General features: G+C 67.9%; 36 protein-coding genes (1 of these 36 running past the window's edge). 17 read left to right on the plus strand and 19 right to left on the minus strand.

What is annotated here, in order from left to right; all coding sequences use genetic code 11:
• From ACQ3HB_RS16230 to ACQ3HB_RS16240, 3 genes are all read left to right on the plus strand, one after another.
• Positions 1-300 carry the 3' portion of a helix-turn-helix domain-containing protein gene (locus tag ACQ3HB_RS16230; protein WP_430921340.1) on the plus strand. The gene continues 735 nt to the left of window position 1, outside the view, so 300 of the gene's 1035 nt are visible here — the last part of the coding sequence; its start codon lies off the left edge, out of view; its stop codon occupies positions 298-300.
• 51 nt (positions 301-351) lie between these two features.
• Positions 352-2061: a GNAT family N-acetyltransferase gene (locus ACQ3HB_RS16235; protein ID WP_430921342.1), complete on the plus strand. Its 1710-nt coding sequence runs from the start codon at positions 352-354 to the stop codon at positions 2059-2061.
• 81 nt (positions 2062-2142) lie between these two features.
• Positions 2143-2580 carry a hypothetical protein gene (locus ACQ3HB_RS16240; protein WP_430921344.1) on the plus strand — a complete coding sequence of 146 codons (438 nt, stop codon included), beginning with the start codon at positions 2143-2145 and terminating at the stop codon, positions 2578-2580.
• Positions 2581-2652: 72 nt separating this feature from the next.
• Here the strand turns inward: ACQ3HB_RS16240 and ACQ3HB_RS16245 are convergent, their stop codons facing one another.
• From ACQ3HB_RS16245 to zapE, 3 genes are all read right to left on the minus strand, one after another.
• Complete coding sequence (locus ACQ3HB_RS16245; RefSeq protein WP_430921345.1) at positions 2653-3252, minus strand: type II toxin-antitoxin system PemK/MazF family toxin; 600 nt, start codon at positions 3250-3252, stop codon at positions 2653-2655.
• Positions 3253-3374: 122 nt separating this feature from the next.
• The gene (locus ACQ3HB_RS16250; RefSeq protein WP_430921347.1) at positions 3375-4604 is read right to left on the minus strand and encodes an ammonium transporter; all 1230 of its coding nucleotides are present in this window, start codon (positions 4602-4604) and stop codon (positions 3375-3377) included.
• Positions 4605-4893: 289 nt separating this feature from the next.
• Positions 4894-5937 (minus strand): cell division protein ZapE, encoded by a 1044-nt coding sequence (gene zapE / locus ACQ3HB_RS16255; RefSeq protein ID WP_430921348.1) that lies wholly within the window; start codon positions 5935-5937, stop codon positions 4894-4896.
• A gap of 144 nt (positions 5938-6081) precedes the next feature.
• Between zapE and ACQ3HB_RS16260 the strand changes: the two genes are divergently transcribed.
• A complete protein-coding gene (locus ACQ3HB_RS16260; RefSeq protein ID WP_430921350.1) occupies positions 6082-6987 on the plus strand; it encodes a sulfurtransferase in 906 nt (301 codons plus the stop codon).
• 70 nt (positions 6988-7057) lie between these two features.
• Positions 7058-7498, plus strand: coding sequence for a SufE family protein (locus tag ACQ3HB_RS16265; protein ID WP_430921352.1), 441 nt, complete (start codon positions 7058-7060; stop codon positions 7496-7498).
• A gap of 92 nt (positions 7499-7590) precedes the next feature.
• Here ACQ3HB_RS16265 and ACQ3HB_RS16270 read toward each other — a convergent pair whose 3' ends face one another.
• A complete protein-coding gene (locus ACQ3HB_RS16270) occupies positions 7591-8811 on the minus strand; it encodes an alpha/beta hydrolase (RefSeq protein ID WP_430921353.1) in 1221 nt (406 codons plus the stop codon).
• 25 nt (positions 8812-8836) lie between these two features.
• Here ACQ3HB_RS16270 and ACQ3HB_RS16275 point away from each other — a divergent pair, with 25 nt between their 5' ends.
• From ACQ3HB_RS16275 to ACQ3HB_RS16290, 4 genes are all read left to right on the plus strand, one after another.
• Positions 8837-9433, plus strand: coding sequence for a DUF3000 domain-containing protein (locus ACQ3HB_RS16275; protein ID WP_430921355.1), 597 nt, complete (start codon positions 8837-8839; stop codon positions 9431-9433).
• Positions 9426-10649 (plus strand): HRDC domain-containing protein, encoded by a 1224-nt coding sequence (locus ACQ3HB_RS16280; protein WP_430921356.1) that lies wholly within the window; start codon positions 9426-9428, stop codon positions 10647-10649. The genes ACQ3HB_RS16275 and ACQ3HB_RS16280 overlap by 8 nt, the downstream gene beginning before the upstream one ends.
• A gap of 74 nt (positions 10650-10723) precedes the next feature.
• Positions 10724-11929, plus strand: coding sequence for a thiolase family protein (locus ACQ3HB_RS16285; RefSeq protein ID WP_430921358.1), 1206 nt, complete (start codon positions 10724-10726; stop codon positions 11927-11929).
• Positions 11929-14067, plus strand: coding sequence for a 3-hydroxyacyl-CoA dehydrogenase NAD-binding domain-containing protein (locus tag ACQ3HB_RS16290; protein WP_430921360.1), 2139 nt, complete (start codon positions 11929-11931; stop codon positions 14065-14067). The genes ACQ3HB_RS16285 and ACQ3HB_RS16290 overlap by 1 nt, the downstream gene beginning before the upstream one ends.
• Positions 14068-14381: 314 nt before the next feature.
• On the opposite strand, the gene ACQ3HB_RS16295 is transcribed toward ACQ3HB_RS16290, so the two are convergent.
• Positions 14382-15359 (minus strand): aldo/keto reductase, encoded by a 978-nt coding sequence (locus tag ACQ3HB_RS16295; RefSeq protein ID WP_430921362.1) that lies wholly within the window; start codon positions 15357-15359, stop codon positions 14382-14384.
• Positions 15356-15775, minus strand: coding sequence for a MerR family transcriptional regulator (locus tag ACQ3HB_RS16300; protein WP_430921364.1), 420 nt, complete (start codon positions 15773-15775; stop codon positions 15356-15358). Before ACQ3HB_RS16300 ends, ACQ3HB_RS16295 begins: the two co-directional genes overlap by 4 nt.
• Before the next feature lie 105 nt (positions 15776-15880).
• Here ACQ3HB_RS16300 and ACQ3HB_RS16305 point away from each other — a divergent pair, with 105 nt between their 5' ends.
• Complete coding sequence (locus ACQ3HB_RS16305) at positions 15881-16468, plus strand: dihydrofolate reductase family protein (protein WP_430921366.1); 588 nt, start codon at positions 15881-15883, stop codon at positions 16466-16468.
• Here ACQ3HB_RS16305 and dxs read toward each other — a convergent pair.
• The 5 genes from dxs to dut all read right to left on the minus strand — a co-directional run bounded on the left by dxs (position 16426) and on the right by dut (position 23557).
• Complete coding sequence (gene dxs, locus ACQ3HB_RS16310) at positions 16426-18393, minus strand: 1-deoxy-D-xylulose-5-phosphate synthase (protein ID WP_430921368.1); 1968 nt, start codon at positions 18391-18393, stop codon at positions 16426-16428. The two genes, ACQ3HB_RS16305 and dxs, sit on opposite strands and share 43 nt — an antisense overlap.
• A 224-nt stretch (positions 18394-18617) precedes the next feature.
• Complete coding sequence (locus ACQ3HB_RS16315; RefSeq protein ID WP_430921370.1) at positions 18618-21434, minus strand: aconitate hydratase; 2817 nt, start codon at positions 21432-21434, stop codon at positions 18618-18620.
• Positions 21435-21650: 216 nt separating this feature from the next.
• Positions 21651-22457 (minus strand): DUF3159 domain-containing protein, encoded by an 807-nt coding sequence (locus ACQ3HB_RS16320; protein WP_430921372.1) that lies wholly within the window; start codon positions 22455-22457, stop codon positions 21651-21653.
• A 9-nt stretch (positions 22458-22466) separates the two neighbouring features.
• Positions 22467-23087 carry a DUF3710 domain-containing protein gene (locus ACQ3HB_RS16325; RefSeq protein ID WP_430921374.1) on the minus strand — a complete coding sequence of 207 codons (621 nt, stop codon included), beginning with the start codon at positions 23085-23087 and terminating at the stop codon, positions 22467-22469.
• Complete coding sequence (gene dut, locus ACQ3HB_RS16330) at positions 23084-23557, minus strand: dUTP diphosphatase (RefSeq protein WP_430921376.1); 474 nt, start codon at positions 23555-23557, stop codon at positions 23084-23086. The genes ACQ3HB_RS16325 and dut overlap by 4 nt, the downstream gene beginning before the upstream one ends.
• Positions 23558-23595: 38 nt before the next feature.
• Between dut and ACQ3HB_RS16335 the strand changes: the two genes are divergently transcribed.
• The gene (locus tag ACQ3HB_RS16335; protein WP_430921377.1) at positions 23596-24042 is read left to right on the plus strand and encodes a DUF3093 domain-containing protein; all 447 of its coding nucleotides are present in this window, start codon (positions 23596-23598) and stop codon (positions 24040-24042) included.
• Here the strand turns inward: ACQ3HB_RS16335 and ACQ3HB_RS16340 are convergent.
• Positions 24039-24332 (minus strand): DUF4193 domain-containing protein, encoded by a 294-nt coding sequence (locus ACQ3HB_RS16340; protein WP_430921379.1) that lies wholly within the window; start codon positions 24330-24332, stop codon positions 24039-24041. The two genes, ACQ3HB_RS16335 and ACQ3HB_RS16340, sit on opposite strands and share 4 nt — an antisense overlap.
• Positions 24333-24532: 200 nt before the next feature.
• Between ACQ3HB_RS16340 and sepH the strand changes: the two genes are divergently transcribed.
• On the plus strand, positions 24533-25627 hold the full coding sequence (gene sepH / locus ACQ3HB_RS16345; RefSeq protein ID WP_430921380.1) for a septation protein SepH: 1095 nt from the start codon (positions 24533-24535) through the stop codon (positions 25625-25627).
• Between the two features lie 113 nt (positions 25628-25740).
• Here sepH and ACQ3HB_RS16350 read toward each other — a convergent pair whose 3' ends face one another.
• Positions 25741-26883 (minus strand): alkaline phosphatase family protein, encoded by a 1143-nt coding sequence (locus ACQ3HB_RS16350; protein WP_430921382.1) that lies wholly within the window; start codon positions 26881-26883, stop codon positions 25741-25743.
• A gap of 72 nt (positions 26884-26955) precedes the next feature.
• Here ACQ3HB_RS16350 and ACQ3HB_RS16355 point away from each other — a divergent pair, with 72 nt between their 5' ends.
• Positions 26956-29445, plus strand: a complete 2490-nt coding sequence (locus ACQ3HB_RS16355; RefSeq protein WP_430921384.1) for a DNA gyrase/topoisomerase IV subunit A — start codon at positions 26956-26958, stop codon at positions 29443-29445.
• An 86-nt stretch (positions 29446-29531) separates the two neighbouring features.
• Here the strand turns inward: ACQ3HB_RS16355 and ACQ3HB_RS16360 are convergent, their stop codons facing one another.
• Positions 29532-31610, minus strand: coding sequence for a DNA gyrase/topoisomerase IV subunit B (locus ACQ3HB_RS16360; protein ID WP_430921385.1), 2079 nt, complete (start codon positions 31608-31610; stop codon positions 29532-29534).
• Between the two features lie 161 nt (positions 31611-31771).
• On the opposite strand from ACQ3HB_RS16360, the gene ACQ3HB_RS16365 reads away from it, so the two are divergent.
• A complete protein-coding gene (locus tag ACQ3HB_RS16365; protein ID WP_430921387.1) occupies positions 31772-32002 on the plus strand; it encodes a DUF7455 domain-containing protein in 231 nt (76 codons plus the stop codon).
• Positions 32003-32115: 113 nt separating this feature from the next.
• Here ACQ3HB_RS16365 and ACQ3HB_RS16370 read toward each other — a convergent pair whose 3' ends face one another.
• From ACQ3HB_RS16370 to ACQ3HB_RS16390, 5 genes are all read right to left on the minus strand, one after another.
• Complete coding sequence (locus tag ACQ3HB_RS16370; protein WP_430921389.1) at positions 32116-32856, minus strand: type 1 glutamine amidotransferase; 741 nt, start codon at positions 32854-32856, stop codon at positions 32116-32118.
• Complete coding sequence (locus ACQ3HB_RS16375) at positions 32853-34115, minus strand: MurT ligase domain-containing protein (RefSeq protein ID WP_430921391.1); 1263 nt, start codon at positions 34113-34115, stop codon at positions 32853-32855. Before ACQ3HB_RS16375 ends, ACQ3HB_RS16370 begins: the two co-directional genes overlap by 4 nt.
• Before the next feature lie 4 nt (positions 34116-34119).
• A complete protein-coding gene (locus ACQ3HB_RS16380) occupies positions 34120-35406 on the minus strand; it encodes an RNA polymerase sigma factor (protein WP_430921392.1) in 1287 nt (428 codons plus the stop codon).
• A gap of 253 nt (positions 35407-35659) precedes the next feature.
• Complete coding sequence (locus ACQ3HB_RS16385) at positions 35660-36967, minus strand: MFS transporter (RefSeq protein ID WP_430921393.1); 1308 nt, start codon at positions 36965-36967, stop codon at positions 35660-35662.
• Positions 36968-37108: 141 nt separating this feature from the next.
• Positions 37109-38032 (minus strand): proteasome assembly chaperone family protein, encoded by a 924-nt coding sequence (locus tag ACQ3HB_RS16390; RefSeq protein WP_430921395.1) that lies wholly within the window; start codon positions 38030-38032, stop codon positions 37109-37111.
• 110 nt (positions 38033-38142) lie between these two features.
• Between ACQ3HB_RS16390 and ACQ3HB_RS16395 the strand changes: the two genes are divergently transcribed.
• The 3 genes from ACQ3HB_RS16395 to ACQ3HB_RS16405 form a co-directional block, all read left to right on the plus strand.
• A complete protein-coding gene (locus ACQ3HB_RS16395) occupies positions 38143-39627 on the plus strand; it encodes a leucyl aminopeptidase (RefSeq protein WP_430921397.1) in 1485 nt (494 codons plus the stop codon).
• 95 nt (positions 39628-39722) lie between these two features.
• Positions 39723-41096: a dihydrolipoyl dehydrogenase gene (gene lpdA, locus ACQ3HB_RS16400; RefSeq protein ID WP_430921399.1), complete on the plus strand. Its 1374-nt coding sequence runs from the start codon at positions 39723-39725 to the stop codon at positions 41094-41096.
• Positions 41097-41162: 66 nt separating this feature from the next.
• Positions 41163-41545 (plus strand): biotin/lipoyl-containing protein (locus ACQ3HB_RS16405; RefSeq protein WP_430921400.1); only part of this gene is annotated, 383 nt, incomplete at its 3' end.

The following is a 41545-nucleotide window of genomic DNA, read 5'->3' on the forward strand; positions in this document are numbered from 1 at the left end:
CTCGACGCGGCGGACCACCGGCCGGCGCCACATCCAGACGTCGTTGCGGTTGGAGCGGTGGCGGCCGAATCCCCTCGCGCGCTCGACGTGCTCGAAGCGCTCGCCTCGACCGAGAGCGTCCGCGCGGCCGCGGCGTCGCTGGGGCTGCACCACTCCACCGTTCAGGCGCGGGCTGCGGAAGTCGGCGAACGTCTCGGGTTCGACCCCCGCACGCCGTCCGGCCGGACCCGGCTGCTCCTCGCCGTGCGTCTCCACGTTGCATCGACCGTCGTTTTCGCCGACGGGGACGCATCCGCCTGAAGCGATGCGAACGAGTTGTCCTGGCGGCGATGCGTGTGGTCGACTGAACGCATGACCGCACGCTCCAACCGCTCAAACCGCTCCGCCCGTCCCATGCGCTCCTGGCGCCCGAACGTCGCAACGTCGCTCTTCGGCATCGAGAACCCGATCGTCCTCGGTCCCTTCGGCGGGCTGTCCTCGGTCGAGCTCACCGCAATCGTCAGTGAGCGGGGAGGTCTCGGCTCGTTCGGGCTCTACGGGTACGATCGCGACCGCATCCGTGAGACCTGGGCGGCCCTCCGCGCGCGCACGGCCAAACCGATCAACCTCAACCTGTGGCTGCCCCTCGACGGGGATCAGGACATCGCACCGGACGATGCCGCCTACGACGCGTTCGTCGAGGTCCTCCGGCCGTACTTCGACGAGGTGGGGCTCGAACCACCCGCCCGACCAGCGCGCTACCTGCCGTCGTTCGAAGAGCAGTTCCAGGCCGTCCTCGACGCTCGACCAGAGGTGCTGAGCTTCGTCTTCGGCGTCCCATCCGCGGAGGTCATCGCGCGTGCACACGACGCCGGCATCATCGTCGTCGGAACCGCCACGACGGTCGACGAGGCCATCGCGCTCGAAGCGGGCGGCGTCGATGCCGTCACGGCGAGCGGCCAGGAGTCCGGCGGTCACCGCGTCTCGTTCCTGCGGCCTGCGGAGGAATCGCTCATCGGCACGTTCTCGCTCGTCCCGCAGGTGCGCGACGCCGTCTCCGTGCCGGTCGTCGCGGCGGGCGGCATCGCGGACGGCCGCGGAGTCGCCGCAGCGCTCACCCTCGGCGCAGACGCCGTGCAGATCGGCTCCGCATTCCTCGCCACGAGCGTCTCCGCGGCGAGCTCGGCGCATCGCGACGCCCTCCGTTCGGCTGACGCACGACGGACGGTCCTCACGCGGGTCATGAGCGGCCGTCTCGCCCGCGGCATTCCCAACCGGGTCGTGCGCGAACTGGAGGAACGCCTCCATACTGAAGGGTCGGACGCGCTCGCCCCGTTCCCCGTGCAGAACTGGCTCACCGGGCGATTCCGCGCCGCCGCGACGACGCAGGACCGACGCGAGCTGCTCTCGCTCTGGGCGGGTCAGTCCTCACCCCTCATCGCCACGGACGACGCGGACGAGCTCATCGACACCGTCCTCGGCGAGGCCGGGCGGATCCTGCCGGACCGTTTGCTCCCCGTCATCGCGCCGACCGACGTCTGGAGCGTCGAGCACGAGGTCCGCACCGAACGGCTCGTGCTGCGCCCGCATCGCGCATCGGACCTCGACGACATGCTCGCCTTCCACAGCGACCCGGAGGTCACGAGGTACCTCCCGTGGCCCGTGCGCGATCGCACCCAGACGCGAGCAGCGCTCGACGTCCGGTTGGGACAGGGCGCCGCGAGACGCGAGGGCGAATGGCTCGTGTTCGCGATGGAGGTCGCCGAGACGTCGACCGTCATCGGCGAGGTCCTCCTGAAGCGCGCGGACGACGCGAACGGCGTCGGCGAACTCGGGTACGCGATGCACCGCGACCACCACGGGCTGGGGCTCGCCCGTGAGGCGACGGAGGCGATGCTTGAGCTCGCGTGGAATCGGTTCGGGCTCGCTCAGGTGGTCGCGTACGTCGATCCTCGGAACACGGCGTCATCGGCCCTCCTCGAACGGCTCGGGTTCTCCCGGGCCCTCGACCTCGATGTCGAAGACGACCCGGAGCGCGGCATCGAGGAACCGCTGGTCGGCTTCCGACTGTTCCGTCCCTGACCTCCGCTCCGGACGCTCGTCGCCGGTGGGCGCGGCCGATCCGACTTGACAGAATCCTCGCTCGAACATATGTTCGAATGCATGACTGGGGAACGTGCCTGGCCCCCGATTCAGATCGGCGAGGACGAGTGGATCATCATGCGAACCGAGCGCAGCCGTCCTGCCGCGCTCGTGAAGCGATTCGCAGGCCAGGGGAACCCTGACCGGCCGGCTCGGAGCTACTTCCGCTGCGTGACGTGGGCTGAGCGCTCAGCTGACCGCCGGCTCATCGGGCGCTTCCGCACCCTCGACGAAGCCGATGCCGCGGTCGTCACGCCCTCGACCGAGGAGTTCCGACCCAGCGCTCAGCACCGAAGCAGCCAGCGGGATGCCACGGCGCCGAACCGCCCACGGGCACCGGCGGCGGGACCATCCGACGTCCGGCAGCCGCCGAACAGCGCAGGCCAGCGCACGGACGCGTGGGAGCAGGGCGCAGTCCCGTGGGACGCGGCTCCCCGGCGCACGAACAGGTACGCGTGACTCCTGCGCCTGTGCGCGGCATGAACCGATGACCGGTCACGGCCGACTCTCGGTCTCAGCACAGCTGCACGGTCAGCGCCAGCCGTACCGCTTCCGGAGCGCGTCGGCGACGAGGTCGAAGCGCTGCACATCGAGGGTCGCGGCCTCTCGTCGCATACCGGTGGGGTGCACGAGGAACACCCGATCGAGGTTCGCCCAGCTCGGCCGCCCGGCGGCATCCCATCGCCCCGTTCCGAGCGGCACGAAGTCGCCTTGGTGCGAGTGGTCCTTGCTCGTCAGCTGCACCACGAGGACGACGTCGCCCGCGGTCCGCGCGACCACGAGCACCGGACGATCCTTGCCTCGCCCGTCGCGTTCCTCGAACGGCACCCACGTCCAGACGATCTCGCCCGGGTCCGGGTCGCCGTCCGTCTGCGGGCTGTAGCTCAGCGACACCGCTCCGGCGCGCTTCGGATCGACCTCGACGGTCGCGTCGGCGCCGAACTGACCGGGTGACGCGTCGCTCACCGGTGCGGTGCCCGGGCGGCCGAAGACGGTCGGCTCGGTGCGAGGCGCGTGCGGCGCCGCAGGCACGCCCGTCGGACGCTGCGACGACCGCGGCGGCTGTGACCTGGTGGGCGTCGGGCTGAGAGCGGAGACGACCCTGCGGAGGATCGAGGTGAGCGATGCCATCCGGGCAGACTATCGCGAACACACGGAGGGCACGCAGAACGGGCGCCGTCCCGGAGGACGACGCCCGCTCAACGTGCTGTGTGCGCTGTGCGTGCTGCGTGTGCCGTGTGTGTGTGCGAGGACTACTCGACGAGGGCGTATCCCTCTTCACCGTGGACGCTCGTGTCCACACCGGCGATCTCGTCCTCGTTCTTGATGCGGAAGCCGAGCGTCTTCTCGATCACGAAGCCGACCACGAAGGCGACGATGAACGAGTAGATCAGGACGGCGAAGGCCGCGATCGCCTGCACGGCGAGCTGCTCGAATCCGCCGCCGAGGAACAGGCCGGTGCCGGTGGCGAAGAGGCCGAGGTAGAGCGTTCCGAAGAGGCCGCCGACGAGGTGGATGCCGACCACGTCGAGCGAGTCGTCGAAGCCGAGCTTGAACTTGAGCTCGACCGCGATGGCGCAGATCGCACCGGCGAGGACGCCGAGGAGGAGCGCCCAACCGGGGCTCAGGTTGGCGCAGGCCGGCGTGATGGCGACGAGGCCGGCGACGGCACCGGATGCAGCGCCGACCGAGGTGGCCTTGCCGTCCTTGAACTTCTCGACGACGATCCAACCGATGATCGCGGCCGCGGTCGCACCGAGCGTGTTGACGACGATCAGGCCGACGTTCGCGAGTTCGTTGAGCCATTCGGCACCGGCGTTGAAGCCGAACCAGCCGAACCAGAGGATGGAGGCGCCGAGGAGCACGAGCGGCACGTTGTGCGGCTTCGTGATGCCCTTCTGGAAGCCGATGCGCTTGCCGAGGACGAGGGCGAGGGCGAGGGCTGCTGCACCCGCGTTGATGTGGACCGCCGTACCGCCCGCGTAGTCGATGACCTCGATGCCAGCGTCCTTGCCGAACAGCGTCGTGCCGAGGTTCATGATCCAGCCGCCGCCCCAGACCCATGCAGCGATCGGGAAGTACGCGAGAGTCGCCCAGATGCCGGAGAAGATCATCCAGGAGCCGAACTTCGCACGGTCGGCGATGGCGCCGGAGATGAGGGCGACGGTGATGATGGCGAAGGTCGCGCCGTACGTGGCTCCGAGGAGGCCCGTGTTGCCGTCCTTGCCAGCGGCGAGTGCCGTGAGGCCGAAATCGGCGAACGGGTTGCCGGCGAAGTCGGTCGGGCTGCTCACGGCGGACATGCTGAAGCCGTAGAGGATCCACAGCACGCTGATGAGGCCGAGTGCGCCGAAGCTCATCATCATCATGCTGACGACGCTCTTGGCCTTCACGAGACCGCCGTAGAAGAATGCGACGCCGGGGGTCATGAACAGCACCAGGGCGGTGGCTGCGATTCCCCAAGCAATACTGCCTGTGTCCATTGGTTTTCCTCACACATCGTGATCTTGCAAAGGATGACCGAGGTGGTGCGGGTGCCGGGATGCTGTGCATCACCACTCGGGATCGGTACAGGGATCAGTCTGGGGAGTCGAAGTTTCATCGCGAGTGCCCCGATGTTTCGAGCGCGTTACGTGAAGTGCTCTCAGGTAAATAGCGTGTTTCGGGGCGCGCGAATGGGGCCCATCACCTGGTGGGACGGCCGGGCAGCCCCGTCTGCGGGATGGAACCGTCGCGGTTCGGACGCGCGGAACAGGCGGCCGGAACGCCGCTCTACGCGCGTTCCATCGCGGTGAGCGCGATCATGCGAGACATCGCCCGCAAGTACTTCTTGCGATAGCCGCCGCTCAGCATGTCCCCGCCGAAGACCTCGTCGAGCGCCGTTCCGGTCGTGATGACGGGGATCTGCGCGTCGTACACACGGTCGATGAACGCGACGAGACGGAGCGCCTCGTTCTGGTTCGTGGTCTCGTGGACGCCCGTGATCGCGATCAGGTCGACGCCTTCGAGGAGCTTGATGTACCGCGACGGGTGGACGGTAGCGAGGTGCCCGATGAGCGCGTCGAAGTCGTCGACCGTCGCGGTGCGGCCGGAGGCGAGGAAGCGATCGACTTCAGCCGTGAGCGTCTCCTCCGAGCCCGTGACGGCGTGGCCCTCGATGCTGCGACGACGGTAGTCGGTGCCGTCGATGCGGAAGGTCTCGAAGTTCGCGGAGAGGGCGTGGATCTCGCGCAGGAAGTCCGCGGCCGCGAAGCGCCCTTCGCCGAGGGCGTTCGGGGGCGTGTTCGAGGTTGCGGCGATCTTCGTGCCCGTCGCGACGAGTTCGCTCAGGAGCCGCGTCATCATCATCGTGTCGCCCGGATCGTCCAGCTCGAACTCGTCGATGCAGATGAGCGTCGATCCCTTGAGCTCCTGGACGGTCGCGGCGTAGCCGAGCGCGCCGACGAGGGCCGTGTACTCGATGAAGGTGCCGAAGTACTTCTTGGGACCGGGCGCCGAGTGCCAGAGTGCAGCGAGCAGGTGGGTCTTGCCCACACCGAAGCCGCCGTCGAGGTACACGCCGGGGGGCACCGGATCCGCCTTCTTCTTTCGGGAGAAGAAGCCTCCTCCGCCTGACGACTTCGCCGCGAAGAACCCGCGCAGCTTCTCGACCGCGGCCGCCTGCGAGGGGTACTCGGGGTCCGGACGGTATGACTCGAAGCTCGCCTCGTGGAACTGGCGCGGCGGGCGGAGGCTCGCTGCGATCTCCGAGCCGCTGACGACCGGCGATCGGTCGGTGAGGCTGCCGGGAACCGCTGGGCTCGAAGGGGTGGTCACGCAGGGCACCTCGTGTGTCGAAGTCTTACCGGAAGGGATGCAAGGGGGTCCGACCCCGCGTAGATTCGAGGAGGACAGGCTCCCAGCCTAGACGCACATCCGACCCGCACACGTCGCCGCGATCCGGCGCAACTGGAGGTACCCATGACCGTCGAAACCGATTCGTCGTCGACCAAGTTCGCCGAGTACGCGCACCCTGAACGCCTCGTGACCACGGACTGGCTGGAAGCGCACCTCGGCGATGCCGGCCTCGTGGTCGTGGAATCGGACGAGGACGTGCTCCTGTACGAGACCGGACACATCCCCGGCGCCGTCAAGATCGACTGGCACACCGACCTCAACGACCCCGTCGAACGCGACTACATCGACGGCGAGGCGTTCGCGACGCTCCTCGGTTCCAAGAGCATCGCCCGCGACTCCACGGTCGTCATCTACGGCGACAAGAACAACTGGTGGGCGGCGTACGCGCTCTGGGTGTTCAGCCTGTTCGGCCACGAGGACGTCCGTCTGCTCGACGGCGGTCGCGACCGCTGGATCGCCGAGGGTCGGGAGATCACGACCGAGGAGTCGACCCCGGCGCCCGTCGAGTACCCGATCGTCGACCGCGACGACAGCGTCCTCCGTGCGTACAAGGACGACGTGCTCGCCCACTTCGGCAACCCGCTCATCGACGTCCGCTCCCCCGAGGAGTACAGCGGCCAGCGGACCACCGCGCCTGCATACCCCGAGGAGGGCGCCCTCCGCGCCGGTCACATCCCGAGCGCGCAAAGTGTGCCGTGGGCGAAGGCCGTCGCCGAGGACGGCACGTTCAAATCCGCTGCCGAGCTCGACGCCATCTACCGCGAGGGCGCCGGTCTCTCCGAAGGCGACCAGGTGATCGCGTACTGCCGCATCGGCGAGCGGTCGAGCCACACGTGGTTCGTCCTGCAGCACCTCCTCGGCTTCGAGAACGTCCGCAACTACGACGGCTCGTGGACCGAGTGGGGCAGCGCCGTACGGGTCCCGATCGTCCAGGGCGCCGAAGCCGGAGAGGCACCTGCCGCCCGCTGATCCGTCTCGCAGGCGCGGTTGGCGTCGCAGGGTGTGAAGCGCCCGCCGGGCGCGCGATACTGGAAGCACCATGACTGACGTGACACTCGCTCCGAACCTCGCCGAGATCCGCGATGAATTCCTCGAACTCGAGGAACGCGCCCGGTTGCAACTCCTCCTCGAGTTCAGCAACGAACTGCCGGAGCTCCCCGAGCGCTACAGCGAGCACCCCGACCTGCTCGAACAGGTCCTCGAGTGCCAGGCGCCGGTGTTCTTCTTCGTGGAGGTCGACGACGAGCAGATCGTGCACCTCTTCGCCACGGCTCCTCGCGAAGCACCGACGACGCGTGGCTTCGCGAGCATCCTCGTGCAGGGTCTCGAGGGCCTCACGGTCGACGAAGTGCTCGCCGTCCCGGACGACTTCCCTCAGATGATCGGTCTGTCACGGGCCGTCTCGCCGTTGCGCCTGCGTGGCATGTCCGCGCTCCTCGGCCGCGCCAAGCGCCAGTTGCGGGAACGTCAGGCGTCCTAGCTCCACTCCGGTCACTGAGCGTGTCGAGGTGCGCCCTTCGACACGCTCAGGGACGGGAACACAGCTCAGGGACCAGGACGAGGGATCCGCGCTCAGCGCCCCTCCGGCAGAGGGACGAGCTCCTCGAGCCAGTCCGCGACGGCCGCACTCCATCGTTCCGGATCGTAATTCCACAGCTTCGTGTGCCGGGTGATCCGGAATGGCACGAACGTCACGATGTCGGGCCGCGCCTTCGCGAGCGCACGTGACGGTCCCGACGGCACGTACCCGTCGTCATCGCTGTGCATCAGGAGGATCGGCAGCACGAGGTCGCCGGCGTTCGCCACGTAGTTCAGCCTGGCGAGGTCGATGCTCGTCGCCTGCCCCGTCAGCAGGCGACCCCAGTTGCGGCTGATCGCGAGCAGTGCGACTCGCCCGACGAGGCTCGGGATGCGGTTCTCCTTGGCCTGGTGCTGGAGGACGTCGACCCAGTCGATGACGGGCGAGTCGAGGGCGACTGCTCGGATGAGTTCCGGGTGGCTCGTCCGGCGCGAGGCCTGGAGGACGATCGCTCCGCCCATCGACCAGCCCATGAGCACGATGTCCTCCGCGCCGTGCTCCCGCGAGAACGCGATGGCGGCGTCCACGTCGCGCCACTCCTCGTCGCCGAGCGAGTACCGGTAGTCGGGAGTCGGGGGCGCATCGCCGTCGTTCCGGTACGACACGAGGAGGCACGAGTACCCGGCGGCTCGGAACGTCGGAACGGCGCGGAGGGCTTCCGATCGCGTCGTCCCGCGGCCGTGCACGAGGACGGCCCACTTCGTCGACGGTCCGGACTCCGGATGCACGAGCCACGCGGGCGCGGGGCCGAGATCGGTGTCGACGACGACGTCCGTGTACGGGATCGGCAGGTCTTCCGGCCGGCGGAAGAACCACCCGCTGAACTCCGACTCCTGCCCGACGCGCAGGGCGTCGAGATCTCCACCGAGGAGCGTTCTGACGACGGACGTGTCAGTGGTCTCGACGATGTCGCCGAGCTGGACGTACGCCGCCCGCCTGGCGACCCAGCTCCCGTATCGACCGGGGACCACGGTGTCGGGCGTCGCGACGAGCTCGACGAGCCGGTTGTCGAGGTCGAGTCGCAGGATGCGGGCTTCACTCGGCCGGTCTCGGGCGGGGACGACGACCTTCCTGGCGACCGCTCCGATGAGCGCCACTCCTGCCGCGGCGGACGCGACGACGACCCCGAGGCCCGTCAACGCCACGGCCGTGGTGATGCGAGCGCTGCCGGGTCTGCGCCCCCTGACGTGATCGGCGTGCCTCTGCGGTTTCATCGGGATGTAACTCTAGTCTTCACACGTGGCAGACAGACCGATGACGGCGAAGGTTCCCGAAGAGTTCGCACACGCGGTGGACTCCGTTCGTGCAGCCTCCGCGAGGCCCGAGCTGCAGATGCTCGAGATCCCCGCACCCAACAACCTCGCGCCGTATGCGATCGCGTTCGCTGCAAACGTCTCGCCGACGCGGCACGATGCGGACTCCGAGCTCGGAACGGGACGATTCGTCCTCCTCTACGATCCAGACGGCTCCGATTCCTGGGGCGGGCGCTTCCGCGTCGTGTGTTTCGCGCAGGCACCGCTCGAGACGGAGATCGGACTCGATCCGTTCCTCGCTGAGGTGGCGTGGTCGTGGCTCGTCGACGCCCTCGACGCGCGCGGCGCGAACTACACGGCCGCTTCCGGCACCGCCACCAAGATCATCTCGAGCGGCTTCGGCGAGCTGGCGAGCCAGGGCGACGGAGCGCAGATCGAATTGCGCGCGTCCTGGACGCCGCTGGACAACCAAGTTGCCTCCCACGTGGAAGGTTGGGGAGAATTGCTGTGCATGCTCGCCGGCCTCCCGCCGACGAGTGAAGGGGTAACCCTGCTCTCACTGAAACGAGCTCAACGTGACTGAACCCGCCATCGATGCGGTTCCGACGGTACGAGCCGTCACTGACACCCGCGAGGCCTACCTCGACTCGCTCAAGGTCCTCGCCGCCGGAACCGGCCCGTTCGCGCTCGACGCGGAACGCGCGTCCGGCTACCGCTACTCGCAGCGTGCGTACCTCATCCAGGTCTTCCGCCGCGGCGCGGGCGTCTTCCTCTACGATCCGCCTGCCATCGGTTCGATGGCGGAGCTCGGCGAGCTGATCCAGGGCGAGGTGTCGGTCCTGCACGCGGCGAGCCAGGACCTCGCATGCCTGCGCGAGGTCGGCGTCGATCCGTCCGAGGTCTTCGACACGGAGCTCGGAGCCCGCCTGCTCGGACTCCCCCGCGTCGGTCTCGGCGCCGTCGTCGAGGAACTGCTCGGCATCCACCTCGCCAAGGAGCACTCGGCCGCGGACTGGTCCACGAGGCCGTTGCCTGCTTCCTGGCTCGAATACGCCGCCCTCGACGTCGAACTGCTCGTGGACGTCTACGACGGCCTCGTCCAGCGTCTCGATGAAGCGGGCAAGACGGAGATCGCGCGCCAGGAGTTCGCCGCGACCCTCGCGCGGGAGACCAAGGCTCCGCGTGCCGAGCCGTGGCGCCGTCTGTCCGGCGTGCACGCCATCAGGGGGCTCAGGAATCTCGCTGTGGCCCGTGAGCTCTGGCTGGCACGCGACGCGCTCGCTCGAGCCCGTGACACCGCTCCGGGCCGACTCATTCCCGATGCATCCCTCACGGCGGCCGCGAAGGTGAACCCGCCGACCAAACGCGAGCTCCTCGCCATCAAGGAGTTCCGTGGACGCACGAGCCGGACGGACGTCGACGTCTGGTGGGCGGCGATCACCGAGGGCCAGACCACGGAGGACCTCCCCGTCAACCGTCCGGCCAGCGACACGCTCCCTCCACCACGCAGCTGGGCTGACAAGAATCCAGACGCGAACGCGCGGTACACGGAGGCGCGTGCTCGCGTGACCGCCATCGCCGAGGAGATCGGCATGCCCGTCGAGAACGTCCTCACGCCGGAGACGCTTCGCCGCGTGTCCTGGACTCCCCCGGCGACGATCACCGCTGAGACGATCGCCGACGTCCTCAGAACCTACGACGCGCGACCGTGGCAGATTGAAGCAACTGCACAGACGATCGCCGATGCCTTTGTCGATTCCGCCCAACCGCAGGTGGAGTCAGAGGAAGACCCTTCGTAGGAAGCGCACCACGCGGACACCCGGTCAGTCGGCCCCTCTAGTATCGTCCTCGAAAGCCGATTAGAGGAGGCAACGTGGCCGAACAAGCTGACGTCGTATTCGTGGATGGAGTCCGGACCCCGTTCGGACGTGCCGGCGAAAAGGGCATGTACTGGAACACCCGAGCGGACGATCTGATCGTGAAGGCCATCATCGGCCTGCTCGAGCGCAACCCGTCCGTCCCGAAGGAGCGCATCGACGAGGTGGCCATCGCGGCCACGACGCAGCAGGGCGACCAGGGCCTGACGCTCGGCCGCACGGCCGCGCTCCTCGCAGGACTGCCCAAGTCGGTTCCCGGCTTCGCCATCGACCGCATGTGCGCTGGGGCGATGACCTCGGTCACGACGCTCGGCAGCGGCATCGCCTTCGGCGCGTACGACCTCGTCCTCGCGGGCGGCGTCGAGCACATGAGCCGCCACCCGATGGGCTTCGGCGCCGACCCCAACCCGCGCTTCCTCGCCGAACGCCTCGTGAGCGAGGACGCGCTCAACATGGGCAAGACCGCGGAGCGCATCCACGATCGCTTCCCGTCGCTCACGAAGGAGCGGTCCGACCGCTTCGGCATGCGCAGCCAGCAGAAGGTCGCCGCCGCATACGCCGCAGGCAAGATCCAGCACGACCTCGTGCCCGTCGCACTCCGCAGCGAAGCGGGCTGGGGCCTCGCCACCGGCGATGAGGGTCTGCGGCCGGAGACGACGATGGAGGGCCTCGCCGGCCTGAAGACGCCGTTCCGCCCCCACGGCCGGGTGACGGCAGGCAACGCCTCGCCGCTCACCGACGGTGCGACCGTCAGCCTCCTGTCGAGTGCTGCTGCCGCCAAGGAACTCGGCCTCACGCCGAAGATGCGTCTCGTGAGCTTCGCGTTCGCCGGCGTCGAGCCGGAGATCATGGGCCTCGGCCCCGTCCCCTCGACCGAGAAGGCGCTCCGCAAGGCCGGCCTCACGATCAACGACATCGGGCTCTTCGAGCTCAACGAGGCATTCGCCGTGCAGGTGCTGTCGTTCCTCGACCACTTCGGCATCGACGATGACGACCCGCGCGTCAACCAGTGGGGCGGCGCCATCGCGATGGGCCACCCGCTCGCAGCATCCGGCGTGCGCCTGATGATCCAGCTGGCCGCCCAGTTCCAGGAGCACCCCGAGGTCCGCTACGGCCTGACCGCCATGTGCGTCGGCCTCGGCCAGGGCGGCTCCGTCATCTGGGAGAACCCGTACTTCACCGGCAAGAAGGGAAAGAAGTGATGACCGACTACGCCACGATCGATTTCTCGGAGCTCCTCGCTCTGTCCGAGGACGAGGTCGTCACCCACTCCTTCGTCAAGGACGTCACCGTCCCGAGCGGCCGCACCATCGCGCTCGTCACCCTCGACAACGGTCGCGACCACACACGTCCGAACACCCTCGGCCCCGTGACGCTGCTCGAACTCGACGGCGTGCTCGAAGGCCTCCGCAAGCGCGCGACGGCCGGCGAGATCGACGGCGTCGCCATCACGGGCAAGCCGTTCATCCTCGCTGCCGGCGCAGACCTCAGCAAAGTGGGCGACGTCCCCTCACGGGCTGCGGCGCGCAAACTCGCCCAACTGGGCCACCACGTCCTCGGCAAGCTCGACGGGCTCGGCGTCCCCACGTTCGTGTTCATCAACGGACTCGCGCTCGGCGGAGGCCTGGAGATCGGCCTGAACGCCGACTTCCGCACGGTCGACGCCTCCGCGCCGGCCGTCGCACTGCCAGAGGTCTTCCTCGGCCTCATCCCCGGCTGGGGCGGCGCGTACCTGCTGCCGAACCTCATCGGCATCGAGAACGCGCTCAACGTCGTCATCTCGAACCCGTTGAAGAACAACCGGATGCTGAAGGCCAAGGACGTCTTCGAACTCGGTATCGCGGACGCGATCTTCCCGTCCGCGAACTTCCTCGAGGACTCCCTGAAGTGGGCCGACGGCGTGCTCGGCGGCGTGAAGGTCGAACGGAAGAACGTCCCAGGCAAGGTCGAGCGCACGATCAAGTGGCCCATCGCCATCTCGACGGCGCGCAAGATGCTCGAGAGCCGGATCGGTACCGTCGCCAAGTCGCCGTACGCAGCCCTCGACCTCCTGGAGGCCGCCCGCAGCGGTACGAAGGAGCAGGGGTTCGAACGCGAGGACGAAGCACTCTCCGCTCTCGTCGCGGGTGACCAGTTCCAGGCGAGCATGTACGCCTTCGACCTCGTCCAGAAGCGTGCGAAACGTCCGGTCGGAGCTCCTGACCGTTCACTCGCCCGACCCGTCACGAAGGTCGGCATCATCGGCGCCGGCCTCATGGCGAGCCAGTTCGCGCTGCTCTTCCTCCGCCGGCTCCAGGTCCCCGTGATCATCACCGATCTCGACCAGGGACGCGTCGACAAGGGTATTGCGCACATCATCGGCGAGATCGACACGCTGCTCGGCAAGGGACGGGTCTCCCCCGACGAGGCGAACCGGCTGAAGGCGCTCCTGTCCGGCACGACCGACAAGGCCGACTTCGCGGACTGCGACTGGGTCATCGAGGCCGTGTTCGAGGAGGTCGGCGTCAAGCAGGCCGTCTTCGCCGACGTCGAGCAGTACGTGTCCGAGACGACCGTCCTCGCGACGAACACCTCGTCGCTCTCTGTCGAGGAGATCGGCGCGCAGCTGCAGCACCCCGAGCGTCTGGTCGGCTTCCACTTCTTCAACCCGGTCGCCGTGATGCCGCTCCTCGAGGTCGTCAAGGCACCGAAGACGGACGATGAGACGCTCGCGACGGCGTTCGCGACGGCTGCGAAGCTCAAGAAGAGCGCGATCCTCACCGCGGACGCACCCGGCTTCATCGTGAACCGCCTCCTCGCCAAAGTCATGGGCGAAGCGGCGCACGCACTCGACGAGGGCACCCCGCTGCTCACGGTCGAGAAGGCGTTCGCACCCATCGGACTGCCGATGACACCGTTCCAACTCATCGACCTCGTCGGCTGGAAGGTCGCCGCGCACGTCCAGGACACGATGGTCGGGAAGTTCCCGGACCGCTTCTTCGCCTCGGACAACCTGCACCGGCTCGCCGACCTCGACTCGGTCGTCGAGAAGGAAAAGAGCGGCAAGGTCACGGGCTTCACGAAGCAGGCCCAGAAGGTCCTGACGGTCGGGAAATCGCCTCTCACCGAGGCCGAGATCCTGCGCCGCGTCGAGGATGGTCTCGCAGCGGAGATCAAGCTCATGCTCGATGAGAACGTCGTCGCAGCCGCTGAGGACATCGATCTCGGCCTCATCCTGGGGGCCGGGTGGCCGTTCCAGGACGGCGGCGCGACGCCGTACCTGGACCGCGTCGGCGCGAGCGAGCGGGTATTCGGTGACACGTTCCACCACCCGCCCATCCGCGGGGTCGAGAACATCTAGCGTTCTCTGGGCGCACGGAAACGGCCGTGGCACGATGCATGCGCATCGGCCACGGCCGTTTCCGTGCGCCCCGGCCCCACCCCGGTCCCCAGCCAGCGGTCCCTGAGCCCGTCGAAGGACGGAGGAGCACAACTCCTTCAATCCGGTGCTCGGCGATGGGCGCACCCGCGGGATTCCGCGGATGTGGCTCGGCACCCAGTCGAAATTGAAGGAGTTGTGCTCGTTGGAGTTGGCGCTTCGACAGGCTCAGTCACCGGAGGGCGTCCGGGCGGGCGAACAATGACCTGGCGAAGGGGACGGAGCGGCCGGCGAGGTCAGCGGTTGAGCGGCGACATGTCTGCGTAGCGGTCGCCGACGGGAGCGCTCAACGCGTCGAGCTTCGCCAACTGCTCCGCCCCGAGGACGAGCTCGTCGGCTCCGAGGTTCTCCTCCAGGTAGCTGATGCGCTTCGTGCCGGGGATCGGCGCGATGTCGTCGCCCTGCGCGAGCAGCCACGCGAGCGCGACCTGTGCCGGAGTGGCTCCGATCGATGCCGCGACCACGTCCACCTCTTCGACGATGGCGATGTTCGCACGCAGGTTCTCGCCCTCGAATCGCGGGTTCGCCCGGCGGAAGTCGCTCTCGTCGAGCGCGTCGAGGGATCGGATGGCTCCTGTGAGGAAGCCGCGACCGAGCGGCGAGTAGGGGACGAAGCCGATGCCGAGCTCACGCACGGTGGGAAGGATCTCCGCCTCCGGCTCACGGCTCCAGAGCGAGTACTCGGTCTGGAGCGCGGTGATCGGGTGCACGGCGTGGGCGCGACGGATCGTCTCCGGCGAGGCTTCCGACAGTCCGATGTGCCGGATCTTGCCCTCCGTGACGAGCTCTGCCAGCGCACCGACGGTGTCTTCGATGGGCGTTCCCGGATCGACGCGATGCAGGTAGTAGAGGTCGACGGAGTCGGTGCCGAGGCGCTTGAGGGAGCCTTCGATGGACAGCCGCACGTTCTCCGGGCTGCCGTCGGACCCCCGCTCGTTGTCCGTCGTGTGGCGGATGGTGCCGAACTTTGTTGCGAGGGTGACCTCGTCGCGTCGGCCGGCAAGGGCCTTCCCGAGGAGCTCCTCGTTGGTGTACGGCCCGTAGATCTCGGCGGTGTCGAAGAACGTGACCCCGAGGTCGAGGGCGCGGTGGATGGTGGCGGTCGACGCGATGTCGTCCGTCCCAGCGCCGGTGTAGAACGCGGACATGCCCATGCAGCCGAGGCCGATCCGTGCGATGTCCGGTCCGTTCGAGCCGAGCGTGATGTGTTTCATCGGTGTGCCACCTGTTCCGTGTAGAGGGTGATCTTGTGATCGATGACCTCGAGCGAGTGCTGCATCTCCTCGAGCTTCGCCACGAACGCGATCCGGTGCCGCAACAACAGTTCGAGTCTGGCCTCCGCGGTGTCGTCGCCCCGTTTGGCGAGTTCGGCGTAGTCGCGGACGCGAGCGATCGGCATGCCTGTCGACCGCAGCCGAGTGAGGAAGATCACCCAGTTGATGTCGGATTCGGTGTACCGCCGGTGCGTCGACGATGCGCGGTCGATGGGCCGCGGCATCAGTCCGGTTCGTTCGTAGTACCGCAGCGTGTGCACGCTGAGGCCGGTCCGCGCGGCGACGTCGGAGATCGCGAAGCGCTCATCCGGCGCCGGTTCGGAGGCCGGAGCGACAGCGGATTCGGTTGAGGTCATGTCGGCAACGATACGACTTCGAGCGCACTCCAGGTCAAGCGTTCGCGGTCGGCTTCACCTGGCTCGCAGCGGGCCGTTGTCTGTGGTCTCGGGTACCGTCGCCGCATGACGAACAGGATCTACTCCGTCGCGAGCTCGATCGACGGCTTCATCGCAACTCCCGAGGACGATCTCGACTGGCTCCTCCGCTTCGGTTTCGAAGAGTTCCAGGAGCACTACGACGCGTTCTTCGCCCGGATCGGTGCACTCGTGATGGGCTCTGCCACCTACGAGTTCATTCGCGCCTCGGGACCGGATGCATGGAGCTACGGGGAGCTTCCGGTCTGGGTCCTCACGACCCGCGAGCTCGAGGCCATCGAAGGCGCGAACGTGACGTTCGTCGAGGGCGACGTCGGTGGGCTGCTGGCGCGGATCGATGCTTCCGCAGGAGGCAAGGACGTCTGGATCGTCGGCGGCGGGCCCGTTGCCGCCCAGTTCGCCGCCGCGGCCGCGCTCGACGAACTGTGGCTCACCGTCATGCCGGTCGTGCTCGGTGAGGGCAAACCGCTCCTGCCACTGCGCGAGATCGATGACGCCTACCGGCTCGTGGGCACGACGCCGTTCCCGAGTGGCGCCGTCGAGCTCCGCTATGCGATCGGCACGCCTGCCGGTCAGTCGCGCGAAGACTCTGAACGCTCGGACTCCGCGGGATAGTGGGAAGCGCCCTCAGCGTCCTCGGGCAGTGGGCGGGCAACGGGGATGCGCGAACCGAGCACCTGCGCCACGACATCGCGGGCGATCTGCTGCGCGGAGAGCCCGGTGTCCTCCAGGATCTGCTCGCGTGACGCGTGGTCGATGAACTCGTCGGGGAGACCCAGCTCGTCCACGGCAGTGTCCACACCTGCCTCGCGCAGGCTCTGACGGATGCGCGTGCCGACGCCGCCGACACGGATGCCGTCCTCGATCGTGATGACGAGCCGGTGTTCCGCGGCGAGGGTGATGATCGACTCCTGCACGGGGACCACCCAGCGCGGGTCCACGACGGTCGCGCCGATCCCCTGGTGTTCGAGTCTGGCTGCCACGTCGAGCGCGATGGGCGCCATCGGCCCCACGGCGACGATCAGGACGTCGTTCCGCTCCGAGCGGTGCAGCACGTCGGTGCCGTCGTGCAGACGCTCGAGAGCCTCGATGTCGGCGGCGGCGTTGCCCTTCGGGAACCGGATGACCGTTGGTGCGTCGTCGACGGCGACGGCCTCGCGCAGTTCCTCGCGGAGGCGTGATCCGTCGCGGGGCGCCGCGATGCGGATCCCCGGTACGACCTGGAGGACGGCGAGGTCCCAGATGCCGTGGTGGCTCGGGCCGTCCGGGCCCGTCACTCCAGCGCGGTCGAGGACGATCGTGACCCCGGCCTTGTGGAGCGCGATGTCCATGAGGAGCTGGTCGAAGGCGCGGTTCACGAAGGTCGCGTAGACGGCGACGACGGGGTGGAGTCCCCCGTAGGCGAGCCCTGCGGCCGAGGTGAACGCGTGTTGCTCCGCGATCCCGACGTCATGGACACGCTCCGGGTACTTCTCGGCGAAGTCGTACAGCCCGACCGGTCGCAGCATCGCGGCGGTGATGCCCACGACGCGCTGGTTGTCGTCGGCGATCGACACCATCTCGTCGCTGAACACGCTCGTCCAGGACGGCTTCGACGACGAACCGACGGGCTCGCCCGTCTCCGGGTCGATCTTCCCGACGGCGTGGAACTGGTCCGCGGCGTCATCGCGCGCGGGCTGGTATCCGCGACCCTTCTCGGTGATCGTGTGGACGATGACGGGGGCACCGAAGTGCTTCGCCTGGGTCAGCGCTTCCTCCATGGCGTGGAGGTCGTGACCGTCGACCGGGCCGATGTACTTGATGTCGAGGTTCGAGTAGAGCGCTTCGTTGTTCGTGAGGCGTGCGAGGAAGCCGTGCGTTCCTCCCCGGACCCCACGGTAGAGCGCGCGACCGGGAGCACCGAACATGCTGAACGCGCGCTGGCTGCTCTCGCGGAGCTTGCCGTAGGTGCGACGGGTGCGGACGTCGCTCAGGAAGCGTGCCATCCCGCCGATGGTGGGCGCATAGGAGCGGCCGTTGTCGTTCACGATGATCACGAGGTTGCGCGTGTTGTCGTCGCTGATGTTGTTGAGCGCCTCCCACGTCATGCCGCCCGTGAGCGCGCCGTCGCCGACGACCGCGACGACGTGTCGCTCCTTCTGGCCCGTCATCTCGAAGGCGCGCGAGATCCCGTCCGCCCAGCTGAGCGAGCTCGACGCGTGCGAGCTCTCGACGATGTCGTGCACGGACTCGGAGCGCTGCGGATACCCGGCGAGCCCGCCGCGCGTGCGCAGCTGCGTGAAGTCCTGACGGCCCGTGAGGAGCTTGTGGACGTACGACTGGTGCCCCGTGTCGAAGACCATCGGGTCCTGGGGCGAGTGGAAGACGCGATGCATGGCGATCGTCAACTCGACCACGCCGAGGTTCGGGCCGAGGTGCCCGCCCGTCTTCGAGACGTTGGAGATGAGGAACGCGCGGATCTCCGATGCCAGCTGCTCGAGCTGTTCGATCGAGAGCCCGTCGAGGTCGCGCGGGCCGTTCACATGCTCGAGTAGTGTCACCCTGTCGTCCCTCCGATCGGCCGTTCGGCCTCGTTCGAGTCTACGCGTTCGTCCTCCACGGGCGTGCCCGTGGCGCGGCGTCGAAGCGCCTGCTATGCACGTGAAGCGCCGTCGGCACGCGAGTCTGCACGCCGCTCGGCGCTCCGTCCGACGAACGCCGGAGGGCCGGACCCAGTCGAGCTGGATCCGGCCCTCCGTCAGAGCATCGGGTGAGCTGCCCGTCCTTAGACGAGGCTCCGCAGCACGTACTGCAGGATGCCGCCGTTGCGGTAGTAATCGGCTTCACCGGGCGTGTCGATGCGGACGACCGCGTCGAACTCGATCGTCTCCTTGCCAGCGGGCGAGTGCTCGCTCGGCGTGGCGACGACCTTGACCGTCTTCGGGGTCACACCGTTGTTGAGCTCCTCGATGCCGGAGATCGAGACGACCTCGGTGCCGTCGAGGCCGAGGGATGCCCAGCTCTCGCCTGCGGGGAACTGCAGCGGGACGACGCCCATGCCGATGAGGTTCGACCGGTGGATCCGCTCGAAGCTCTCGGTGATGACCGCCTTGACGCCGAGGAGGCTCGTGCCCTTCGCCGCCCAGTCGCGCGACGAACCGGAACCGTACTCCTTGCCGCCGAAGATGACGAGCGGAGTGCCGGCGGCCTGGTAGTTCTGCGACGCGTCGTAGATGAACGACTGCGGGGCGTCGGCCTGGGTGAAGTCGCGCGTGTAGCCGCCTTCGACGCCGTCGAGGAGCTGGTTCTTCAGGCGGATGTTCGCGAACGTTCCGCGGATCATGACCTCGTGGTTGCCGCGACGCGAGCCGTAGGAGTTGTAGTCCTTGCGCTCCACGCCGTGCTCATCGAGGTAGCGACCGGCGGGGCTGTCGGCCTTGATGTTGCCGGCCGGGCTGATGTGGTCGGTCGTGACGGAGTCGCCGAGCTTCGCGAGGACGCGGGCGCCGACGATGTCGGAGACCGGGGTGGTCTCCATCGTCATGCCGTCGAAGTACGGGGGCTTCCGGACGTAGGTCGACTTCGCGTCCCACTCGAACGTCGCACCCTCTGGGGTGGACAGCGAACGCCAGCGCTCGTCGCCGTCGAACACGCCGTTGTACTCGTGCGTGAACATCTCCTTGTTGATCGAGGAGTCGATCGTGTCCTGCACCTCTGCGGCGTCGGGCCAGATGTCCTTCAGGAAGACGTCGTTGCCGTCGGTGTCCTGACCGAGCGCGTCGACCTCGAAGTCGAAGTTCATCGAACCTGCGAGGGCGTAGGCGATGACGAGCGGCGGGCTCGCGAGGTAGTTCATCTTCACGTCGGGGTTGATGCGGCCCTCGAAGTTGCGGTTGCCGGACAGCACGGCGGTGACGGCCAGGTCGTTGTCCTGGACAGCGGTCGAGATCTCCTCGAGCAGCGGACCGGAGTTGCCGATGCAGGTGGTGCAGCCGTAGCCGACCGTGTAGAAGCCGAGGTCCTCGAGGTAGGCGGTGAGACCGGCCTTCTCGTAGTAGTCGGTGACGACCTTGGAGCCGGGCGCGAGGGTCGTCTTGACCCACGGCTTGGCCTTCAGGCCCTTCTTGCTGGCGTTGCGGGCCAGGAGGCCAGCCGCGAGCATGACGGACGGGTTGGAGGTGTTGGTGCACGACGTGATGGCGGCGATCGCGACCGCGCCGTGGTCGAGCGTGAAGTCCTGGCCGCTCGAGAGCGAGACGGCCGTCGGCTTCGACACCGTGGTGGGCGCGTGGCTCTTGTGCGAGTGGTGGTGGTGGTTGTTCTCGTCCTCGTCCTGCGGCGTCGTGCCCGCGGGGTCCGAGGCGGGGAACGATCCCGCTCCGACGAGGTCGACGATGTCGTGCTCGACCGATGCGTAGTCGTTGAGGTCGCGCTCGAACTGGCCCTTCGCGTCGCTCAACTCGATGCGGTCCTGCGGACGCTTCGGGCCGGCGATCGAGGGGACGACCGTGGAGAGGTCGAGTTCGAGGTACTCGCTGAAGACGGGCTCCGTCTCCGGGTCGTGCCAGAGCTTCTGCTGCTTGGAGTACGCCTCGACGAGGTCGATCTGCTCGTCGCTGCGACCCGTGAGGCGCAGGTAGTCGAGCGTGACGTCGTCGATCGGGAACATCGCGGCGGTCGAGCCGAACTCGGGGCTCATGTTGCCGATGGTGGCGCGGTTGGCGAGCGGCACCTGAGCGACGCCTGCTCCGTAGAACTCGACGAACTTGCCGACGACGCCGTGCTTGCGCAGCATCTGCGTGATGGTGAGGACGACGTCCGTCGCGGTCACGCCCGTGGGGATCGCGCCGGAGAGCTTGAAGCCGACGACCTTCGGGATGAGCATGGAGACGGGCTGGCCGAGCATGGCCGCCTCTGCCTCGATGCCGCCGACGCCCCAGCCGAGCACGCCGAGGCCGTTGACCATCGTCGTGTGCGAGTCGGTGCCGACGCAGGTGTCGGGGTAGGCGCGGAGGACGCCGCCCACCTCGCGGGTCATGGTGACGCGGGCCAGGTATTCGATGTTGACCTGGTGCACGATGCCGGTTCCGGGCGGGACGACCTTGAAGTCGTCGAACGCGGTCTGGCCCCAGCGGAGGAACTGGTACCGCTCGCCGTTGCGCTCGTACTCGAGTTCGACGTTGCGCTCGAGGGCGTTCTCGCTGCCGAAGAGGTCGGCGATCACGGAGTGGTCGATGACCATCTCGGCCGGTGCGAGCGGGTTGATCTTGTTGGCGTCGCCGCCGAGGGCTTCGACGGCCTCGCGCATGGTGGCGAGGTCGACGATGCAGGGGACGCCGGTGAAGTCCTGCATGACCACACGGGCGGGCGTGAACTGGATCTCCGTGTCGGGGTCCGCAGTGGGGACCCACTCGCCGAGGGCGCGGATGTGCGCGTCGGTGATGTTCGCGCCGTCTTCGGTGCGGAGCAGGTTCTCGAGGAGGACCTTGAGGCTGAACGGGAGCTTCTCGTGCCCGGCAACCGTGTCGATGCGATAGATCTCGTAGTCGGTCCCACCGACGGTCAGGGTGTCTTTCGCCCCGAAGCTGTTCACCGTAGACATGATGTCTTCTCCTTCATTGGCGCCGGCGGATGCACACGTGCCGTGGTGTCAATCTTGCTGCGGCGGACCGCTCCGCGGCTAGCAAGGCATACCTAACAACACGCGAGACTCGGGTCTTCGACCCATTGCCACGCAAGTATCTTGATGTCAAGACAATTCTAGCAGCTTCAGGTGGCCGTTCCCGACGCAGGGACGAGTACCGGCCGGGTCCAGAGGCTACGCGGCGTCGGCGGCGTTCGCGGCGGCCGGCTTCTGGAAGACGGCGCGAACGACGAGCCAGCTGAGCACGAGGAGCGGTGCGTACAGAGGGATGCCCATGAGGAGCCTCGTCGCGCCGAGCGCCTCGACGTTGCCGCTGTAGTAGAGCGGCAGCTGGACCACGAGACGGGCGACGAACATGGCCGCCCACACGAGCGTGAGCCACCGCATGGCACGACGCTGTCCGGGGTGCGAACGCCAGGACGTCCCGCCGCCGAGGAGGTAGCCGGCGATGAGGCCGACGACGGGCCAGCCGATGACGACCGACACGAGGAGGCCGAGGGCGTAGGCACCGTTCGTCCAGAACCCGGGGACGTAGTAGTCCTCCGCGCGGCCGGACAGGAGCGCGAGGACGGCCGAGAGTGCGATGCCGAGCAGGCCGCCGATCGCCTGCGTGAGCGACTGCCGCTGCACGAGCCGCGCGACGGCGAACCCGACTCCGATGACGACGGGGGCGATGAGCGACGGGACGAGCTCTCTCGTGAGCGAGTAGGCGACCAGGAAGACGAGGCCGGGCAGGATCGCTTCCACGAGCCCGCGGATGCCACCCATCGCCGAGAGGAGCGCCTTGCCCGTGGGCGCGTCGCCGGAGGCGAGCGGCGCCAGCCCTGAATTCTTCGCCGCTTTGCTGAACGCCTCACCGAACGTGGAGGCCGACGGCGAGGCGGTCCGCTCATCGGGCCGCGACGCGGAGTGGTTGGCCTCGCCGCTCGGCTCACCGTGCGAGACGGGTCGCGACGCGTCCTCGGGGTGGTCGTTCGTCACCGACGCTCCTTACGCGCTCGTGGCGGTCGGCATCCGCAGCGGGATGAGTTCGCGCGGCGGCATGGGGGTTGTGCCTCGGACGACGACGAGGCTGCGGAACAGGTCGTCGACGAGCGCGGCGGCCTCTGGCTTGACGGCGCCCTCACCCGCGACGACGCCACGGAGGAACCAGCGGGGGCCGTCGACGCCGATGAAGCGGGCGATGTGCGTGGCGCCGGCGGCTGCCGATCCGCCTGAGGGGACCTCTGCGATGAGTTCCGGACCGAAGTCGCCGTCCTTCTCGGTCACCTTGCCGCCCTGACCGGCGATCTGCTCGGCGATCTGAGCACGCGTCTCGTGCCACAGACCGGTGGAGCGAGGCGCGGCGAACGGCTGCACCTGGAGCGTGGAACCCGCGTAGTCGAGGCCGACGGCGACGACGCGCTTGGTGGTCTCCTCCACCTCGAGGCGGAGGTTGAGGCCTTCGCGCGGGAGCACCTTCACTCCCCCGAGGTCGATGTAGGGACGGACCGGGTTCGCTTCGCTCTCATCGAACGGGCCGTCGGTCTCACGATCCTCGGGCGCCGACTTGTCCTCGTCGGGCAGCTCCGCGTCCGTGTCCAGTTCGGGAAGGTCTTCGAGATCGCTCATGCCATGACTCCTGTCTGTCCGGCGTTCGTCGTGAACGCACTGGTGCCGGTCGAGCCGAAGCCCCCGGCTCCCCGATCGCTGCCCGGAAGCTTCTCGACGGGGATGAACCTCGCCCGTGCCACGGGCATGATGATGAGCTGGGCGATGCGGTCGCCGGCGGAGATCGAGTACGCGGCGCTCCGATCGGTGTTCAGCAGCGTGACCTTGATCTCGCCGCGATAACCGGCGTCGACCGTTCCGGGCGAGTTCACGACCGTGATGCCGTGCTTTGCTGCGAGTCCGCTGCGAGGTACGACGAACGCGGCGAAGCCGTCCGGGAGGGCGATGGAGACGCCGGTCCCAACGAGGGCGCGCTCCCCGGGCTCCAGGACGAGGTCCTCGCTCGAGAGGAGATCGGCCCCGGCGTCGCCCGGGTGTGCGTAGCCGGGGATCTCCGGCGCGATAATGAGTACGTCAACGCTTTCGGTCACGAATCGAGGGTAGTGCAGAACTCTGAGACAAGGCATACATGCAGCCCTACCGTGAAACACTCTGGCCCAGCTTCTGGGTCTTCGCCGCACTCGCGCTGGTCATTCCAGCGACGATGCTCGTCCTCGCCCCGGTGTCACTCGCCGCAGGGGTCATCGGGGCGGTGGTGCTGTACGGCGGATGCGTCGGCCTGGCGCTCATCGCGGCCCCTCGCATCGAGGTCACCGCGGACACGCTCCGCGCCGGCAAGGCGTCGATCCCCATCGACCGTGTCGGAGAGACGACCGAGTACGTGGGGGTGGAGGCCCAACAACAACGCGGGCCCCGTCTGGACGCCCGCGCTTGGCTCCTCATCCGTGGATGGGTGTCGCCGATGGTGAAGGTCGCCGTCGTTGACGACGACGACCCCACTCCGTATTGGTTGCTGTCGACCCGGTACCCGGATCGACTGGCGGCCGCGATCGCGGCCGCCAAGGAAGCTGCCTAAGCTGCGCACTCCGCGCAGATCGGGCCGAGCTTCGTGTCGTGATCGAGCTGTGAGCGGTGCTTCACGAGGAAGCAGTTCACGCAGGTGAACTCGTCCGCCTGAGGCGGGAGAACCACCACGTCGAGGTCGAGGTCCGAGAGGTCGGCACCCGGGAGGTCGTAGCCACCCGGGTTGTCGGCGTCCTCGTTGTCGACGACGCCGGACAGCTTGTCCGGAACGCGCTCCTTCAGTGCCTCGATCGACTCGGAATCGTCGTCAGTCTTGCGGGGAGCGTCGTAATCAGTTGCCATGCCTATCCACTTCTCGATGCCGCCGGAACAAAATCGGCGGGCACAGTTTGCATCAGTTCCGCATGAATAGCAAACCGCTTTTCTCAGGGGAGGCGGAACCTCTGCGTGCAACTGACGGCACGCCCGGTCTATTCCCCGGATATGCGCCACTTCCGTGAGAACGTTGGTACATCACGTGGCCCGCTGAAAGGCAACTCATCATGCAGGATTTGAAGGTAGTCGGAGCAGAGCTCGGAGCTCTGATCGTGGCAAATCAGAACGAAGAGGAGTTCCGTCTCATCGTCGACGACTCCTTCCACGTGCATCTGCGTCGGGCCAAGCCCGTCGGCACGACACCTGGCACCGCGGTGAAGATCAGTCCCCGGGAGGTACAGGCGCACATCCGAGGCGGACTCTCAGCTGAGGACGTCTCCGCGGTGACCGGCGCGTCGCTCGAGTACGTGCAGCGGTTCGAGGGTCCCGTCATCGCCGAGCGCGAGCACATCGTGGGCACCGCCCTCGGCGTCGCCGTGCTGCCGACGACCGACGGCACCGCAGACGACGCCGAAGCGACCTTCGGCAGCGTCATCCGCGCGCGCCTCGAGAAGCTCGGCGCGACGGGCGAACGCTGGACCAGCTGGAAGGAAGCGGAGGGCGGTTGGATCGTCAAGCTCGCCTTCAACGCCGAGCAGGTCGAACACGACGCGCGCTGGGCCTTCGAGCCGAAGAAGCTCGCACTGACCCCCATCGGCAGCGAAGCCACCACGCTGTCCCGCCAGGGCGACATGCCGGCAGGGCTCATTCCTCGCCTGCGCGCCGTGGACCTGACCGATTCGGGCCCCGACACCTCACGCTTCGACAGCGGTGCGTTCACGATCGACACCGATCTGTCCGACGGCTTCCGTCCGGAGCCTGTCCGTCAGGCCGACCCGCCCATGATGTCCGACGTGTCCTTCGGTCGCGGCACCTCGTCGAAGGCGGCCACGCAGGCGGCCATCAACCGCGAGGCGGAGGTGTCCTCGCAGCCGAACCAGACCGCTGACCTCCTGGAGGCGCTGCGGAAGCGTCGCGGCGAGCGGGAAGCGGCTCCCACCGTCGTCGATGAGACGCCGACCGCCCCGGTGCACCCGAACGACCGTCCCGGAGGCGCGCTGTCCGTCTTCGACACGGCGGAGTTCGAGACGAACCACCCGGCTCCCTCGCAGAGCGAGGAGACCGCTGCGCCGTCGAGCGGCAAGCAGCGCAAGGGGCGCGCATCGATGCCCTCATGGGACGAAATCGTCTTCGGCGCCAAATCGGACGACGACCCGGTCTGACCGAGCATCCCCTCGAGACGAAACGCCGGGTCCTCCCAGGACCCGGCGTTTCGTCGTGCGGGCACCGCCCTCAAGCTGTGTCAGCCGCCACTGCGCGTGCAGGGCGGACCGACTCAGGAGGCGAAGGCGCCCAGGCCGATGAGCGGGATGCGACGTTCCTCGTCGGTCAGCGAACCGTGCTGTCCGATCATGCCGCGCGCGCCCTGGTCGGCGGGTCTCGAATCGTAGTAGGCGATGCGTTTGCGGGCCGCCACGATGACGTCGCCGATGCGCGGCAGGACGGCCGGGTCGACGTCGCCGTACCAGCCGTGGTCGATCGCTTCCTCACGGGTCGCGACCCAGGAGCGTTCACCCTCCGCGTCGAGCCAGCGGGAAGCCAGATCGGCCCGTGCCTGCGGCGTCGTGGCGGCGTCCTGGTAGAGGTGGAGGCATCGCGGCTCCCCGCCGATGTGCCGGACGCCGTCGACGAGCTCCGGCCGTTCGTCGAAGAGCACCTGGCTGGAGCGCGGGACGTCGACGACGCCGTGGTCGGCGGTGACGTATGCTCCGGTGCGACCGGGAAGTCGTGACGCCCACTGACGGAGGTCCCCGTCGAGCTCTTCGAGGAACCCGGACCAGCGGCCCGACTCCCAGCCGTACTCGTGGGCGGTCTGGTCGAGTTCAGGCACGTAGACGTAGCTGATCGTCGGCGTCTTCGCCTGGGCGACGGCGCGACGGACCTCATCGAGCCGGTCAGCGATGCTCTTTCCCGAACGGTACTCGGCGCCGCGCAGGACGGCCCCGGTGAACCCCGAGGAACGGTACCGCTCCGGTCCGACGACGAAGGAAGCGACGCCGAGGTCCCTCGCCCGTTCGAACACGGTCGCCTCACGCTGCCACTCGAGCGGTCTCATGCGGTCGTCCCACCCGGTCAACTGGTTCACGACACGATCGTTGTCGACGTCCCTCGCACGGTAGCTCACGAGGCCGTGCCTGCCTGGGAGCGTCCCCGTGGTGAGCGTGGCGATGCCCGCGGCGGTCGTCGAGGGGAACGCCGAAACCGTCGTCGTCGCGGCCGTCAGCTGCGGAGCGAGGAAGCGCGCGTGGGCGCTCCTGGCCCGCAGATTGGCGGCGCCGAGACCGTCGACGAGCACGACGATCGCGTGGTCGACGGATGATGAGGGCCCGGGCGATCCGGTGACGGTGGCGAGGCAATCCGGGAGCACATCGGCAAGGCTCCGCGTCTGCGGATTCACCGTCGGTAGCATGGTGGTCATCGGGCCAAGTCTCGCACAGCAAGCGCGCGCATGCCCGGACCCCTCCGTAGAACCACCATCAGAGATCCCGGAATGACGCGCAAACAGCAGACCGAGCCAGTCGAACCCAGCGGCGAGCGGATCGAGGACGTCGACCTCTCCTCCGAGATGCAGAACTCGTTCCTCGAGTACGCCTACTCCGTCATCTATTCGCGCGCCCTCCCGGACGCCCGAGACGGCCTGAAGCCAGTGCAACGACGCATCCTGTACCAGATGACCGAGATGGGCCTCCGCCCGGACCGCGGGCACGTGAAGTCCGCACGCGTCGTCGGGGAGGTCATGGGCAAGCTCCACCCGCACGGCGACACGGCCATCTACGACGCCCTCGTGCGCCTGGCCCAGCCGTTCACCCTCCGCGTGCCGCTCATCGACGGTCACGGCAACTTCGGGTCCCTCGACGACGGTCCGGCCGCACCCAGGTACACGGAAGCACGGCTCGACGCCACGGCGATGGCGCTCACAGAGGACCTCGACGAGGACGTCGTCGACTTCGTCCCCAACTACGACAACCAGTTCATGCAGCCCGCCGTCCTCCCCGCGGCGTTCCCCAACCTCCTCGTGAACGGTGCGAGCGGCATCGCGGTCGGCATGGCGACGAACATGGCCCCCCACAACCTCGTCGAGGTCATCGGTGCAGCCAGACACCTCATCGCCCACCCCAACGCGACGCTCGACGAGCTGATGGAGTACGTCCCCGGCCCCGACCTCCCGTCCGGCGGAACGATCGCCGGGCTCGACGGCATCCGCGACGCCTACTCGACGGGCCGCGGCGCGTTCAAGACGCGCGCGAAGGTCACCGTCGAGAGCATCACCGCCCGCAAGACGGGACTGGTCGTCACCGAACTGCCCTACCTCGTCGGACCGGAGAAGGTCATCGAGAAGATCAAGGACGGCGTCAACAACAAGAAGCTCAGTGGGATCTCCGACGTCACGGACCTCACGGACCGCACGAACGGGCTCCGGCTCGTCATCGGCATCAAGACGGGCTTCTCCCCCGAAGCCGTGCTCGAACAGCTCTACCGGTACACGCCGCTCGAGGACTCGTTCAGCATCAACAACGTCGCCCTCGTGGACGGCCAACCCCAGACCCTCGGCCTCCGCGAACTCCTCCAGGTCTACGTGGCGCACCGCATCAGCGTCGTCACGAGACGCAGCACGTTCCGTCTCGCCAGGCGCAAGGAACGGCTGCACCTCGTCGAGGGCCTCCTCATCGCGATCCTCGACATCGACGAGGTCATCCAAGTCATTCGTGCGAGCGACGACTCCGAACAGGCACGCGTCCGGCTCATCGACGTCTTCGACCTGTCGCAACTGCAGGCCGAGTACATCCTCGAGCTGCGACTGCGCCGCCTCACCAAGTTCTCCCGCATCGAACTCGAGGCCGAGCGCGACAAACTGCAGGCCGAGATCGCCGAACTCGAAGCCCTCCTGGGCAGCGAGGCACGCATCCGCGTCGTCGTGTCCGACGAACTCGCAGACGTCTCGGAGCGCTTCGGCACTCCCCGCCGGACGATGCTGACGAGCGCGAAACCGAGCATCGCCGCCAATTCGCGGAGCAAGAACGCACCGGTGCTCGAAGTCGCCGACGCCCCGTGCCGCGTCTACCTGAGCGCGACAGGACGCATCCTGCGGGTCGACCTCGCCGAGGACGGTCCGGAGCCGCGGCACGGACGACGGACGAAGCACGACGCCATCCTGAGCATGATCGACACGACGAGCCGCACGGAGCTCGGCGCGGTCACGAGCCTCGGGCGCCTCATCCGCTTCTCCCCCGTCGACCTGCCGGTGGTCCCCACGGCGTCCGTACAGCTGTCGGCAGGCGTGAAGATCGCCGAGTACCTCGGGCTGCCGAACCGCGAGGAGCGCATCCTCTCGATCGTCTCGCTGGAATCCTCGGACCCCATCGTCCTCGGGACCGCGTCCGGTGTCGTGAAGCGGGTCACTCCGGGCGACTGGCCGAACAAGCCCGACTTCGAGATCATCGGTCTGAAGACCGGCGACCACGTCGTCGGTGCGGCGCAGCTCGGCGACGACGCGGAACTCGTCTTCGTCGCCTCGGACGCCCAACTCCTCCGTTTCCCCGCTTCCTCCGTTCGTCCGCAGGGACGCCCGGCAGGCGGCATGGCCGGGATCAACCTGGCCGGGAAGGCTCGTGTGATCTCCTTCTCCGCGGTCATGCCGGCGGACGACATCGTCGTCGTCACTGTCGCGACGAGCTCGCTCACCCTCGCTGGGACGGACACGGGCAGCGCGAAGGTCTCCGACTTCACCGAGTTCCCGCCGAAGGGTCGCGCGACCGGCGGGGTGCGTGCGCAGCGCTTCCTGAAGGGCGAGGACCAGATCTCCGTCGCCTGGGTGGGATCCGCTCCGGCACACGCCGTCGGAGTCGACGGGGCGCCTCGCGTCCTGCCGGAGTCCGGTGCCAAGCGTGATGCGTCAGGTCAGGTCGTCGACGGGCCCATCGGATTCATCGCCAGCGCGATCGCTCCCCCGCCCTCGACGAACGCTGTCACCGGTCCCTGAGCCTACGGTCCATGAGACTGTCAACGGCCCGGGCACGGGCCCTGAGCCTGTCGAAGGGCGACAAGCTCACTGACCGGTCGCCCGTGCTAGACGTCGATGCTGTCGCGTGAGAGTCGATCGGAGCTGTCGATGATGAACTCCTTGCGCGGAGCGACGTCATTGCCCATGAGGAGCTCGAAGACCTTGCCTGCCATCTCCGCGTCCTGGACGTTCACACGACGCAACGTGCGGTGGCGGCGGTCCATGGTCGTATTCGCCAACTGATCGGCGTCCATCTCACCGAGGCCTTTGTACCGCTGGATGGGCTCCTGGTACTTGCGGTTCGTGCGTTTGAGGCCCGCGAGGACGCCCTGCAGTTCGGCCTCCGAATAGGTATAGATCGTCTCGTTCGGCTTCGAACCCGGATTGATCGCAACCACCCGGTGCAGCGGCGGAACGGCCGCGAAGACCCGACCGGCCTCGATCATCGGACGCATGTACCGGAAGAAGAGCGTCAGGAGCAGGGTGCGGATGTGCGCACCGTCGACATCGGCGTCCGACATGAGGATGATCTTGCCGTAGCGGGCCGCCTCGAGGTCGAAGGAACGGCCGGAACCGGCGCCGATGACCTGGATGATCGACGCGCACTCGGCGTTCGACAGCATGTCGGAGACGGACGCTTTCTGCACGTTGAGGATCTTGCCGCGAATGGGCAGGAGCGCCTGGTACGAGCTGTCCCTTGCGACCTTCGCCGTGCCGAGCGCGGAGTCGCCCTCGACGATGAAGAGTTCGCTCGACTCGAGGTTGCCGGAGCGGCAGTCGACGAGCTTCGCAGGAAGCGACGAGTTCTCGAGCGCGTTCTTCCGGCGCTGGGTCTCCTTGTGGGTGCGCGCGGAGATGCGCGATTTCATCTCCGCGACGACCTTCTCGAGCACGAGCGCCGTCTGCGCCTTGTCATCGCGCTTCGCGGACGCGAACCGCTCCTTGAGGGCGGTCTGCACGACGTTCGCGACGATGGCGCGGACCGCCGGCGTGCCGAGGATCTCCTTCGTCTGCCCCTCGAACTGCGGTTCCGGCAGCCGCACCGTGAGCACGGCCGTGAGCCCGGCGAGGACGTCGTCCTTCTCGAGCTTGTCGTTGCCGACCTTGAGGCGGCGAGCGTTCTGCTCCACCTGGGCGCGGAGGAACTTCAGCATGCCCTGGTCGAACCCGAGCTGGTGCGTTCCGCCCTTGGGCGTGGAGATGATGTTGACGAAGCTGCGGACGACGGTCTCGTAGCCCGTGCCCCAGCGGAGGGCGATGTCGACCTCTGCCTCACGCTGCACCTCGGTCGCGACCATCGCACCGGTGGACGAGAGCACGGGAACCGTCTCCGAGAACGTCCCGGTACCCGTGAGGCGCCAGGTGTCCGTGATCGGGGTGTCCCCCGCCAAGTAGTCGACAAACTCGGAGATGCCGCCCTCGTAGCGGTACGGCGTCTCGACTGGCGTCTCACCCGTCTCGTCACGGATCGTGAGGCCGAGCCCCTTGATGAGGAACGCCGTCTGGCGCGCCCGGCCGAGGAGCTCCTCCGCCTGGAAGCGGGTGCCCTTCGTGAAGATCTGGCGATCCGCCCAGTAGCGGATGCGCGTGCCGGTGACGCCCTTGGCGACCTTGCCGACGACCCGCAGCTCGCTCTTCTTCTCGAACGGCGTGAACGGGGCGTCCGGGGTCGGCGCTCCCTGATCGGCGAAGTTGCCCGGTTCACCGCGGTGGAACGACATCGCGTAGGTTTTGCCACCGCGATCCACCTCGACGTCGAGACGCTCCGAGAGCGCGTTGACGACCGATGCGCCGACGCCGTGCAGACCGCCGGACGCGGCGTAGGAGCCTCCGCCGAACTTGCCGCCGGCGTGCAGCTTGGTGAAGACGACTTCGACGCCGGACAGGCCGGTCTTCGGTTCGATGTCCACGGGGATGCCACGGGCGTGGTCGCGGACCTCGACGCTCGAGTCCTTGTGGAGGATGACCTCGATCTCATCGCCGAACCCGCCGAGGGCCTCGTCCACCGAATTGTCGATGATCTCCCACAGGCAGTGCATGAGCCCACGGGAGTCCGTCGACCCGATGTACATGCCCGGACGCTTCCGGACGGCCTCGAGGCCTTCGAGGACGGACAGGTGCCGTGCCGAGTAATCGCTGCTCACGTCTTCAGCGTAGTCGCAGCCTCCGACCCATCCGGGGTGACACTCTGCTGCGAATATCTACGCGGAAAGCGAAATACTCACCGAATGGGGCGCCGTTGCCACAAACGCGTGATTACATGTGTACTACGAAGTTCGTAGCCGCAGAGTGTCAGGAGGAGCACATGTCACAGACAGCCACAGAGAGCACGGCCAGTGACCTCGACGCCCAGCATCTGACCGCAGCAGATCGTTGCGACCTGTGCGGGGCGCAGGCGTACATCCGAGTGGAGATGAACAGCGGAGAACTCCTCTTCTGCGCTCACCACGGAAAGAAGTACCAGGAGAAGCTGACCCAGGTCGCCACGTCGTGGCACGACGAGTCCAGCCGCCTCTTCGAGGAACAGCGAGCCTAATACCGCTCTCGCACAGCGACTCCGATCCGCGGATGGTCCCTACCATCCGCGGATCGGTGCGTTAACGGCTCGACGCTCAGTGCGTTGCTTCTCGGCATGCGTTGCATCTCGGCTCAGAGGCTCAGACCGGCGAGGATCTGTGCACGCGCCTTCGCGGCGTAATCGTCGAGCACCGTGAGGCGTTCGTCGGACGACGCCCCGTCGTGACCCGCCGCAGATGACGCCGCTGATGCCGCCGGGAATCGGAGCAGCCGGTCGGCGAGCTCCGGGTTCTTCGCGAGCACGGGCCCGTGGAGGTGGGTGCCGATGAACGCACCGACCGAAGCGCCCTCGGAGCCGTTGCCGTTCCCACGGCCGTGGACGGCGGTTCCGAGCGGCTGCACACCGACGCCAGGCGTCCAGTCGCGCGCGTGGTTCTCGTACCCCACGAGGCGGAGCCCGGCCGTCGTGTCAGCGACGAGGTCGTCACTCGCGCGCTGATCACGGAGCGGTGACTCCCCCGAGATGATGCCGAGACCGTCGACCCATTCGCCGCGTCGCACTTCGAGTCGTTCGCCGAGGAGCTTCCAGCCGTTCGAGACGGCGAGCACGGGCACGCCGGCCTCCATCCAGGCCACGAGCTGCGGGCGGAACGCCGCGAGCTCTGCGAGGACGCCTTCGACCGACGGGTCGTCGCAGGAGCCGATGACGACGGCTTGGACCTCATCGGGGACGTCCGCCGGAGTCGCCGCCGCGACGACGCTCGCGGTGCCGCCGCGCAGCTCGACCCGCTTCGCGAGCACGCCGGCGTTCTCGGCGTCACCGTTGCTGTTCAGACGCTCCGGCAGGAGGGAGACGATCGTCGTCGTGATCATGCGTCGTCCTGTTCGCTCGAGGTGAGTCCCAGATGGGCCCTGGTCCTCCGCATGGAGTCGGCCGTGAAGATCACGGTCTTCCGCCCGCGCTGAGGTGCAGGAAGCTCGAAGAACGCGTCGAGCGCTTCCGAGAGGTCTGGAACGACGCGATCGATCTCGACGCCGTCGTACCCGAGCTGGAGTGCTGCTTCCCAGGCCTTCAGTCCGGACACGATCGACACGCGTCCGAGGCGGGAAGCGTCGACGGGCCAGAGATAGGACGGGTCGCGCACATCGCTGCCGATCGCGAACAGGATCTGCTCCGTGTCCGCGTCGAGGCTGTCGACGTTCAGCTGGAAGCTGGCGGGGTTCTGCACGAGCACGAACTCGACCTCCTGGCCGCGAACGGTCGTGACCTCGCCCCGCCCGAAGACCGGGGTCAGCTCCGCGAACGCCGAGACGGCGACGGCGGGATCGAACTGTGCGCCGAGGATCGAAGCCGCTCCGGAGAGGGCCGCGGCAGCGTCCACGGCGTAGTGCACACCGCGTGCCGGCAGCGTCAGCTCCACGGGCACGCCCTTGTGGACGATCGTGGTCGCCGTACCGGCGAGCGTTTCGACCACGGTGCCGGAGGCGCCGTCGACGCGTTCCGCGGAGGTCTCCGTGTAGCCGAGCCCGCGAGGACTCGCCTCGAGCACCGCTGCGGACACGCCGTACCGTTCACGACGAGCCGAGGAACCGGACGCGAGCGTGTCGACGAGCGCGTCGTCGCCGTTCAGCACGAGTGAACCCGTCGAACGCGAGGCGATCGTGTCGAGCATCCGCTGCACCATCGCCGAATCGTGGAACCGGTCGATCTGGTCGACGGACACGTTCGTGAGGATGACGTGCTCCGGCCGCAGCTGCGGAGCGATGAGGGCGCCGTGGCCCTCGTCCATCTCCAGCACACCGAGCTCGGCGTCGATCCTGCCACGCAGATTCGCGCGCTCGAGGAGTGCGGAGGTGAGTCCCTGACTGATGTTCGCCGTGGACGGGTTCGTGAAGACGGAGACGCCGTGCGCACGGAGGATCGCGACGAGCATCTTCGTGGTGGTCGACTTGCCGCTCGACCCGCTCACGATCACGAGACCGCGCGGGAAGGAGTTGAGCGTGCGTGGCAGGAATCCTGGGGCGAGCTTGTTCACGACGAGGCCGGGTACGGCAGAGCCCCCGCCCGGCTTGCGCAGCCGAGCGAGGGTTCTGACGAGCCGACCGACGAGGATCGCCGGGGCGTAGCGCACGGGCCTACTCGAGGTAGTCGCGGAGCGACTGCGAGCGGCTCGGGTGACGCAGCTTCGCCATCGTCTTGGACTCGATCTGGCGAATGCGCTCACGCGTGACGCCGAAGGTGTCGCCGATCTGGTCGAGCGTCTTCGGCATGCCGTCTCCGAGGCCGAAGCGCATCCGGATGACTCCGGCTTCGCGCTCCGACAGGGAGTCGAGGAGCGACTCGAGCTGCTTCTGCAGCATCGTGAAGCTCACCGCGTCCGCGGGGACGACGGCTTCGGTGTCCTCGATGAGGTCGCCGAACTCGCTGTCGCCGTCCTCACCCAGTGGCGTGTGCAACGAGATGGGCTCGCGGCCGTACTTCTGCACCTCGATGACCTTCTCGGGGGTCATGTCGAGTTCGCGGCTGAGCTCTTCCGGCGTGGGTTCGCGACCCAGGTCCTGGAGCATCTGACGCTGCACGCGGGCGAGCTTGTTGATGACCTCGACCATGTGGACCGGGATGCGGATGGTCCGCGCCTGGTCGGCCATGGCGCGCGTGATGGCCTGACGGATCCACCACGTCGCGTAGGTGGAGAACTTGAAGCCCTTCGTGTAGTCGAACTTCTCGACGGCACGGATGAGGCCCAGGTTGCCCTCCTGGATGAGGTCGAGGAACTGCATGCCGCGACCCGTGTAGCGCTTCGCGAGCGACACGACGAGGCGGAGGTTCGCGCCCAGCAGGTGGCTCTTGGCGCGAGCGCCGTCCTTCGCGACCCACTGCAGCTCACGGCCGGCCTGCGACCGCTTCTCGATGTCGGTGAGCGCTGAGAGCTTGTCCTCCGCGAACAGACCGGCTTCGATGCGCATTGCGAGCTCGACCTCTTCGGCCGCGTTCAGCAGTGCGACTTTACCGATCTGCTTGAGGTAGTCCTTGACGGGGTCGGCGGTAGCGCCGGTGATCGCCGCGGAGTACACGGGGATCTCGTCGTCGTCGCTGTTGGACAGGACGAGCGCGTCGGTGGGGAGCGTGATCTCCGGAACCGACTTGTCTTCCTCTTCCTCGGTGACCTCAGCGGTCTCGTCGCCGTCGACGACAACGGCGACGGCCTCGATCACGACCTCTGCATCATCGTCGTCGTCCTCGGAGTCGGCGCCGGCGGCTGCCTTCTTCGTGGTGGCCTTCGCCTTGGTCTTGGCGGGAGCGGCCTTCGCGGCCGGCTTCCGTGCCGCGGTCGTGGTGCTCCGGGCCGTTGTGGCGCGGGGCTCCGTGGTCTCGTCTGCGGACGCCTCCGGGGCGTCGGCGCGAGCGGTCTTGGTGGCCATACCTGCACCTTCCTGTGTTCGGGAGTGGACTGGGCGGACCCAATCCCCCATCGTCCGGTGATTTCGGACATTACGAGGACCCATGTCAAGTCCTGGTGCAGTGCAACCCAAACAGGGCTGCCGACATTCCGAGAAGTGAACGGGTCCGTGTTCCATTATAGCGCGCGCAAATGTGCCACACGTTCACGTGGGCCGGGCGAGACTGTGCGAGCACGCGGCGCCTCCCCGCAGAACACGCGCCGACTCCGGTCGATCAGCGGCGGCGACGGGACCAGCGGTTCCTGAGGGCGATCCACAGGGGGCCGACGTCGATCCCCTCCTCCGCCGTCATCCGGCGTCTCGCTTTCGCCCTGGCGAGGAGCAGCATCACCACACCGAAGCCGATGACGGGGTACTGCACGGCGAATGCGAGACGGAAGTTGTCGACCGTGTACGCGGCCTTCCCCCCGCTCACGGCGTCGATCACCACGCCGATGAGGAACATCATGACGAAGCTCGCGAGGAATCCGCCGACGTTCACGATGCCGTTCGCACCGCCGAGGCTGCGCAGCGGGTTGAAGGTGCGCGCGAAGTCGAATCCGATGAGGGAGCCGGGACCGCCGACGCCCACGATGACGAAGAGGACCACGATGAGCCACATGGGTGGCGTTCCCGGCCAGAGCAGGACGACGGTCCACGCCACACCCATGACCGCGACGATGAGCAGCACGAGGTTGCTTCGTCGATAGGGGTACCTGGCGCTCAGGAGGCCGATGATCGGTCCCGAGATCGTTCCGGCCACGACGATGACGATGAGGAGCGACGCCGCGAGGGGCTGCGGATATCCGAGCGCGTAGACCATGAAGGGGAACCCCCAGAGCAGCGTCAGGACGGTGCCGGAGGACTGCGTCACGAAGTGGGACCAGAACCCCAGACGGGTCCCTGGATGCCGGAAGCTCAGCGCCACCTGCTGCACTGCGTGGCCCCATGTGGCGGGTCGCGGCCCCTCGACGACGCCCGGCGGACGGTCGGCGACCACCAGCACGACGAGCACGAGAGCGAACACCACGAGTCCGGCCGCGGAGAGGAAGGCGGTCTCCCAGCCGAGGCGGTGAAGGACGAAGGAGAATGGGACGGCCGAGAGCACCTGACCGATCTGCCCGAGGTTGCCCACCCACTGGGAGGCGATCGGCACACGCCTCGGCGGGAACCACGAGTTCACGAGGCGGAGGACGGACGTGAAGACCGTCGCGTCGCCGAGGCCGACGAGCATCCGGCCGGCGATCGCCCCGCCGAGGTCGTGGGTGAGGGCGAGGGCGACCTGTCCGAGCGTGACGACGGTGAGGCCGCCGATGATCAGGCGACGCGGACCCCAGCGATCGATGAGGACGCCGACCGGCACCTGCATGGCCGCGTACACGGCGAGCTGGGCGACGGCGAGCGTCGACAGCGCCGCGGCGTCGATGTGGAAGCGCGCGGTCGCGTCGACCGCTGCGACGCCGAGCGTCGAGCGCTGCATGATCGTGATCAGGTAGGCGAACGCTCCGACTCCGAAGACCCAGGCGACGCGACGCGAATTCACCTCTCCAGCGTAGTCACCGGTGTCGCGCGCACTTCGACAGGCTCAGTGACCGGGGCCGCTGAGCGACCGGGTACGACACGACGGCCACGTTCGGCACAGCGACCGGACCGGTGCCTGAGCCTGTCGAAGGGAGGGAAGCCGCTACAGCCCCGGGAGTCCGTCCTCGCCGTGGCGACGGCCCGCGAGGAACTTCTCGAGCTCGGCCGCGATCTCATCGGCGGAGGGCAGCTCGCCGTCCTCGTCGGTGAGCGGGGAGCGAGGCGTCTGGTCCTCCATATATGCGTCGTAGCGCTCCTCGAGCGTCCCGACGAGCTTGCCGAGCTCGTGATTGGAGGCGACCTGTTCGTCGATCTTCGCGATGAAGTCGCGTCCGTCCTCCCGCAGCTGGTCGGTCGGGAAGATGAGCCCCGTGGCCGCGCTGATGCTCTCGAGCGAGAGCACCGCGGCGGACGGGAACTCCGTGTCCGCGAGGTAGTGGGGAATGAGGAGCACGAACCCCGTGACGCTGTCCCCCCGCTGGAAGAGGCGGTATTCGAGCAGGTGCAGGACGTTGGAAGGAACCTGCGTGTGCGGGCGCCAGACCGACATCGACTCGATGAGGTCGAAGCGGTTGCCGCTCACCGTCACACCGATGTCGCGCGTGTGCGGAACCGGCATCGGGATGGCGTGCACCCAGGTCGTGCTCGCGACCTGGAATCGATCGACGAGCTGGAGCACCGCCGTCACGAACCGCTCCCATTGGAAGTCCGGCTCGAAGCCGGTGAGGAGCAGGAACGGCGCGCCGAGTTCGTCCTTCGCGAGCGACAGCGTGAGCGTCGCGGGGCGGTAGTCCGACAGGTGATCCTGGTCGAAGTAGATGATGGGACGCCGTGCACGGTAGTCGAGGAGCGTGTCGACGTCGAACTCCGCGACGACCGTGGAGTCGAGGACGTCGCCGAGGTGCTCGATGAGTTGCCCCACCGCGCCGCCCGCGTCCGAGAAGCCCGTCAGGCCCGCGACAAGGTGGAGACCGATGGGAACATCGATCTCCGGGTACACCTCGTAGAGGTCCTCTGGCGTCTGCATGGTTCAACTCTAAAGGTGGCCGGAGCGGCCGACCGCGGTCGGAGCACCGCTCAGAGCGAACACGGCGATGCCTCCGGGCGCGTCCCAGGCGTCGAGCCTACGATGGAGGCATGACGCATCCTCTCCTCCATGTCCTGTCCACGCCGGCCGAGGAGATCGAGGCCGATGTCGTCGTCCTCGGCGCCACGTCAGGCGCCGAGGGGCCCACTCTCCACGCCCCGGAGGCCTATGCGGGCATCGCCGACCGCCTCGCGGTCCTCGGCGTCACAGGAGCAGCGGACGAGCTCGTACGACTGACCGACCCGACCGGCCGGAGCGCCGCCGTCGCGATCATCGGACTCGGCAAGTACTTCGACGCAGACGCACTGCGCCGCGCGGCCGGCGCCGCCACCCGCAAGCTCGCGGGCGTCGCACACGTCGCGTTCGCCATCCCGCTCGACTCCGCCGACGACGCCGAAGCACTCCTCGAGGGCGCTGCGCTCGGCACCTACCGTTTCACCGAGTTCAAGGGAACCGGTTCGAGCGCGCCGAAGCCCGCCGTCGCCGAGGTGACCGTCGTGGTCCCCGAGGGCGTCGAGGTGGGCACCGACCGACCGATCGCCGTCGCTGAGGCCATCGCGCTCGTGAAGGACCTCGTCAACACGCCGCCGCGGGAGCTGTTCCCGCAGAGCTTCGCAGAGGCGGCCGCGGCGGCCGTAGCCGAGCTGCCGGTCGACGTGAAGGTCTGGGACGAGCATGAGCTCGAAGCCGACGGCTTCGGCGGCATCCTCGGCGTCGGCCAGGGATCGTCACGACTCCCCCGTCTCGTCCGCCTCGGCTACGCACCAGAGGGTGCGTCGGTGCACCTCGCGCTCGTCGGCAAGGGCATCACCTTCGACAGCGGCGGACTCTCCCTTAAACCGCCGGCGTCGATGGTCGGTATGAAGTACGACATGACGGGCGCCGCCACGGTCCTCGCGGTGCTCAAGGCCGTCGCCGAGCTGCGGCTGCCCGTCCAGGTGACGGCGTGGCTGTGCCTCGCCGAGAACCTCCCGTCTGGCACCGCGATCCGCCCGAACGACGTGCTGACGATCCGCGGCGGCCAGACCGTCGAGGTCCTCAACACGGACGCGGAAGGCCGACTCGTCCTCGCCGACGGCCTCGTGGCCGCGAGTGAGGAGCACCCCGACGCGATCATCGACGTCGCGACCCTCACTGGTGCCGCCGTCGTCGCGCTCGGCACAAGCTACACGGCAGTCATGGGCGACGTCGACCTGGTCACCGAGGTCATCACGGCCGCAGAGGAGACCGGCGAGCAGATGTGGCCGATGCCGCTCCCGCCTGAGCTGCGCGAAGTCCTCTCTTCCGACGTCGCCGACATCGCCAACGCCAAGCCGGGCAACACTGCGGCGGGCGCACTCATCGCCGGCGTGTTCCTCCAGGAGTTCATCGGCACCGCCGCGCACGACGACGAGGAACGCATCCCCTGGGCTCACCTCGACATCGCCGGGAGCGGCAACCGCCCCGACGGCGCGGCGGGCTTCACGACCAAGGGCCCGACGGGTGTCGCGGTCCGGACACTCCTGGCTATGGCCGAGGAGTTTTCCCGCGCGTAGTAAGGTCATAGGGGGCAACACGACTTGCCACGACGCCGCCCACACCGCGACGGTTGCCGATCGCCCACGAAGCACAGATACAAGGAGCAAACGGAGTGTCCGAGCAGAAATTTGACCTGGTAGTCCTCGGAGGCGGAAGCGGTGGTTATGCCGCTGCGCTTCGCGCCAGCGAGCTGGGCTTCAGCGTCGGTCTCATCGAGAAGGACAAGGTCGGCGGCACGTGCTTGCACCGCGGCTGCATCCCCACCAAAGCGCTGCTCCACGCAGCAGAGGTGGCCGATGTCTCGCGTGAGTCGTCCAAGTACGGCGTCAACACCACCTTCGACGGTGTCGACATCGCCGGCGTCACCGCGTACCGCGAGGGCATCGTCGCCAAGAAGTACAAGGGTCTCCAGGGCCTCGTGAAGGCACGTGGCATCACCACGATCGAGGGCGAGGGTCGTCTGACCTCTCCCACGACCGTCCAGGTGGGCGACGACACGATCGTCGGCAAGAACGTCATCCTCGCGACGGGCTCCTACAGCCGCTCGCTGCCCGGTCTCGAGATCGGCGGCAAGGTCATCACGAGCGAGCAGGCCCTCGCCCTCGACTTCATCCCGAAGAAGGTCGCGGTCCTCGGCGGCGGCGTCATCGGCGTCGAATTCGCGAGCGTCTGGAAGTCGTTCGGCACCGAGGTTGTCATCATCGAGGCGCTCCCCCACCTCGTCCCCAACGAGGACGAGGCCATCTCCAAGCTCCTCGAGCGGGCCTTCCGCAAGCGCGGCATCGAGTTCTCGCTCGGTGTGCGCTTCCAGAGCGTCACGCAGAACGACGAAGGCGTGCACATCACGCTCGAAGACGGCAAGACCTTCGACGCTGACCTCCTGCTCGTGGCCGTCGGCCGCGGACCGTCCACGGCGAACATGGGCTTCGAAGAGGTCGGCGTCACGCTCGACCGCGGCTTTGTCCCCACGAACGACCGCCTCGAGACGAACATCCCGGGCGTCTACGCCGTCGGCGACATCGTCCCCGGCCTGCAGCTCGCGCACCGTGGCTTCCAGCAGGGCATCTTCGTCGCCGAGGAACTCGCCGGACTGAACCCGGTCATCATCCCCGACGTCAATATCCCCAAGGTCACCTACTGCGACCCCGAGGTCGCGTCGGTCGGCCTCACCGAGGCGAAGGCCGCGGAGCAGTACGGCGCGGACAAGATCACTGCGTACGACTACAACCTCGCCGGCAACGGCAAGAGCGAGATCATCGGCACGAGCGGCTCGATCAAGGTCGTCCGCGTCAACGACGGTCCCGTCATCGGTGTGCACATGATCGGCGCCCGCGTCGGTGAGCTCATCGCCGAAGGCCAGCTCGCGGTCAACTGGGAAGCGTACCCGGAGGACATCGCTCCTCTCATCCACGCGCACCCCACGCAGAACGAAGCACTCGGCGAAGCGTTCCTCGCTCTCGCCGGCAAGCCGCTCCACGCGCTGTAAGGCGATGAGCATGTCACACCCCCACCAGGCAGAGAACACAGAACAGGTTTCAAAGGAGACAACGTCATGAGCGAATCCGTCAGCCTCCCGGCACTCGGCGAGAGTGTCACCGAGGGTACGGTCACCCGCTGGCTCAAGAACGTCGGCGATGCGGTGGAGGTCGACGAGCCGCTGCTCGAAGTCTCCACCGACAAGGTGGACACCGAGATCCCTTCGCCAGTGGCCGGCATCATCGAAGCCATCCTCGTGCAGGAGGACGAGACCGTCGAGGTCGGAACTCCGCTCGTGACGATCGGTGACGGCTCCGGTTCGGCAGCCGCCGAGCCCGAGGCGCCTGCCGAGGCCGCTCCGGAGCCTGCAGCGGCACCCGCCGCTGAAGCACCGGCAGAGGTCCCGTCGACCGACGCACCCGTCGAGCCCGCCCCGGCAGCGCCGACTGCGCCCGCCCC

The organism is Plantibacter lichenum (assembly GCF_050587525.1).
Taxonomy (GTDB): domain Bacteria; phylum Actinomycetota; class Actinomycetes; order Actinomycetales; family Microbacteriaceae; genus Plantibacter.

Coding starts and splice junctions, on each gene's coding strand:
- ACQ3HB_RS16235 (WP_430921342.1), top strand. CDS start 352: ATGACCGCACGCTCCAACCGCTCAAACCGCTCCGCCCGTCCCATGCGC.
- ACQ3HB_RS16240 (WP_430921344.1), top strand. CDS start 2,143: ATGACTGGGGAACGTGCCTGGCCCCCGATTCAGATCGGCGAGGACGAG.
- ACQ3HB_RS16245 (WP_430921345.1), bottom strand. CDS start 3,252: ATGGCATCGCTCACCTCGATCCTCCGCAGGGTCGTCTCCGCTCTCAGC.
- ACQ3HB_RS16250 (WP_430921347.1), bottom strand. CDS start 4,604: ATGGACACAGGCAGTATTGCTTGGGGAATCGCAGCCACCGCCCTGGTG.
- ACQ3HB_RS16260 (WP_430921350.1), top strand. CDS start 6,082: ATGACCGTCGAAACCGATTCGTCGTCGACCAAGTTCGCCGAGTACGCG.
- ACQ3HB_RS16265 (WP_430921352.1), top strand. CDS start 7,058: ATGACTGACGTGACACTCGCTCCGAACCTCGCCGAGATCCGCGATGAA.
- ACQ3HB_RS16270 (WP_430921353.1), bottom strand. CDS start 8,811: ATGAAACCGCAGAGGCACGCCGATCACGTCAGGGGGCGCAGACCCGGC.
- ACQ3HB_RS16290 (WP_430921360.1), top strand. CDS start 11,929: ATGACCGACTACGCCACGATCGATTTCTCGGAGCTCCTCGCTCTGTCC.
- ACQ3HB_RS16295 (WP_430921362.1), bottom strand. CDS start 15,359: ATGAAACACATCACGCTCGGCTCGAACGGACCGGACATCGCACGGATC.
- ACQ3HB_RS16300 (WP_430921364.1), bottom strand. CDS start 15,775: ATGACCTCAACCGAATCCGCTGTCGCTCCGGCCTCCGAACCGGCGCCG.
- ACQ3HB_RS16305 (WP_430921366.1), top strand. CDS start 15,881: ATGACGAACAGGATCTACTCCGTCGCGAGCTCGATCGACGGCTTCATC.
- ACQ3HB_RS16315 (WP_430921370.1), bottom strand. CDS start 21,434: ATGTCTACGGTGAACAGCTTCGGGGCGAAAGACACCCTGACCGTCGGT.
- ACQ3HB_RS16325 (WP_430921374.1), bottom strand. CDS start 23,087: ATGAGCGATCTCGAAGACCTTCCCGAACTGGACACGGACGCGGAGCTG.
- ACQ3HB_RS16335 (WP_430921377.1), top strand. CDS start 23,596: ATGCAGCCCTACCGTGAAACACTCTGGCCCAGCTTCTGGGTCTTCGCC.
- ACQ3HB_RS16340 (WP_430921379.1), bottom strand. CDS start 24,332: ATGGCAACTGATTACGACGCTCCCCGCAAGACTGACGACGATTCCGAG.
- sepH (WP_430921380.1), top strand. CDS start 24,533: ATGCAGGATTTGAAGGTAGTCGGAGCAGAGCTCGGAGCTCTGATCGTG.
- ACQ3HB_RS16350 (WP_430921382.1), bottom strand. CDS start 26,883: ATGACCACCATGCTACCGACGGTGAATCCGCAGACGCGGAGCCTTGCC.
- ACQ3HB_RS16355 (WP_430921384.1), top strand. CDS start 26,956: ATGACGCGCAAACAGCAGACCGAGCCAGTCGAACCCAGCGGCGAGCGG.
- ACQ3HB_RS16365 (WP_430921387.1), top strand. CDS start 31,772: ATGTCACAGACAGCCACAGAGAGCACGGCCAGTGACCTCGACGCCCAG.
- ACQ3HB_RS16370 (WP_430921389.1), bottom strand. CDS start 32,856: ATGATCACGACGACGATCGTCTCCCTCCTGCCGGAGCGTCTGAACAGC.
- ACQ3HB_RS16380 (WP_430921392.1), bottom strand. CDS start 35,406: ATGGCCACCAAGACCGCTCGCGCCGACGCCCCGGAGGCGTCCGCAGAC.
- ACQ3HB_RS16390 (WP_430921395.1), bottom strand. CDS start 38,032: ATGCAGACGCCAGAGGACCTCTACGAGGTGTACCCGGAGATCGATGTT.
- ACQ3HB_RS16395 (WP_430921397.1), top strand. CDS start 38,143: ATGACGCATCCTCTCCTCCATGTCCTGTCCACGCCGGCCGAGGAGATC.